The sequence below is a fragment of the Ruegeria sp. SATB045 genome, from assembly GCF_059613525.1.
Map to the genome: position 1 here is coordinate 1 of NZ_JBXWSR010000031.1, position 56,885 is coordinate 56,885.

At 51.9% G+C, this 56,885-nt stretch carries 54 protein-coding genes and 1 tRNA gene (1 of these 55 running past the window's edge); 29 read left to right on the forward strand and 26 right to left on the reverse strand.

Annotation, left to right across the window (positions count from 1 at the left end; all coding sequences use genetic code 11):
• The 3 genes from AC2FNR_RS17420 to AC2FNR_RS17430 form a co-directional block, all read left to right on the forward strand.
• Nucleotides 1–984: metal-dependent hydrolase family protein (locus AC2FNR_RS17420; RefSeq protein WP_496850378.1), on the forward strand; the 984-nt coding region annotated here is incomplete at its 5' end.
• Nucleotides 985–1,053: 69 nt separating this feature from the next.
• On the forward strand, nt 1,054–1,818 hold the full coding sequence (locus tag AC2FNR_RS17425; RefSeq protein WP_496850380.1) for a DUF3299 domain-containing protein: 765 nt from the start codon (nt 1,054–1,056) through the stop codon (nt 1,816–1,818).
• A gap of 108 nt (nt 1,819–1,926) precedes the next feature.
• Nucleotides 1,927–4,671 carry an AsmA family protein gene (locus AC2FNR_RS17430; protein WP_496850382.1) on the forward strand — a complete coding sequence of 915 codons (2,745 nt, stop codon included), beginning with the start codon at nt 1,927–1,929 and terminating at the stop codon, nt 4,669–4,671.
• Nucleotides 4,672–4,682: 11 nt separating this feature from the next.
• Here AC2FNR_RS17430 and AC2FNR_RS17435 read toward each other — a convergent pair whose 3' ends face one another.
• Both AC2FNR_RS17435 and otnC read right to left on the reverse strand, forming a co-directional pair.
• Nucleotides 4,683–5,183: a hypothetical protein gene (locus AC2FNR_RS17435; protein ID WP_170755966.1), complete on the reverse strand. Its 501-nt coding sequence runs from the start codon at nt 5,181–5,183 to the stop codon at nt 4,683–4,685.
• Between the two features lie 627 nt (nt 5,184–5,810).
• Nucleotides 5,811–6,413, reverse strand: a complete 603-nt coding sequence (gene otnC, locus AC2FNR_RS17440; RefSeq protein ID WP_496850384.1) for a 3-oxo-tetronate 4-phosphate decarboxylase — start codon at nt 6,411–6,413, stop codon at nt 5,811–5,813.
• Between otnC and AC2FNR_RS17445 the strand changes: the two genes are divergently transcribed.
• The 4 genes from AC2FNR_RS17445 to AC2FNR_RS17460 all read left to right on the forward strand — a co-directional run bounded on the left by AC2FNR_RS17445 (nt 6,412) and on the right by AC2FNR_RS17460 (nt 9,576).
• On the forward strand, nt 6,412–7,149 hold the full coding sequence (locus AC2FNR_RS17445; RefSeq protein WP_496850386.1) for a Gfo/Idh/MocA family protein: 738 nt from the start codon (nt 6,412–6,414) through the stop codon (nt 7,147–7,149). The genes otnC and AC2FNR_RS17445 overlap by 2 nt on opposite strands.
• The gene (locus tag AC2FNR_RS17450) at nt 7,146–7,823 is read left to right on the forward strand and encodes a GntR family transcriptional regulator (RefSeq protein ID WP_170756439.1); all 678 of its coding nucleotides are present in this window, start codon (nt 7,146–7,148) and stop codon (nt 7,821–7,823) included. Before AC2FNR_RS17445 ends, AC2FNR_RS17450 begins: the two co-directional genes overlap by 4 nt.
• 213 nt (nt 7,824–8,036) lie before the next feature.
• Complete coding sequence (locus AC2FNR_RS17455) at nt 8,037–9,137, forward strand: Acg family FMN-binding oxidoreductase (protein ID WP_480868632.1); 1,101 nt, start codon at nt 8,037–8,039, stop codon at nt 9,135–9,137.
• Nucleotides 9,127–9,576, forward strand: a complete 450-nt coding sequence (locus AC2FNR_RS17460) for a MarR family winged helix-turn-helix transcriptional regulator (RefSeq protein ID WP_480900275.1) — start codon at nt 9,127–9,129, stop codon at nt 9,574–9,576. The genes AC2FNR_RS17455 and AC2FNR_RS17460 overlap by 11 nt, the downstream gene beginning before the upstream one ends.
• Before the next feature lie 37 nt (nt 9,577–9,613).
• On the opposite strand, the gene AC2FNR_RS17465 is transcribed toward AC2FNR_RS17460, so the two are convergent.
• From AC2FNR_RS17465 to AC2FNR_RS17505, 9 genes are all read right to left on the reverse strand, one after another.
• Nucleotides 9,614–10,324, reverse strand: a complete 711-nt coding sequence (locus AC2FNR_RS17465) for a hypothetical protein (protein WP_480868635.1) — start codon at nt 10,322–10,324, stop codon at nt 9,614–9,616.
• A 103-nt stretch (nt 10,325–10,427) separates the two neighbouring features.
• Nucleotides 10,428–11,600, reverse strand: a complete 1,173-nt coding sequence (locus AC2FNR_RS17470) for an adenylate/guanylate cyclase domain-containing protein (protein WP_480868637.1) — start codon at nt 11,598–11,600, stop codon at nt 10,428–10,430.
• 127 nt (nt 11,601–11,727) lie between these two features.
• Complete coding sequence (locus AC2FNR_RS17475; protein WP_496850390.1) at nt 11,728–12,228, reverse strand: CIA30 family protein; 501 nt, start codon at nt 12,226–12,228, stop codon at nt 11,728–11,730.
• 65 nt (nt 12,229–12,293) lie between these two features.
• On the reverse strand, nt 12,294–12,734 hold the full coding sequence (locus AC2FNR_RS17480; RefSeq protein WP_496850391.1) for a TspO/MBR family protein: 441 nt from the start codon (nt 12,732–12,734) through the stop codon (nt 12,294–12,296).
• 25 nt (nt 12,735–12,759) lie between these two features.
• Nucleotides 12,760–13,263: an aggregation factor core gene (locus AC2FNR_RS17485; RefSeq protein WP_496850393.1), complete on the reverse strand. Its 504-nt coding sequence runs from the start codon at nt 13,261–13,263 to the stop codon at nt 12,760–12,762.
• Nucleotides 13,264–13,399: 136 nt separating this feature from the next.
• The gene (locus AC2FNR_RS17490; protein ID WP_496850395.1) at nt 13,400–13,783 is read right to left on the reverse strand and encodes a nuclear transport factor 2 family protein; all 384 of its coding nucleotides are present in this window, start codon (nt 13,781–13,783) and stop codon (nt 13,400–13,402) included.
• A gap of 144 nt (nt 13,784–13,927) precedes the next feature.
• Entirely contained in the window at nt 13,928–14,308 is a 381-nt protein-coding gene (locus tag AC2FNR_RS17495) for a VOC family protein (protein ID WP_496850396.1), read from the reverse strand.
• Nucleotides 14,309–15,322 (reverse strand): zinc-binding alcohol dehydrogenase family protein, encoded by a 1,014-nt coding sequence (locus AC2FNR_RS17500; RefSeq protein ID WP_496850397.1) that lies wholly within the window; start codon nt 15,320–15,322, stop codon nt 14,309–14,311.
• 26 nt (nt 15,323–15,348) lie between these two features.
• The gene (locus tag AC2FNR_RS17505) at nt 15,349–15,639 is read right to left on the reverse strand and encodes a putative quinol monooxygenase (protein WP_170756444.1); all 291 of its coding nucleotides are present in this window, start codon (nt 15,637–15,639) and stop codon (nt 15,349–15,351) included.
• Between the two features lie 158 nt (nt 15,640–15,797).
• Here AC2FNR_RS17505 and AC2FNR_RS17510 point away from each other — a divergent pair, with 158 nt between their 5' ends.
• Nucleotides 15,798–16,631, forward strand: a complete 834-nt coding sequence (locus AC2FNR_RS17510; RefSeq protein WP_496850398.1) for a LysR family transcriptional regulator — start codon at nt 15,798–15,800, stop codon at nt 16,629–16,631.
• 32 nt (nt 16,632–16,663) lie between these two features.
• Here AC2FNR_RS17510 and AC2FNR_RS17515 read toward each other — a convergent pair whose 3' ends face one another.
• From AC2FNR_RS17515 to AC2FNR_RS17535, 5 genes are all read right to left on the reverse strand, one after another.
• Nucleotides 16,664–17,569 (reverse strand): haloalkane dehalogenase, encoded by a 906-nt coding sequence (locus AC2FNR_RS17515; RefSeq protein WP_496850399.1) that lies wholly within the window; start codon nt 17,567–17,569, stop codon nt 16,664–16,666.
• Between the two features lie 229 nt (nt 17,570–17,798).
• Nucleotides 17,799–19,688 carry an SLC13 family permease gene (locus AC2FNR_RS17520; RefSeq protein ID WP_496850400.1) on the reverse strand — a complete coding sequence of 630 codons (1,890 nt, stop codon included), beginning with the start codon at nt 19,686–19,688 and terminating at the stop codon, nt 17,799–17,801.
• A gap of 376 nt (nt 19,689–20,064) precedes the next feature.
• Nucleotides 20,065–21,189: an ABC transporter permease gene (locus AC2FNR_RS17525; protein ID WP_496850402.1), complete on the reverse strand. Its 1,125-nt coding sequence runs from the start codon at nt 21,187–21,189 to the stop codon at nt 20,065–20,067.
• Complete coding sequence (rbbA, locus tag AC2FNR_RS17530; protein WP_496850404.1) at nt 21,190–23,889, reverse strand: ribosome-associated ATPase/putative transporter RbbA; 2,700 nt, start codon at nt 23,887–23,889, stop codon at nt 21,190–21,192.
• Nucleotides 23,886–24,881, reverse strand: coding sequence for an HlyD family secretion protein (locus AC2FNR_RS17535; RefSeq protein WP_496850406.1), 996 nt, complete (start codon nt 24,879–24,881; stop codon nt 23,886–23,888). Before AC2FNR_RS17535 ends, rbbA begins: the two co-directional genes overlap by 4 nt.
• A 365-nt stretch (nt 24,882–25,246) precedes the next feature.
• Here AC2FNR_RS17535 and AC2FNR_RS17540 point away from each other — a divergent pair, with 365 nt between their 5' ends.
• The 3 genes from AC2FNR_RS17540 to AC2FNR_RS17550 all read left to right on the forward strand — a co-directional run bounded on the left by AC2FNR_RS17540 (nt 25,247) and on the right by AC2FNR_RS17550 (nt 28,546).
• On the forward strand, nt 25,247–26,227 hold the full coding sequence (locus AC2FNR_RS17540) for a nuclear transport factor 2 family protein (protein WP_496850407.1): 981 nt from the start codon (nt 25,247–25,249) through the stop codon (nt 26,225–26,227).
• Between the two features lie 133 nt (nt 26,228–26,360).
• A complete protein-coding gene (locus tag AC2FNR_RS17545; protein WP_496850409.1) occupies nt 26,361–27,314 on the forward strand; it encodes an ornithine cyclodeaminase family protein in 954 nt (317 codons plus the stop codon).
• A 182-nt stretch (nt 27,315–27,496) separates the two neighbouring features.
• The gene (locus AC2FNR_RS17550) at nt 27,497–28,546 is read left to right on the forward strand and encodes a GFA family protein (protein WP_170458412.1); all 1,050 of its coding nucleotides are present in this window, start codon (nt 27,497–27,499) and stop codon (nt 28,544–28,546) included.
• A 172-nt stretch (nt 28,547–28,718) separates the two neighbouring features.
• Here the strand turns inward: AC2FNR_RS17550 and AC2FNR_RS17555 are convergent, their stop codons facing one another.
• Nucleotides 28,719–29,582 (reverse strand): alpha/beta hydrolase, encoded by an 864-nt coding sequence (locus AC2FNR_RS17555; protein WP_170603555.1) that lies wholly within the window; start codon nt 29,580–29,582, stop codon nt 28,719–28,721.
• A gap of 208 nt (nt 29,583–29,790) precedes the next feature.
• On the opposite strand from AC2FNR_RS17555, the gene AC2FNR_RS17560 reads away from it, so the two are divergent.
• Complete coding sequence (locus AC2FNR_RS17560) at nt 29,791–30,750, forward strand: alpha/beta fold hydrolase (RefSeq protein ID WP_496850410.1); 960 nt, start codon at nt 29,791–29,793, stop codon at nt 30,748–30,750.
• Nucleotides 30,751–30,978: 228 nt separating this feature from the next.
• On the opposite strand, the gene AC2FNR_RS17565 is transcribed toward AC2FNR_RS17560, so the two are convergent.
• Nucleotides 30,979–32,778: an adenylate/guanylate cyclase domain-containing protein gene (locus AC2FNR_RS17565; RefSeq protein WP_496850412.1), complete on the reverse strand. Its 1,800-nt coding sequence runs from the start codon at nt 32,776–32,778 to the stop codon at nt 30,979–30,981.
• A gap of 383 nt (nt 32,779–33,161) precedes the next feature.
• On the opposite strand from AC2FNR_RS17565, the gene AC2FNR_RS17570 reads away from it, so the two are divergent.
• The 3 genes from AC2FNR_RS17570 to AC2FNR_RS17580 all read left to right on the forward strand — a co-directional run bounded on the left by AC2FNR_RS17570 (nt 33,162) and on the right by AC2FNR_RS17580 (nt 35,470).
• Nucleotides 33,162–33,989 carry a sulfotransferase domain-containing protein gene (locus tag AC2FNR_RS17570; protein ID WP_170603568.1) on the forward strand — a complete coding sequence of 276 codons (828 nt, stop codon included), beginning with the start codon at nt 33,162–33,164 and terminating at the stop codon, nt 33,987–33,989.
• 270 nt (nt 33,990–34,259) lie between these two features.
• Nucleotides 34,260–34,748 (forward strand): RidA family protein, encoded by a 489-nt coding sequence (locus AC2FNR_RS17575; protein ID WP_496850414.1) that lies wholly within the window; start codon nt 34,260–34,262, stop codon nt 34,746–34,748.
• Between the two features lie 74 nt (nt 34,749–34,822).
• Nucleotides 34,823–35,470, forward strand: coding sequence for a Spy/CpxP family protein refolding chaperone (locus AC2FNR_RS17580; RefSeq protein WP_496850416.1), 648 nt, complete (start codon nt 34,823–34,825; stop codon nt 35,468–35,470).
• 72 nt (nt 35,471–35,542) lie between these two features.
• Here the strand turns inward: AC2FNR_RS17580 and AC2FNR_RS17585 are convergent, their stop codons facing one another.
• The 3 genes from AC2FNR_RS17585 to AC2FNR_RS17595 all read right to left on the reverse strand — a co-directional run bounded on the left by AC2FNR_RS17585 (nt 35,543) and on the right by AC2FNR_RS17595 (nt 38,904).
• Nucleotides 35,543–35,992 (reverse strand): DUF411 domain-containing protein, encoded by a 450-nt coding sequence (locus AC2FNR_RS17585; protein ID WP_171239031.1) that lies wholly within the window; start codon nt 35,990–35,992, stop codon nt 35,543–35,545.
• A gap of 437 nt (nt 35,993–36,429) precedes the next feature.
• On the reverse strand, nt 36,430–37,665 hold the full coding sequence (locus AC2FNR_RS17590; protein ID WP_496850418.1) for an adenylate/guanylate cyclase domain-containing protein: 1,236 nt from the start codon (nt 37,663–37,665) through the stop codon (nt 36,430–36,432).
• Nucleotides 37,666–37,929: 264 nt separating this feature from the next.
• On the reverse strand, nt 37,930–38,904 hold the full coding sequence (locus AC2FNR_RS17595; RefSeq protein ID WP_496850420.1) for an adenylate/guanylate cyclase domain-containing protein: 975 nt from the start codon (nt 38,902–38,904) through the stop codon (nt 37,930–37,932).
• Between the two features lie 465 nt (nt 38,905–39,369).
• Here AC2FNR_RS17595 and AC2FNR_RS17600 point away from each other — a divergent pair.
• A tRNA-OTHER gene (locus tag AC2FNR_RS17600) sits at nt 39,370–39,463 on the forward strand.
• A 338-nt stretch (nt 39,464–39,801) separates the two neighbouring features.
• Here AC2FNR_RS17600 and AC2FNR_RS17605 read toward each other — a convergent pair.
• The 3 genes from AC2FNR_RS17605 to AC2FNR_RS17615 form a co-directional block, all read right to left on the reverse strand.
• On the reverse strand, nt 39,802–40,338 hold the full coding sequence (locus AC2FNR_RS17605; RefSeq protein WP_496850421.1) for a hypothetical protein: 537 nt from the start codon (nt 40,336–40,338) through the stop codon (nt 39,802–39,804).
• Complete coding sequence (locus tag AC2FNR_RS17610; protein WP_496850422.1) at nt 40,322–41,092, reverse strand: hypothetical protein; 771 nt, start codon at nt 41,090–41,092, stop codon at nt 40,322–40,324. Before AC2FNR_RS17610 ends, AC2FNR_RS17605 begins: the two co-directional genes overlap by 17 nt.
• A gap of 73 nt (nt 41,093–41,165) precedes the next feature.
• Nucleotides 41,166–41,681, reverse strand: a complete 516-nt coding sequence (locus AC2FNR_RS17615; RefSeq protein WP_496850424.1) for a DUF805 domain-containing protein — start codon at nt 41,679–41,681, stop codon at nt 41,166–41,168.
• 569 nt (nt 41,682–42,250) lie between these two features.
• Here AC2FNR_RS17615 and AC2FNR_RS17620 point away from each other — a divergent pair.
• From AC2FNR_RS17620 to AC2FNR_RS17655, 8 genes are all read left to right on the forward strand, one after another.
• Entirely contained in the window at nt 42,251–42,550 is a 300-nt protein-coding gene (locus tag AC2FNR_RS17620; RefSeq protein ID WP_282153901.1) for a hypothetical protein, read from the forward strand.
• 202 nt (nt 42,551–42,752) lie between these two features.
• On the forward strand, nt 42,753–43,214 hold the full coding sequence (locus AC2FNR_RS17625; protein ID WP_496850426.1) for a hypothetical protein: 462 nt from the start codon (nt 42,753–42,755) through the stop codon (nt 43,212–43,214).
• 55 nt (nt 43,215–43,269) lie between these two features.
• Complete coding sequence (locus AC2FNR_RS17630; RefSeq protein WP_170804855.1) at nt 43,270–43,884, forward strand: hypothetical protein; 615 nt, start codon at nt 43,270–43,272, stop codon at nt 43,882–43,884.
• Between the two features lie 53 nt (nt 43,885–43,937).
• Nucleotides 43,938–44,243, forward strand: a complete 306-nt coding sequence (locus tag AC2FNR_RS17635) for a hypothetical protein (RefSeq protein ID WP_170804856.1) — start codon at nt 43,938–43,940, stop codon at nt 44,241–44,243.
• Between the two features lie 42 nt (nt 44,244–44,285).
• Complete coding sequence (locus AC2FNR_RS17640; RefSeq protein ID WP_170493938.1) at nt 44,286–44,459, forward strand: hypothetical protein; 174 nt, start codon at nt 44,286–44,288, stop codon at nt 44,457–44,459.
• 120 nt (nt 44,460–44,579) lie between these two features.
• The gene (locus AC2FNR_RS17645) at nt 44,580–45,224 is read left to right on the forward strand and encodes a protein-tyrosine phosphatase family protein (protein WP_170710078.1); all 645 of its coding nucleotides are present in this window, start codon (nt 44,580–44,582) and stop codon (nt 45,222–45,224) included.
• A gap of 19 nt (nt 45,225–45,243) precedes the next feature.
• The gene (locus tag AC2FNR_RS17650) at nt 45,244–46,677 is read left to right on the forward strand and encodes a hypothetical protein (RefSeq protein WP_170710077.1); all 1,434 of its coding nucleotides are present in this window, start codon (nt 45,244–45,246) and stop codon (nt 46,675–46,677) included.
• Entirely contained in the window at nt 46,667–47,608 is a 942-nt protein-coding gene (locus AC2FNR_RS17655; protein ID WP_480870695.1) for a metallophosphoesterase family protein, read from the forward strand. Before AC2FNR_RS17650 ends, AC2FNR_RS17655 begins: the two co-directional genes overlap by 11 nt.
• Here AC2FNR_RS17655 and AC2FNR_RS17660 read toward each other — a convergent pair whose 3' ends face one another.
• Nucleotides 47,609–48,367 (reverse strand): DUF4956 domain-containing protein, encoded by a 759-nt coding sequence (locus tag AC2FNR_RS17660; RefSeq protein WP_480746756.1) that lies wholly within the window; start codon nt 48,365–48,367, stop codon nt 47,609–47,611.
• A 182-nt stretch (nt 48,368–48,549) separates the two neighbouring features.
• Here AC2FNR_RS17660 and AC2FNR_RS17665 point away from each other — a divergent pair, with 182 nt between their 5' ends.
• Nucleotides 48,550–49,479 (forward strand): SdiA-regulated domain-containing protein, encoded by a 930-nt coding sequence (locus AC2FNR_RS17665; RefSeq protein ID WP_496850429.1) that lies wholly within the window; start codon nt 48,550–48,552, stop codon nt 49,477–49,479.
• Nucleotides 49,480–49,567: 88 nt separating this feature from the next.
• Here AC2FNR_RS17665 and AC2FNR_RS17670 read toward each other — a convergent pair whose 3' ends face one another.
• On the reverse strand, nt 49,568–51,646 hold the full coding sequence (locus tag AC2FNR_RS17670; protein WP_496850431.1) for an autotransporter family protein: 2,079 nt from the start codon (nt 51,644–51,646) through the stop codon (nt 49,568–49,570).
• 534 nt (nt 51,647–52,180) lie between these two features.
• On the opposite strand from AC2FNR_RS17670, the gene AC2FNR_RS17675 reads away from it, so the two are divergent.
• From AC2FNR_RS17675 to AC2FNR_RS17690, 4 genes are all read left to right on the forward strand, one after another.
• Entirely contained in the window at nt 52,181–53,116 is a 936-nt protein-coding gene (locus AC2FNR_RS17675; RefSeq protein ID WP_170804861.1) for a hypothetical protein, read from the forward strand.
• A 522-nt stretch (nt 53,117–53,638) separates the two neighbouring features.
• Nucleotides 53,639–55,345 carry an alkaline phosphatase family protein gene (locus AC2FNR_RS17680; RefSeq protein WP_496850433.1) on the forward strand — a complete coding sequence of 569 codons (1,707 nt, stop codon included), beginning with the start codon at nt 53,639–53,641 and terminating at the stop codon, nt 55,343–55,345.
• 80 nt (nt 55,346–55,425) lie between these two features.
• A complete protein-coding gene (locus AC2FNR_RS17685) occupies nt 55,426–56,466 on the forward strand; it encodes a PLP-dependent cysteine synthase family protein (protein WP_496850435.1) in 1,041 nt (346 codons plus the stop codon).
• 20 nt (nt 56,467–56,486) lie between these two features.
• Nucleotides 56,487–56,885, forward strand: partial view of a hypothetical protein gene (locus AC2FNR_RS17690; RefSeq protein ID WP_170797233.1) — the 5' portion only. Its footprint extends 81 nt past the window's final position; only the first 399 of its 480 coding nucleotides appear in the window; the start codon lies at nt 56,487–56,489; its stop codon lies off the right edge, out of view.

Below are 56,885 nucleotides of genomic sequence, written 5' to 3' on the forward strand. Positions count from 1 at the left end.
CGTGGTTTCACAACCGTTCGGGACGCGGGCGGCCCGGCAATTGGTCTGCAAAAAGCTATAGACCGCGGTAAGGCCGTGGGGCCAAGGATTTATGCATCAGGGCCAGTCATTTCGCAGACTTCCGGACATGGCGAGCATCGGGTCTACACCGAACCCCACCCGAACTTCATGGGGGCGCAGCCGTCTTTCTTTAACCAGCACGTCGAGTTCCTGGCCGATGGCGTGCCCGAAGTACTGCGGGCAACGCGAGAAGCACTGCGCATGGGCGCGGTGCAGATCAAGGTAATGGCAGGCGGTGGTGTGTCATCTTCGGTTGATCCGTTGCACACCGTTCAAGGATTGCCAGAAGAGTTGGAGGCATCGGTTCGCGCGGCGGCTGATTGGGGGACCTATGTCATGGTCCACGCCTATAACGACGACTCGATCCTGCGGTCACTGGAAGCGGGCGTCATCAGCATAGAACATGGGCAACTGATGACTGAAGTATCGGCGCAAGCCATCAAGGAGTCTGGCGCCTGGATTGTCCCGTTCTATTCTCTGCTTGGGCTTGACGAGGAAGTTGTCAAAAAGGCGCTTGGCCCCGCTGCAGCGCCCAAGTTTCTTGATGTTCAGGCCGGTGCGCGCAATCAGATGAAATTGTTGAAAGAATACGAGATCGAAAACGTCGCATTCTCGACCGATATCATCGGCGACCCGGTGGCTCTGACCAAGCAGAATGATGAGTTCAAATACCGGCTGGAGGCGTGGACTTCGTACGAAATCCTGCAACAGGCGACGTCAAAGTCGGCCGCACTTCTGGCACTGTCAGGAAAACTCAATCCCTACACAGCAGGCCCGCTGGGCGTGATCGAACAAGGCGCATATGCCGATCTGCTGCTTGTTGAAGGAAACCCGGTCGAGGATGCCGAGATCCTGGTCGACTACACCAACAACATCGACCTGATCATGAAAGATGGTGTGATCTACAAGAATACACTCGATTGAGTGTCGCGCGGGGTAAATTTACCTCGGCACCCCGCGCATCCCTAGCTCTACAAATGGGAACTTCTCAAAATGAGAATTCGAGCCAAACTGACACTTGTTCCAACAGTTCTCGCATTTTTCTTGGCTTTGCCGGTTCACTCAGAAGTTACACTTATCGAATGGGCTGACTTGATCGATGAAACTGCTCAGAACTACGAAGATCCATTCGTCGAATTGACGGGCAAACAGCTTAACACGCTTCGAAAATTGGTCCGGTTGCGCGCGCAGCAAGAAAAAGGCGGGTCGTCGCCAGAGCTGTTGGACCAGCTTCAAGTGGATATCGAGGCGACCGAAGCAACTCTTGCTGAGGAACGCGTTGATGCGAACTGGCTGATTTCCCAACGCTGGATTGTGATGGAAAGACGTGAGAAGGCGGGCACGGCCGCTAACATCGACATCGACGGCATGATCGTTTCATTGGGCGGGTTTGTGATCCCGGCACCCCGCGACGAAGATGGTTCCCAAATGGCATATATCGTGCCGGAACGTGGAATGTGCAGCCACGTACCACCTCCACCTCCGAACCAGATGGTGCGTTTGCACCTAAGCGATTCATGGACGCCATCGACAGTCTACGAACCCATCGTTGTAACTGGTCAAATCAGGATCGAGCCGACGCAGAAGGAAATGCTGGTTGTTGATGGTACTGTCCTCATGAAGGCTGCGTTCACTATGAAGGTCGATGACGTTCAGACTTTTGGACCAATCCAGACTTCCGAAGAGGCTTCAACCAATAGGGAAAGTGTATTGATGGGAAGGATCAAGGCGACTGGCGGGGCTACCAGAGACGATTAGTGACACGAGCCAATTGATCAGAATATGGTTCAGAACGAGCGTTCAAGCTGGTGGGCTAAATTGCTGCTCGTGAAAGACTGAACGGCGAAAGCGGCGATAGGGGAGCGCATGAAGGTTTGGCTTATTAGAATAATTGGGCTTGTCGCAATTCTCGCTTTCACAACGGTCGCATTTGTTTGGTTGTTGCTTGCCGCTCCGATGTTCTCGGACATGCGGCGCGACCTTGTAGAAAAAGTTCTTTCAGAACAAATTGGTCGGCCCCTTCTAGTGAACGATGATGTAAGCGTCGCGCTTGGGCGCGTTAGTCACATCTACGTCGGCGGGGTGGTTATCCCGAGCCTGACAATGCCGGAGTCACCTCTTGTAGAATTGAACCTGTTAGAACTGGAGTTGGATATTATCGCCTTGACCAACGGGCGTCTGCATTTTGACAATCTCGTCGTGGAAGGCCTCCAAGCAAATATTCTTACAGCCGAAAACGGCACCACAAGCTGGCGAAAAGACAGGCCAACACCCAAACCAGTGTCCAAGGAAACTGTATCAGCGGATGGTCCAAAAGACGTTGCTAGCGCTGATAGTACCAATGAGAACGACACAGAAGGCAGCGGAATCCTGAACTTCCTGAGCGACAAGAACGTCAGCTTCACATCAATCGGGTTAAACATCGACGACAAGGTCTCGGGCTTCTCATTTGTGTTTGACCTTCAGTCACTCGCGCTCGAACAAGTAGATAATGGACAAAGAACAAAGGTCTCTGGTTCCGGCTCCGTCAACGGTCAAGGCTTCGAAATCGAAGGCGACTACCCCCATGACGCACCGTTTACAACACGGGCCAATTTCGGAGAAATAACCGTCAGCTACGATGGCGAGCCCTTATCGGCAGACGAAGGGGGCGGCTATCGGGCTGTATTGGAGATGGACACCGGAGAATTCGGTGACTTTCTAGATGTCATAGGATTGGAACGCGTTCTGGAAGGCAATGGTCAGCTGCAAGCAGAGCTTGTCTCTCAGGACGCTCTGAAGATCGAGGCGTTTAAAACCACCGTCAGCCTGGAAGATGGGCAGAAGCTCGAAGCTGAGGGCGCAATAGATGACCTCTACACCGCTCAGGGCGTTGATCTGCTTTTCAATGCGCGGCTTCATCCCGAAGGGCAGCCTCCGCCAGCAGCAAAAAGTATCCAGGAACTCAAATTCACTGGCTTTGCAATGCATATGGTCGGATCCCTGGCTTCCTTCGAATTCGAGAAGTTGCTGTTCCAAACCAATGCATTTGACCAAGGGCTGGACGTAATCGGCCCAGCCTCAATCGAAAGTATTCGCCGCATGCCAGACGGACGGCTCGCCATGCTGGGCATTGCGCTACAAGCCGGTCCAATTGAAGAGCCTGTCCTGAAAGCCGAAGGTGAAATCCTCGATCTGCTTCAGCTTCAGGACGTGACTTTCGATGGGGAGCTAAACGGGCCCGCCAAGTTGATTTTGCCCAACCTCGATAAAGACTACGTTGACCAATTCGGCGGCATCAAAGCCGACTTCAACGTATCCAATGCGGGCGGGTCGGTTTCTCTCAACAGGTTTAACGCGACCACTTACGACACCGATCTATGGGCGCTTGATCTTGCACTATCCGTCAACGAGCTAAAAGGGCTGGCCGGTCTCAATTTTGATGTAGAATTGGATGTCGACGACAGCGTCGAGTTTCTGACAGCAGTTAATCTACAACCTGTCGAGCTCGGGGCACTAGCTATCGATGCTGAAACCTCCAAACAGGGCGAGGACTTTGATGCCGCAATCCAGTTCGAAGCCGGGTCTTCGCATCTCCTTGCGACTTTGAACGCAAATTTCCCCGAGGGCACTTCTGTTGTTCGGGGCAACATCACGAGCGAAAAGCTCGATCTCAACGACCTGAAGAACCTGACTGCCGTGCTGAACCAACTGAAAAGTCTGGTAGGGGAGACGTCAAAAGAACCTGAAGCCGAAGTGCAACCTTTAGTTTTACCGAAGGAGACAGACGTGCAGCCCTTGGTATTGCCAAAGGAAAAAGGGAAACCTGCCGATCTTCTGGATGTGCAGCGCGTGCTACGCGAAGCTGACGTCGAGGTACAGATCGAATTCAAAGAGATTGTAGGCCAGCAAGGTGTAACGTCTGTTTCAAGCCAATTGTCAGCAAAAGAAGGAACTGTGGATTTCGGCCCCCTTCAGATGGCTTACGGTGGCGGAAACTTCAGCCTTCGGGCGGTCATGGATCTGATTGATTCACCCGATTGGCTTTCATTGTCGGGATCAACCTCGGGATGGGAATTCGGGGAGATCCTTGATGAATTGGGAATCGGTATTGATGCCTATGGCCGTTTGAGCGGAGAGTTCAACGTTTCTGGCAGCACCAGCTCTAGCAAAGCCTTCATCAACTCGATGCGCGGCAACGCGTCTTTTTCGATGTCGCAGGGCTATATCAGCACCAGCCTATTGGAGCTGGCGGGGCTGGGTATTTTCCCCTGGCTGTTTTCAGAGGAGTTCAGACAAGGCTACACCGACATCACTTGCGTGGTTGCCCCGGTTAATATCCAAGCCGGGCGAGTCAGTTCAAACTCTATCGTCATTGAAACGGGATCGGTTCAATTGGTGGCCAGAGGACAAGTGGACTGGCTGAACGACAGCATTGCGATCAGAGCTGAGCCGCGGCGCGTTGGCAAACCCTTATCCAGAAGCGCTTGGCCCTTTGATGTGACTGGCCAACTTTCGTCGCCAAAGTTCAAGCTGGATGTAGGCGGGTCCAGAAACAAGGCTCCAGACGGCGCAGATGCTATGACTGTCGACAGGCAACCCTGCGTGCCTGATATCAACCAATTGCAGTGATCTGACGCGACCTAGTTCTTTAGTGGTTCCGGCTGTTCGGCCTGACACGTCAGAACGGCCTCAATGGCTTTGGCAGACCCGCTGAGATCGAGTTCAACCTCGGCCCCGCTTTCGCCAATAATCGTGACGCTTTGGCGTTTTCCAAACTCGGTTACAAATGCCGGGTTGTCGAAAAAGGCGTAACCACCGGGCACGCCATTCTTGTAGACACCCACCGCTTCGCCTTCGAATCTCGCATCACCAAAATCGAACTGTACGATCCCGGTCGCACCTTCTTCGATTTGCACCCAGGCTGGATTAAAAGCGGCAAAAAAGCCGCCGTCCTGATTAGGTGCTGCGCCGATTTCAACGGTCATGTCATTTTCAAAGGGCTTCCACGCAAGACAGCCATTGCCCTTTTCGGCATCAATCAGAATTGTCCAGTCGCCGGATTCACCCCACCGTTCCATACCGGCGGCCCACACCGCGCCAGTGGAGATCAATGCCATTGCTGATAACACCAACCTGTTCATTCAAAGCTCCACACATGTTCCGCCAATCCTTAGATGCAATCAGACTATCGCGCTGGTTCAGTCAAAGACAACCATTCGATTTCTGGAATGTTGACCCGGCATCAACGCGCGTTTGCCTGAGAAAGAAATCATCATCGGCCTCCGCCAGATAGGCTGTTACACTCTACTCCCCTAGAATTTGCCAGAGTTGTTCCAGGTCTCTTTCGGGCCGATCTGGTCCTGAACATCAAATGTTCGACGATCTTTCCACCCTCCAGCCGGAACAAGTCAAAGACGGCCCAATCGTCCTCGTCTTGTTTTACATGGCTAAAAGCAACCACGAAATTTCCCTGGCCGAGTAGTCGGTGAACTTTGACGTATTGCGCAGTTTACCCAATCAAAAGCTTTGTCGCGAGGGCGATGTCAGACATGAAGATGATAAACTATTGGCAAAATACGCAAACTTATGAGGTGCGCGAAATACTATGCGCACGCCTATACTGCTGGTAGGCGCGCTCATAACGCTGCGCTCCTGCTGTTGATTTCGTTCATCAAATTCAAGTGTGCTTGCCCATAACTTTGCGCCGTATTTGCGCATAATTTTGCACGATTTGCCCAAAAGTTTGCCGCCCCCATTTCGGTGTCGAATTAAATCCTTCCGAAAGTCTCTTTGAGTTCTGCGACTTGTGCTGCATCCAACATTCGGGTTGGCATGTCCCGCAATGCCACGAGCAGCTTGGCTGTTTCTTCTAACTCTTCTGCTGCACAGACCGCCGAGAAGAGGTCCTTCCCCGATACGACTGGTCCGTGATTGGCCAACAGAACAGCACTAAATTTGCCGCCCAGTTTACGGATCAGATCACCTGATTTCGGATCACCCGGCTTGACGTATGGAACCAGTTTGACCGTGCCGACGCGCATGACCACGTATGGTGTAAGCGGTGGAATACAGTCGTCTGGATCGGTGTCTTCCAGACACGACAATGCGGTGGCCCAGGTCGAATGCAGATGAACCACGGCGCCCGCTTCTGGTCTTGTCTCATAGAAGGCTTGATGCAGAAAGACTTCCTTGGTCGGCTTGTCCCCGGAGACGTGGTTGCCATCCAAGTCAATCTTGGCGATGCGCTCGGGATCGATATTCCCCAAAGTCGAGTTGGTAGGTGTCATAAGGATTCCGTTATGCAGCCGGGCAGAGACATTGCCCGCAGTGCCGGGCATAAAATGGCTGATCTGCCAAAAACCTTTCTGCATGTCTCTGGATGAAGCGGAGAAGATCGTTTCAGAGGCTGAAGCGGCAGGTGCAACTATTGTCGTGCATGAGAATTTTCGTTTTCAGCCTTGGTATCGTGCAATCAAGGTGGCGATGACCGAGGGTCGAATTGGAACACCTCTACAAGCGACTTTCCGGCTTCGGCCCGGCGACGGACAGGGACCGCGAGCCTACCTTGACCGGCAGCCGTACTTTCAGGAAATGCCACGTTTCCTAGTTCATGAGACAGCGGTTCACTGGGTAGACACATTCCGATTTTTGTTCGATGCGCCCAGCGCAGTTTATGCGGACTTGCGCCAAGTTAACCCCGTTATCGCGGGCGAGGACGCAGGTTACATCCTGTTTGACCACCCCAACGGATTGAAAACTCTGTTCGATGGCAACAGATGCCTTGACCACAGCGCCAAAAACCCGCGTCAGACCATGGGCGAAGCTCTTATCGAAGGAACGGAAGGATCACTAGTTCTTTACGGCGACGGTTCCGTTGACCTCCGCGCGTTTGGAAAACAGGAGAGACAGCAGATACTATCTCCAAGCGATCATGATGGATTTGGAGGAGACAGCGTTCACGCCTTGCAAAGTCACGTTATTTCGGGCCTTCTACTGGGCACGCCTTTGGAAAACACGGCCCGAGACTATTTGGATGTGATCCGCATTGAAGAGAATATCTATCTCTCAGCTGCGGAAGGACGAAAAATCAACCTGGAGACACCGTGAAGGATCAGGACGCAAAAACTCTTTCCAATACACAACGCGCTGTTAGGGATTTGCGGCGGATGATCCTGTCTGGCGAACTTGCGGCCGGAACTGACCATCTGGAGTCGGAACTCGCCGAGACCCTTGGCATGTCCCGCACCCCGATACGGGAAGCTGCGCTGATGTTGGAAAGTAAGGGGTTGCTGGAAATGCGACCCCGAAAGGGCGTTCGGATACTACCTGTTTCATCAGATGATATGCGTGAGATTTACGACATACTGACGGAACTTGAGAGTCTCGCGGCACAGCGCGCTGCCGAAGCGGGTTATTCAGAAGATGAACTGGCGGTACTCGCTGGATCAATTGCGAAGATGGACCAAGCCATCGAAGCCGAAGACCTTGAAGCGTGGGCAGAGGCAGACGAGTTGTTTCATCAAGAGCTCGTTCGGTTGGGCGGCAACAAACGAGTCGAAGCGATTGTTGCCATGATGAGCGACCAAGTCCGCCGCGCGCGTGCAACGACGTTGTTCATCAGGCCCCTGCCCGTTAAATCCAACGAAGATCACCGGGTTGTTTTTCAAGCGATTAGTGAAGGTCGTCCAGATGCCGCCCGTGAACGTCATCGAGAACACAGGCTGCAAGCACAGGCTATGCTTTGCGGGATACTCGAAAAGCATCGGCTTAACAGCCTCTGATCTTCTCGCATCCGGTCGTTAATCAACTAAAATAGCTGCTTTTTTAGGCACAAAAAGCTCTCCGAACACCTGTCTAACACGGCAGTCTATCGTTGAGGCCGGCTGTTCTGATTTACTTTTTTCAGGTCACTCAACCAACCACTGCATCAATGGAGTTGAAATAGTACGATTTCGGATTATATTAGTTCGATATCGTACTACTGGAGACTCAAGATGCCAAATCGAAGACGTTTTCTCAAGATTCTAGGCGGAGGCACAATACTGGCGGCAACGGGCGCGGTTGCGTTTCTCGCTACACGCACGCCGCATGACGCGCTGGCTCCGTGGACGCCACAACCATATGACGACCCCCGCAAAGCCGCTTTGTCCTACGCGATTCTCGCCCCTAACCCGCACAACTTGCAACCTTGGCTCGTCGAGTTAGTTGGGCAAAACAAGGTTCGCATCCACCGCGATACAGATCGCGAGCTTCCGGAAACCGATCCTTACCACCGCCAGCTCTATATTGGCCTCGGCGCATTTGTTGAGACGATGGTCCTGGCGGCAGGTGCTCTCGGGTTTGATACCGAGGTCAAGTTGCTGCCAGATGGGGATGACGGGCCTATTGCAGAAGCAGTGTTTGTACCTGGAGGGGCACCCGATCCACTTTCAAATCAAATCCTCAACCGACATTCAAACAAAGAACCGTATACTGAACAGCGGCTGTCCGAGACGGAAGTGTCGGTCCTTGAAAACTACGCCACCCTGATTACCGATGAAGATTTGGTGACCCGTATTCGAGACCTTACGAAACGCGCTTTCGAAATCGAAATGCGAACACCGCAGACCTTGAAAGAATCCGTCGACCTCATGCGGATCGGGAAAGCAGAAATCAACGCCAACCCGGACGGGATTGAGTTACGCGATCCCATGCTGGAAACGCTGCGACTTACTGGCCTATTGGACAATGAGACCCTTATGAATGTTGACCACCCAGGCACTCAGTCTCACATGCGAGGCTACTTCGCTATGCTAGACGCGACGCCGCAATACGCAGTCCTCACGACAACTACAAACACGCGAAGCGATCAACTCGAAGCCGGACGTCAATTGATGCGTTTCTACCTGAAGACAACCGAAATGGGTCTGGGCGTGCATCCGGTCAGTCAGGCCCTTCAGGAATATCCCGAGATGGCCGATGAATACGATCTTGCGCATGAGCTTCTTGCGTCACCGGGCCACACGGTGCAAATGTTGCTGCGTTTGGGGTATGGACCCGAGCCAATTGCCACACCCCGCTGGCCTCTGGAGACACGAATTCTGAATGAAGCCTGAAGATGAGACCAACGAAGTCTACCGGTTCTTCACCGAGGTCGGGATCATCAACCAGCTGATCTCGACCAAGCTTGAAGCGTTCTTACCTGGCAGAATGACCGCTACCCAATTTGGCATATTGGGCCACCTGGTCCGGCGCCCCGAGGGGGAAACGCCACTACAGCTGTCGAACGCTTTTCAAGTGCCCAAGACGTCGATGACGCACATGCTCGCGAGCCTCGAAAACCATGCCCTGATTACCCTTGAAACCAACCCCAATGACAAGCGTTCGAAAATAGCCCGGTCCACGCCGCAAGGTGCGGAGTTTTTGAAAGCTTCTATGGAACGGATGTCTGAAGCCCTGGCTCCAGTTTTGTCCGAACTCGGGCCCGAACCGTTCCATAGGTCTTTGCCCAATTTGACGCTCATACGTGAAACGCTAGACAACGAGCGCGACTAGCCGTAACCTGCATCGCCCCAAGCAAGCAGCCAAATTCTCAAAAGATCATACAATCCGCGCCCGGAGGCAGAGGCGGCGATCCTTCAGGTAAGGTGGGTGTGTAGTCAAATGTCACAATCTTCGCGCCACCGTCGAACGCCACGAACAGTTGGTTAGATCCCGGCCTAATGGCGATGCCTTCCGGGTCAGTTCCGAATTCCAACAGGCTTTGCTGGGCGAGCAGTTGGCCATCTGCCGTGAACTCATACAGGCTGTTTGACCCTTCCCAGTCATCAACGATCAACATGTGACCGGTTCGTGGGTCAATTGCGATGCCCTGTGCCTCGCTTAAGGGGGGAGAGAGCTTCATGGTATCCAACCTTGCCGTAAGGACGCCTTCTGAAGTGAACCAAGACAATCGTTCCGGATCATCTTCTACGGTCACGATCTGCCCCTTTGCATTGATCGCGATCCCTTCGGTATCCGCAAATCCACCTTCAAGTTCAAAGGGTGCTCCTAAAGTGACTCCTTCCTTCGTGAGACGTTGGAGGCTGCCAAGACCGTCGCCTACCAACAAGTGATCTCCTTCGATAGCAATTGCCTTGATACGGAAGAGATCGCTGGATATGCGGCGCAACTCATCACCTTGCAACGTAACGAGAATGGCCTCGGGCCCCTCGTTGGCAATCCACAAGCCACAAAACGTTGGATCGTAGTCAAGGCTTGCGGGTTGGTTGAGCTCATAGCGCCCAGTTTCGCGAAGCTCCAATGCCGTGGCCGGAGAAGCCCCAGCGCAGATCAGTAAGGCTATGGTTCTTGCAAACACTCAGAATGCTCCCGGAAAGGTATGTTGTTTAAAAAAATATACCTGATTATTGCGCCCCTTCAGTGAGAAAGAACAGCTCAATGGGCTGAGCAAGGCCACGTATTTCGTGATCCCCACAGCTAACGAACATGTTCGGTGCAGCACTTGCAACGGCTAACGTCGCCAACACTCTCTGACCAATTGATTTTGTTAAGTTTTCAATTCGGCTTGCGACGTTCACCGCACCGCCCAAAACCGTAAAATCAAGCCTGCCGGGGCTACCGATGTTACCGTAGCTGACCTGCCCAACGTTGATCCCAATTCCAATGTCCAAGGGCGGTTTTTGGAACTCGTCTCGTCTAGTGTTGAGAGCGTTCAAACCACTCAGCACACTCTGCGCTGCAAGAGCCGCCATTCTGCAACGGTCGGCATGGTTTTTTTGAGCTTCAATAGTGAAGATCGACAGGATGCCATCACCCATGAACTTGAGGACGTCTCCACCGTTGTCTTCTACGGCTTTGACCACCAGATCAAAATAGTCGCTGAGCGTGTCGAAGACTTCTTCTTCCGTTGAGGTTTCGGAAAGTGCCGTAAAGCCTCGCAGATCAGAGAACATAACCACGGCATCCAGAGTTGTTCGCTCACCCCGCTTGATGTTGCCGCTCCAGACTGCCTCAGAAGGTCCATCTCCTAAATAAGTTCGAAGTAGACCTTTAGACGATTTTCGCATCGTCACAGGTTCCAAGGCGCAAGAAAGGGCCGGTAAGACCGCTTCAATCAGCCTTAGATGTTCCGTCGAGAATCCATCCGGCGCCTGTGTAATGAACGTGCAACCATGCAGCGATCCATCACCATAATAAAGCAAAGTAGCGTAGTAGTCGGTGCCGCCTTGCTCTGCAAACTCCAAATAGGATGAATGCTCTGTTTCTGAGTCCAGTTGCTGAAGACTTTTGTGAAGCGGCTTTCTATTCGCCAGAATATACTCAAATGAGCTCCCAACATAACCATCCGTCAACGTCGTCTCATGGGTGACATCGTAGCTGTCGGTGCCGTTGGGCGTCCAAACCACGCCCCAAGCAATAAGCAATGGATTGGCAAAGCGTTGGCCAATGTTTACTCGCCACAGCGGAACTCCGGCTTCGACCAAGGAGGAACAAAAGTGTGACACCACTTTTACAGGATCGCCGGAGCGACGACCTTCTGTAATCATCCATTCGGTTAGTCGGGTGACTTCTTCCATGTACCCAAGTTAGTCGCTTGCATAAGATGAGCAAAGACTATTGGAATTGCATTGTCGCTTACACTTATTGAGCCGCCTGATCTGAATTGGTTCAACAGAAGATTACAGCCCCTCGCTTGGGCGAACTTCAATAGAAACCAATCTCGCTGACGTCTACGCGGGCCTCGTGATCGCGCCCGTAGGCTACAACCCCAACTGAGGTGATTGCGTCTGCAACAGGAGTAGCGCGCAACATGGCACCTGAAGCCTTGAAGCCTGGCAGAGGCAAGTAAACTTCTCTCCATTCTTCAGAAGTTGAGAACTCGGCCTGATAGTATTGCCACGGAAGCACCGTGCCACGTGTTCTGAGGTGAACGAAGTATTGCTCGCCGTTCCCCCGTACCAATAACCTGACGCCTGATACAGCCTCATCCAGTCGCTCAGACAACTTGCGTCGGAACTGGATGAAGCCCCCATTGTTTTCTGTACTCACGGTTCCGGTCAGCCGCGCGAATTCAACACCACCTTCCGAACGAAACTGCACCTGTCCTGAGGAAACTCCTCCCATGACGGTGTCGGCAACGTAGTCCCAACGCGTCTCCGGAGACTTAGAAAAGTCTTCAGTCAGTTTTTCATCAGCATGAGCCATTGTGCATCCGATGATAACAAGACCTGAAACAAGCCCGATGAAGTTTGCACGCATATTGTTCCTTGTCAGTTCAGTATCGCAATGGAGAGGTTCAGCGCCGCGGCAAATGCGACCCATGCAAAGTACGGCAGGAAAGACAGTGCGGAGACCCGATCTGAATTCCTAACCTGAGTGATGAACATGACGATGGCAGCCAACAACGCGACAATGACCAAAAGGGCAAACCACGGCAGTTGCAGTACGAAAAAGGTTGGGGACCATAAAAAGTTCAGACCCATCTGCGCCCACCACAGCTTCATGGCGGTCGAGCTTCGGTCCGCTTCGAACTGACGCCAACCTACCATGGCGATTAAGACATATAGCACCGTCCAAACCGGCCCGAAAATCCAATTAGGTGGATTGAAAGCCGGTTTAGAAAGCTGCGCATACCATTCGCCAGGTGCGGTCAGTGTTCCGATCAGGATGCCGCCTCCCATCACGAGCGTAAGGAATGCTATGCGGATCAACCAATTCCACATTTTGCGATAGCTTTCAGCAGTCCCTGGTCGTCACGTTGACGAGTGCTTCGGAAGAGAAGGTCGCCGTACTGGTCTCATCCGCATCGGTATATGACACCGTGGCGCCTTCGATCTCCGACCCCGTTACGGTGATTTCGCGTTGCCCGATAGTATCATCGAGATCGATGGTAAAAGCGAGTGTGTCCCCGGCTGCGAGGGAGGCGATTTCAAGTTCTATTGTATCTTGCCCGTCCACGACCGCTGGAATTTGCCGCAGAGCATCCGCACCCTCAACGAATTCGAGAGGTTGAAAGACCTCGACGCCAGCACCCTTTTCAGTAACGTCGAAAATCAGACGTCCCGCAGATTTCGACAAGTCAATTTTGAGGGTCGAGGCTTCTACTTTGCAAGCTCCGACATTTGTCAGAACAAAGCGGTCCTTGGGTGCGCCTTCAATAAAGTGAATTTGTACACCAGCTTGAAGCGAATTAGCTGCAAATAATCCAAGGGTCGCCGCGAGAATACTCTTCGGGAGCATATTTATCTCCTTTCTAAACGGTTCTTGATAGATACGCTTCGGCGGGTTTCTTGGATCAGACTTGTGCCCTTTGACTATCGTGGTTTAGCCGACAGGAGCTTTCAAAGCTCCATGCACCGCTGTCAGAATGGTTAAGTCAAAACATGCCATTGTCATTCTCGCTGTTTGCCGGAACCTCCTGAAGAACGTCCCAGTGTTCGACAACCTTACCTTCAGCATCCAGGCGAAAAATATCGATACCTGCGTACTCGAGACCATCGGGCCAGATTTGGTGGCAATGCAGAATAACGTGATCGTCTTCAGCAAACGCTCGTTTGATGTCCACTCGCTTTCGCGGATATTCGGCAGCCATGCGCTCGAAATATTCGATAAACGCTTGCTTGCCGTCGCCAACATGCGGGTTGTGCTGCGTATAGGTTTCCCCAACAAAGATATCTATGGCTTCCGCAGGCCGACACTCATTGAACATCATTTCGTAGAAAGCAATGACATTCTTCTTGTTGGTTTCGAGGTCCAGCATGCTGATCTCCAATTCGACGCTTGTACCGCCCAAAAATGTTGGTCCGAGTAATTCTTAGAAGCAACCCGGTAATGATCTCGATCACTAATCGGCAAGAATTTACGAGCTTAGTTTTGCGTTCCGACTATTTCGAGTGTTTGTCCCTTACTCGATTTCTTCAAAGTCTATGTGAATGTGATTTCCATCAGGATCGGCCACATGGATTTGCACCATTCCAGCCCCCGGGACATCAGTTTTGCGATACTGGATTTGATACGAGATCAGTTTTTCTTCGAAAGCTCTTAACCCTGTGGCTGAGAGCGCAAAATGCTCGAGCTTGAGCTTTACTTCGGAGCCGACATTAGGCGTTCCTTCGTGACCCACAAGATGAACCACTGCGTGATCACCCGCATACAACCAAGCTCCGGGAAACTGAAACTCAGGGCGGGCCCCGAGTTTCAAACCCAAGACGTCTTCATACCAAGCAACCATGTCAGGCAACCTAGTCGTCACGATGTTCACATGATCCAGCCGTTCAATTCTCATCTAAAAACCCTCAAGCACGAGCTTTCCTTTGGCCTTTCCGCTTTCAAGGATAGCATGCGCTTTCATTAAGTTTGCAGCATTGATTGTACCAAGTGTATCGGTCGCTGTGGATATGATCTTTCCATCATCTATCAACCCGGCGACCTGCTTCAGGATTTCGCTTTGACGATTCATATCTCTAGTCCCGAAAAGCGACCGAGTGTACATGAACTCCCAATGCAATGAGATCGATTTGTGTTTGAACGGCGCGATGTCGAAGGTCTCAGGATCATCGATCAACCCAAAGCGACCTTGGGGTGTCATCACCTGTCCAACTTGGGGCGCATAAAGCTGAGAATGGTTTGTCGAATAGATGAAATCCACGCTGTCGATACCAAGAGCCTCGAGTTGTGAGCCAAAAGGTTCTGAGTGGTTGATGACATGGTGTGCGCCAAGCTCTCGAACCCAGTCTTGTGTCTCGGGTCGAGACGCAGTGGCAATCACCGTCAAGTCAGTGAGAGCCCGCGCCAATTGAATGGTGATTGATCCGACACCACCTGCGCCACCAATAACCAGCAATGTATTGGTCCCGCCGGAAACGGCATCCCGGACTCGCAAGCGGTCGAACAGCATCTCAAAAGCAGTGAGTGTCGTAAGCGGCATCGCCGCAGCCGCTTTCGCCGGTATGGATTTTGGCGCGGCTCCGACAATACGTTCATCCACCAGATGAAACTCGGCATTGGTTCCCGGTCGGTTGATCGCCCCGGCATACCAAACCGTATCGCCCGGACTGAAAGTCTCCACCGCTTCTCCAACGGCTTCGACGACGCCTACTGCGTCCCACCCCAGAATATCAGGCGCTGGACCCGCAGGAGCACGTTTTTGCCGAATTTTCGTATCAACCGGGTTCACTGACACGGCCTGCACCTTCACCAACAAGTCGTGCCCCTTTGGCGTCGGTTTGTCGGCCTCGAAATCGATTAAGGCGTCCGCCCGATCAATCGACCCCGTCTCACGGTATCCCACGGCTTTCATAACGTGCTCCTTTGTTCGGTTCTGTATCAACCGATGATTGTCATCTCATTCAACGTGAATTCTGCCACGGCGCCCTCTGTTGCTTCCAGGTAAGCCGCAAGGTGCTGAGCACCCATGTGGGTTTGCCAAAGTTCTCGGCTTTCCCAATTTTCGTAGAACACGAAATGAGCCGGGTTGTCGTTGTCCTGGTGCAGGTCGTAGTTAATACAACCCTCTTCGGCACGGGTTGTGTCGATGAGCTTGATCAGCTCACCCTTTACGAGGTCGATCTTGTCGGGGTTGGCTTTGATGTTGGCGAGGATTGTCAGCTTGGCCATTGGAATAGGTCCCTTGTGTTCTTGAGCGATGCGCAAGATTTACGCCGCAGTACTTTCGGGATAAACAGGGCATAATCGAACATATAATACGGAAATTCCGTTTAATGCTTTTAGACAATCTTCGCTTGTTTCTGACCATAGCCGAGTAAGGCAGTCTTGTGGCCGCGGCGCGCGAAACAGGGATGTCGAGCACAACAGTGTCCGAGCGGCTCGCGGCTCTGGAGGCACATTACGGTGTGGTTTTGTTCAACCGTACCACCCGTTCCATTAGCCTGACCGAAGAAGGCCGGACACTCGCTGACGGAGCAAGAAGCGTACTTAGTGAGGTTGCGGACCTGGATACGCTTGTTCGGCACGGCGCCGAAACTCTGTCTGGTCCAATTCGCATAAGCGCGCCGATTGACTTGGGACGGAGCATTGTTTCCGAGGTTGTCGCCAAATTCACCGAAGAGAACCCTGCCGTCTCAATCGAACTATCCCTCTCGGACGGCTATGTTGACCTTGTCGGCCAGGGTTTCGACCTTGCCGTTCGCTTCGGCAACATAACAGACAGCTCGCTCAGGTTGCGAAATCTAGGAAGCTACCAACGTTTCGTATGTGCATCCCCAAGTTACCTGGCCTTATTCGGAACGCCTGAAAAACCAGAAGATCTATTAGGCCACAACTGCTTGGCTATGAGGTTTGGCGACATGATCGACAACGTTTGGGAGTTTGGATCAGGACCAAATGCCCAGCGCGTATCGGTAAAAGGAAATCGAATAGTCAATGATGGTTCCCTCATCCGCGATTGGGCGATTGCAGGCCATGGGGTCGTCTTGAAGTCGGAGTTGGATGTAGGCGACGATGTTCGATCTGGCAGACTTGTTTCTCTCTTGCGCGACTTCCTCCCACCGCCGAAACCTTTGCAAATGATGTTTCCGCCGAGCCGAGCCCAACCACGTCGAATAACGGCCTTGACCGAGCATTTGCGTCGCAAATTTGGTGTGAGTTGAGGCCACAGGGTAAGACACTGAATTGATAGCCGCTATGTTTGCTCAATGAATTTCAAAGTCGCCTGTGCCAGCGTTCTGCCAGCATCTTCTTGAATGAAATGCCCCGCTTTAGGCACAACGGCATGATTTTGGCCAGCTGCCCCAGGGATCGACTTTTGGAACAGTTTGTCTACCCCCGCCATGACTCTATCGTCTTCTCCAAAAACATTCAGAAACGGAGTGTTCAAGGTCTTGAGGGTTTCCAATGCGGCTCGGTTGGCATCGGAAGCTGGATTTTCGGGTTTGTCGGGCACCAACATTGGAAACTCTCGAGCGCCTGCCAGATAGCGCGCATCCGGGAATGGTGCGTTATAGGCTGCAACCTCTTCATCTGAAATCTTCGATGTTGTGCCGCCGAATACGATACGGCCCGAATTGAGTTCAGACACAGATTGTGAGTATTCCCGCCATGAAAGAAATGCATCCCCCAAGGGGACGTCACCGGTGGGCAGAGCCGTGTTCGCCACTACCACACGAGCAAAACGCTTGGGCATACTCGCAACCAGCCGCAAGCCAATGAGTCCGCCCCAATCCTGGCAAACCAATGTGATGCCCGTCAGGTCAACTTTCCGCAACCATTCGGACATCCAGTCTACATGGCGTTGGTAAGTGTAATCGGATCGCTCAATGGGCTTGTCCGACCGTCCAAACCCAATCAAATCAGGAGCCAGAACTCGATGACCCGCCTCTTTGAATAACGGAATAATGTGCCGATACACGAAGCACCAGGTTGGCTCTCCATGCATCAATAATACTGGCGGTGCCTGCGCCGGTCCCTCGTCCAAATAGTGCAGTCGGAGAAGACCGCCCTCGGTATCATCCACATCAAGATAGTTCGGTCCAAAGTCGAAATCTGGCAATCCGTCAAACCGATGCTCCGGTGTGCGAAGGAATCTCATCGTGAACTCTCCACAAATGCCGACGGTCTTGGTCCAACAACAGTGATCGATAAAATTAAAACGGTCCAGTTCCAGCGTATACCGACTTCAGGTTTGGTTGAGTTGGACGCGTTACTTCGGTCCCTCGCGGAGGAGGCCATTTTCGCAGACGTCTTGAACCTGCCCCAAAAAAATTGGTCTCAAAAACCTTATATTGCGAGTTGGTCTGAACGGATCGCCGAGAGGCGGCTCAGAAGAAAATCGCAAGCCCGGTCATTGAGACAACCAAGAAAAGGAGAGTCATAATTCCGCCCGAGCGAACAAAATCGACCACCCGATAGCCTGCTGGACCCATGATCAACGCGTTCACCTGGTGGGTTGGGATCAAAAATGAGTTGGACGTTGAAATTGCCACTGTGAGAGCAAATACAGCCGGGTTACCACCCGCCGATATGGCGATAGAAACCGCCAGCGGCACCAGCAGAACAGTTGCACCCACGTTCGACATGACCAGCGTGAACGCCGTTGCCAAAACGGCGATCCCTGCTTGCAAAGACCAGATCGGCCACCCCTTCAGGAGGGCCAACACATGCGCGGCAATCCAATCCGCAGTGCCGGTGTTTTGAACTGCTTGGCCCAACGGGATCAGCGAAGCCAGTAGAAAGACTGTGCTCCAACTTATCGACTCGTAGGCTTCGTCAATCGAGAGCACCCGGCTCAACACCATCCCAATAGCGCCGATCAACAGGCATAATGACAAGCGCAGATCGGAAAACAGAATTAAGCTCAACGCTATTAGGAAGAAAGCAAGCGCCCAGCCGACCTTGTGTGGCCGTAACTCTTCTTGGGGAAAGTCTGAAGTTACGACAACAAAATCCCTGTCCGACTTCAGTCGTGTCAGACGGTCCCACTGCACGTGAACCACACACGTATCACCGGCCTGCAAAGCGACTTGCCCGATATGCGTGGCTGAATGATCCTCGGTTTCAACGTGGCTCAGTGTTTCTTCTCCGCGCTGAATGGCCAAAAGAGACAAACCATGTGTCTGACGGAGGCGCAAATCAATCGGAGTCTGGCCGATCACTGAAGAACCGGGCGGAACAACAACCTCGGCCACCCCGGATTGGGTCGCGGCGAAATCATCCGCAAAGACATCTAGTTGGGGTAGGATCTCTAATCCGTAAGGCTCAGCAAACTGATGCTCAACCACCCGACGCAGGCCAAGCACTGCGAGCCGCGCAGGGGCTTCGATCTTGGTATCCGCCATTGGCGCGATGACCTTGTGGCCGCGATAGGATGTGCCAAGAATGTACATGTTATGGGCGACCATTAGATCCGCGAGCGTTTGCCCGATGATTATTGAGCCTTCAGGAACACGTATCTCGAACATATCGGCCCTAAGCCCATAGGTATTTTCGACGTATGTTTGCATGGACCGAGCTGAGCTTGCGTCTTCTCCGCGCTCTCGCTGCGCTGGGAGGACCCAACGACCAAAGAGCACAAAGTAAAGCACCCCTGTCAGCACCAGCATCACACCGATAGGCGTGACTGAAAACAACCTAAATGTCTTCATTTGTTGGTCAGCCGGAAGGGATGAGTTTGCTGAAACAATCAGGTCATTCAACAGGATGAGGGGCGACGACCCGACCAATGTAATCGTACCACCCAGAATCGCGCAAAACCCCATGGGCATTAGCAACCTACTCATAGGGATTTCCGTACGTGCTGAGATACGGCTAACAACGGGTAGAAAGAGCGCAGCAGCTCCAACGTTCTGCATGAAAGAGCTGATGACACCAACAGTTGTTGATATGATTGGGATGATCCGGGCCTCTGTCGTGCCACCATTCTTGAGGATCAAGGCCGCAACCTTTGACATAAGTCCGGTCTTATCAAGTCCAGCCCCAATTACCATAACTGCGATGATTGACATCACAGCGTTCGAGGAAAAACCTTCAAAGAGCCTGGAGACATCGGCAAGATTACCTAGCCCCGGTAGATAGCTCAGTGCGCCAAGCAACACCATTACAAGAATTGCTGCGACATCAATCCGTATAATCTCGGTAACAAAAAGCAAGACGGTAAAAGACAATAGACTCAGTACGGCTATCATTTCGTACGTCAGTGTTGGTAATTCCATATCGTACTCCCAACCTAACGTTACCTAACCAGCAGCAAATACGAAGGACCAACTCTGCGCCGCAGATAAGGCCAAAATCCATCAGGCCGTCTCATGCGGCTTGTTTTCTCGGATGACGGCCTTGGACTTGCCCATTTGATGAAGAAGGTATCCACACTTTCATTACAAACCTTTGAGTTTGCGACTATAGCCCTTGAAAACCTCGATTGCATCGCAATCCAGCCGTCGGCGCGTATAGTACGAACATGACTTGAGGTATTTTGGCTAACGCTCATACAGTCGCTAATGCCCTGACCTCTGCCGAGCAGATTTCCAAACTTTCTTCTGAGGCAGATCAGCTAGCGCTCCAATCTGTCACAGCCAACAGATTAGAGCGCTAGCTGATCTGAGCAAGAGAACGCCGAAAAAGCCGTAGGCTCATTAGTAACAAAGCAATTCCTAAAAACGTCATCCAAACGAATTCCGGCCAGACAGTCTCAATACCAGCGCCTTTGAAAACAATAGCCTGACTTGCTGACATGTAATGGCGTGACGGCAGAACCAAAGTACCCGCCTGCAACCACGCCGGCTGCCCTTCAATTGGGGTCTCTCCACCTGAAAGCATTAGCATTGGCAGCACAATCAACATGACCAGAAGCGCGAACTGCGCCATTGAGCGTGCAATGGTTGCCAGAAACACCCCAAGCGCCGTCGCAGTAAAAAGAAACAACGCCGTGCCAACCAAAAACAACATCTTAGATCCAGCGATACTAATACCCAGAGAACCCTGCATCACAAAGGTTAGTGAAAGACCAGCCGCGACCAAAACCACTGCTGCATTCGCCCAAATTTTGGCAATGGCAATGTCAAATGGAGCAAGAGGCATGGCAAGGAGATGTTCAATAGTCCCGTGCTCTCGTTCTCTAATCATTGCCGCTCCGGTCAAAATAGTTGTGAGCCACATGATCTGGCCAATCAGAGCAACGATACCAGCAAAACGTACAGTATCTCTATTTGGGTTGAAGGCGCTTCTTAGAATGACACTGATTGAGGGAGCATCTACTAGATCGATACCAATTGCATAGCGATGTATTTCAGCGCTCAAGATACTGGTGATGTAGTTTGCACCAATACCGGCCTGTTCCATAGCGGTTGCGTCAATAAGAACTTGAATCTCCGGACTGCGCCCTGCGCGCAGGTCCTTCTCGAATCCGGGGGGCACAGCCACAACGAAAATAAAGCGCCCAGCGTCCATGTAGGCAGGTCCTTTTCCGGGTTCGATTTGGACGACCGGTTGGAACTCTGGTGGGAAAAACGCTGTGGCAAGTGCTCGAGAAAGTGGCGAGTCGTCTTCATCCGCAAACGCTATCGAGGCATTGTTTACAGAACTTGCCACTCCGGTTGCTTCCATGATCGGGGCCAGCGTGAAAGACCAAACCAACAATGCCATCATCACCCAATCACGGCGCAGGCTCATCACTTCCTTCAAGCCTAGCCAGAATATGCAGTACAAGCGCTGCATTCACTTCTCCTGCGCTCGAAGACATAGGGCTGCGATCAGCGTCAGAACTGGTCCGAAGCAGGCGAGGGCCAGAATGTCCGGCGCAAGGGCCTCCCAACCCAAACCTTTAGTGAAGGCACCAACGTTTAGGTGTAGGAAATATGAGGAAGGCCAAAGTGAGCCCACCACTTGTGCGCCTCCTTCAAGCGTTGAAACAGGTTGCAACAGGCCTGAGAACTGGATTGTTGGGACAACTGAGGCGATGGCAGTTGCAAATGTGGCGGCCACCTGACTGGATGTCATTGTAGCGATCAATAACCCGTAGGATGTTGTTGCCCAAACGTAAAGAAGGGCACCAACAGCCAAAGGGAAAGGATTTCCTTTTAACGGCACCCCAAAAAGAAAAACGGTCATTCCGGCCAAAAGCAGAAAATTTGCGTAGGCGATCAATATGTACGGAATTTGTTTTCCGACTAGAAATTCAAGCCGCGTGGTTGGTGTCACGTAGAAATTGACAACTGACCCCAGCTCTCGTTCCCTTGCTACGCTTACGGCAGTCAAAACAGCTGGCAGCATAATCAGTAAGATAGCAGGCATTGCCGGAGCCATCGCGGCGATGCTTTCAAAGCTCTGATTGTAGCGAAACCGGGGTTCGATCCTGGCGATATCTATCTGGCTTTTGCCGTTGTTAAGGGCATATTCCTCTAGAAATGATTGGTGCAATCCGGAAACATAGCCTTCAACCGTCTCACCCTTAAATGGGATAGCGCCGTCTACAGTTGCAAGTATCTGGGTCGGTTCACCCGTACTCATCTTTCGGTCAAAGTCAGGTGGCAACTCAACAACCAGAGAGACCTCACCTGCCACCAGACGGTCGCGCCCTTCGCTGGCGCTTTGCAGCGGCGATGTGGCTTTAAAGTAGGACGATCCAGCGAATTCAGCCGAATAAGCACGACTCTCCGGCCCCTGAGAAAGGTCAAGTACCGCGAATTCAAGCTCATCGATATCCAGCGTAATTCCAAAGCAAAAAACCAACATTAGAATAGCAGAACCCAGAAACGCGAAAGCCAGACGCACCGGGTCACGAGCTACTTCAACGGTTTCGCGCCGCGCATATGCCAATACACGCGAAAACGCTCCTCCCCCGGCGTGGGATTTGGTTCTAAAACCCACCTTTGGCGCGACAACAGAGACTGGCTTTTCTGCTGCTTCCAATATCGAAATGAAAGCGTCTTCAAGGTTATCCGCCCCTTCAACAACGATCAGTTCAGCCGGAGTACCTTCTGCTAGAACTCTACCAGCATGCATAAAAGAAACGCGATCACAGCGTTCCGCCTCACCCATGAAATGAGTGGAAACAAAGATCGTAACCGACTCATTTCGAGAGAGCTCAATCAGCAAGTCCCAGAAGGAATCGCGCGCCTCTGGATCCACACCGGATGTCGGTTCGTCGAGTATTAGCACCCGCGGACGGTGGATCACCGCTACGGCTAGCGACAGTCGCTGTTTGATCCCCAGGGGCAGTGCCGTCGCCAACGTATTCCGGTGCTCCTCGAGCCCAAAGCGCTCAGTGAGTTCCGAAACGCGTTGTTCACGGTCGGCAATTGCAAATATCCGCGCATGCAATTGTAAGTTCTGATGTACCGACAACTCGCCATATAAGGAAAAGGCCTGGCTCATGTAGCCTATTTCACGCCTCATTTTTCGGTCATATGCATCGACAGGGTTGCCAAACAGCAGTGCTTCGCCTGAGCTGGAAGGTAACAAGCCAGTCAACATCTTCATTGTCGTGGACTTGCCGCATCCGTTTGATCCTAGAAACCCGAATATCTCTCCGCGATTGATTGTGAAGTCGACGTTGTCTACGGCCGTGAAATCACCAAAGCGTCGTGTCAGTCCACGCGCAACTATCACTGGGCTTGCTTCGATCTTCCCATTCGTTTTGTTTTTCCCCGCCGGTTCGACAGGCAACTCCCGTGCTCTCAGACGCCGATATGCAATTTCGAGGTCGACATCACTCCCTTTCAATTCGGTGGGCTTCCCATGAAAGATGACTTGACCCGCGTCCATCGCGACAATCCGGTCAAAACCGTCGGCTTCTTCCATGTAGGCCGTTGAAACCAATACCGACAGTTCAGGGCTTTTTGCTCGGATTGCATCAATCAAAGCCCAGAACTGCCGACGCGACAACGGGTCGACCCCGGTCGTTGGCTCATCCAAAACTAAAAGTTTGGGGTCATGGATTAACGCACAGCAAAGACCTAGTTTTTGCTTCATCCCACCCGAGAGCTTGCCCATCAGACGGTCTTCAAACTGCGCAAGCCCTGTCGCAGCCAATAGCGCTGCGATACGTTCGTCCCGCTCTGAATGCCCTTGAGCAAAGAGACCTGAGAAGAACTCGAGGTTCTCGCGCACAGAAAGCTCCGGATACAGGTTTCGACCCAGCCCTTGCGGCATGAAAGCAATGGCTGGGCAAATGCTGTGTCGATGGCCAGAATTGCCAATCGGGCCGCCTAAAACGTCGATATTGCCGGATTGCAGTTTCTTTGCGCCGGTGATCAAACCAAGCAGTGTAGACTTTCCCACCCCATCCGGCCCGATAAAGCCAACAAGCTGGCCGCCTGGCAGTTCTAACGAAACAGAATCCAATGCGACATGCTTGCGATAACGGTGCGTAACACCTGAAATGTGAATATCGCAGGCGTCATCCTCTACTCTCATTCGAACAGCTCTTCCGGGATGCGTTGTTCAAGCGCCTCAGGCCAAGCAGCGGCTGGGTTCAGCCGGATCACCGCGACACCACGCAGACCGGTTTTGACGTGCTCAATCCGACTTTCAACCAAGTCTATTGGGATACGGACGCGAACGCGAAAAACCAGTTGCTCTCGCTCATCCAGGGTCTCGACCTGTTTGGGGGTGAATTGGGCCTCGGGAGAAACAAAGCTCACGTATGCAGGTATCGCATATTCCGGCAAAGCGTCGAGCACGATGCGAGCCTCAGCTCCAATGGGCAAAAGTCCGGCTTCACGCGCCGGAAGAAAAACTTCCATGTAAACATTCTCAAGGCCAAGAATAGTCAGGATTGGTTCGCCTGCGCCAACGACCTCTCCGGGTTCTGCAAGCCGGTAAAGCACGCGGCCGGGCAAAGGTGCCACTAAAGCGCTGTCTTCAATCTGTGCTTCGATCCTGCGTACTTCCGCCTCAGCGGCAGCAATACGGCTTTCTGCGGTTGCGACTCGGGCTTTGGCGGCGCCCAATACTGCTGTAGCAACCTTATGAGTGGTATCGCGATCTTCAAAAATAGTTTTGGAGATATTTTGACCTGCCAGCAACGCCGTGGCACGATCAAGCTCTTGCTCGGCCCTGCGCTGTTCGCTTTCGCGTTGCACAACGAGCGCTTCTGCTTCAGCCTTTGACTGATTTGCCAAGGCTACTTCGGCTCTAGCCCGATCCAGGTCCGCAGATAGCTCGTCTATGTCCATTTCGGCCAGGATTTGACCGGCTGCAACCATACTGCCCTCTGTTGCCGTTACCTTCGCAACCCGACCTGCATTAGTTGGTGCTATTTCGACTTGTTCCGCTTCAACCCGCCCGTTTCCTTTCACAAATCCGACCGGTAATTCATTGCCATCCTCGGCAACAACGACATACAGCAACGCACCAGCAATTACTAAACCAGCCAAAATAAGAAAAACCGATAGGTTTTTGGTCATAGCGTTTCACCTGAAACAGGGTTTCTGGCGCAGAGTTTAGTGTCTCAAAAGACTCAAAGCCTTGTTTTGGATCAAAACCGATCCGTGCACCTCAGTTCCAAGCAGTTGTTTGTATGAACACTGGTTTGGGTGTTGCAGGTTCTTTCGCGGTGGGTTCGAAGAAGTAGACGTGAAGCGCTTTTGTTATCAGTTTGGTATTGAAACGGGTTGTCTTTATGGCCGCCCCGGCTTGGCCTACACTGACAGGACCTCAGAAATCGAGATTTCGAGAAAGGTTCTGCCATGATACGCTTCTATAGAAACTGGACGTGCGAAGGTCATGTTTTTCGAGGTAGTTTTCTGGCTATCGACGCGACGGTTTTGGCATGAGAGATACGATCAGCCCCTCTTCGGAACTCGCCGCTATAGTGGCACGATGGATCAACGCCTACGGTCGGGGCGATGGAGAGACGGTGGCACATCTATTTTCTGACGACGCCGCCCTGTCATACTTTGGCTCAGCACACGGCGAGGCTTGGAAAGGCGATGCGCTGCGTCGCGGTATGGAGCAATACATCGGTGAGGTTCCACGGTTCAAGTGGCACCCAAAAGACCTGAGAGGATTTGAATGCGGATCACTCGGTTGGGTCGAATGGGAAGCAAGCATTGAGGGTATTGAAACAGGACAGATCGCGCACCTACGTTCTACGGTCATTCTGAAACTCGACAAAGGATCCTGGAAGATTGTGCACGTTCACAATTCCCTACCGGTCAACAACGTAGAGGGATTTGGGTATGAGGCCAGAGGCTTTGAGGAACTGCTTGATGCCGCCCTCTCCACACCCCACGAACTCGGCCAAAGTGGTATAGCGACCATCATGTTCACCGATATCGCGGACAGCACAAAAATCGCTGAGGCTATAGGCGATACGCTTTGGAGCGACGCCCTCGGAAGACATCTGCGACTTGTCGAAACGCAGATCGTCGGGAGTGGTGGACGTACGGTGAAATCACTGGGAGACGGGGTGATGTCGTCTTTTGCTTCCGCAAGGGCAGCATTGCTGGCAGCTCAAAATATTCAACAGGCGAACGCGGCGGAAACAAAGGAGCCAAAGTTGCGGGTTCGCATCGGCTTGCATACCGGCGAAGTGATAACTTCTGATGCTGATCACTTCGGGACTGTTGTCAACAAAGCAGCACGTATAGCCGCCCTGGCAGCACCAAGTGACATCCGCGTCTCGGATGCCACACGGATCATGGTGGGCGGATCACAGGAGTTTCAGTTTGCCGAGCAAATGACTGTTCCGCTTAAAGGTCTCGAAGGAGAGCATACAATTTTCAAACTCAACTGGCTTGAGACAACTTGAGACCGTAAGCATGAAAACAGAAATCGAATAATGTACTCGAGTGAAGTCCCAATCTAGACACCCAAAGCTTACGTTAACATGCAATTTGATAGCTTAATCGGGAAGCCGAGTTGCAAAGCGGAGCGGCGCCAACATGACTTCTGAAAGCAAAATAACTTATCTTTCTGACGAAGACTTGGAAGGTTTAGGGATCCAACCTTCGGAAGTTGCCGACGCAATTGAATCTGCGCTGATAGCCAAGGCAAGTAAGCAGCTTCATACGTCCCCTAAGACAGCCATTTTGCCCGGGGATGGACGGTACGCAATGTCGACCTTGGCAGTAGGAAATGATGGGTTCATCGTGACCAAACAGGTAACGGTGTGTCCGAACAATCCGGCAAAAGGGCTCCCTGCGATTAACGGCGCTATCATGGTAATGGACGGGCAAACCGGGGTTCTCCGGGCAGTCTTAGGGGCAAATTGGGTAACGGCTGTTAGAACAGCGGCGCTGTCAGTCGTCGCCGCGCGTCGACTTGCTGATCCCAATGCTGAGACAGTGGCTTTTGTTGGGGCCGGCGTGCAAGCTCACTCCCATTTGCTTGCGTTCTCCGAAGTTTTCCCTTTGAAAAGCATTCGTGTGTTCGGACGTGGCAAAGCGAATGTCGACAAGCTTTGTCGCCGGGCTCGCGACATGGGCCTCGAGGCCCAAACAGCCGCCAATGCCAAGGACGCCTTGCGTGATGCCGATCTGGTAGTGACATCAATAACTTTGGACTATTCCATCGAACCTTTTCTGGATGCCCGATGGCTAAAGCCGACTGCCTTCGCCGCCATTACAGATGCCTGCATTCCGTGGCTTCCAGAGGGTATGACCGCTTTCAAAACTGTTATTGTTGACGACCGAAAACAGGAATCTGAAAGCGACAAACCAATGCTGCCCTATCAGAAAGTAACAGGGGACTTGACGGAAATTGTCTCGGGAGCAGTCGATACCACTTTAAGCGAGAAACCGGCTGCATTCGCTTTCAGAGGGATTTCTTTGGGAGACTACGCCACAGCGGTACTCGCAGTTCGTCGGGCGGCCGAGGTACGAGCTCGTCAAGAGTAGGATTCTTTCGGCTGTGGGCTCAATGCTGCCATTTTCTGCGATGAGCATGATTGACCGCTCGCAGCCCCGAACGGTCTTTCAAAGCTGGAAATTAAAACCTCAGCTACCGTGGCTCGCTCCGACCGATTTTATGCTAAAGTAAGCAGGCACCAATTGGAGATTATTAGCTCGGAGCAACGGAGATGGAACGCAAATTAGCGGCCATTCTGGCCACCGATATAGTCGGTTTCGCAGGATTGGTATCACGCGATGAAAGCGGAACATTAGCTAAGTTGGTTCGACTAGAACGTGAAATCATCGGCATGCAGGTGGAAGCAAACCGGGGTCGTGTTTTTAAGTCTACTGGCGATGGGTTTTTGGCTGAGTTCTCGAGTGTCTTTGAAGCGGTCAATTGTGCAATCAATATTCAAAGAGCGTGTGCGCGCGAAGCACGCCAATCTAACAGTGACGACCCACTCATTTTACGCGTCGGAGTTTCGCTCGGTGATGTCGTTGTACACGGCGACGATATTCTCGGAGACGGCGTAAATACTGCCGCACGGCTTGAGGCAATAGCGGAACCAGGTGGAATCGCGGTTTCAGGAGAAGTAATGGCGCAAATAGCGGGCAAGATAGATCTTCCGCTGGCGGATTGCGGTCACAAAAGACTCAAGAGCACTGATACTCCAATACATGTCTACATGACCGTTTCAGAACCCGGAGAGGAAGGGGGTTTTCTGGATTTTGATGAAGATGAATTGGCCAAAACCTTAGTGACAGGTGGCTGCATCTGTGGGTTGGTCCGGTATGAAATAAACGCACCCGCCATAAGCACAGGGTATTGCCATTGTAGTTGTTGCAGAAAATTTTCTGGTTCAGCAGTTAATGCATGGGCGGCCTTTCCCGCTTCTGCTGTTCGATTTCTCACCGAGGAACCTCGATACTTCGCAACTACGCCGATAGCAAATCGTGGCTTTTGTGCCAGATGCGGGGCAAGTCTAACTTATAAGCTCGTGAAGCCACGAGAAACGGCCTATCTGGTCCTGCATACTTCGAGCCTCGACCAACCAGAAAACTTTGCTCCTTCGGTCCACTCTGGAATAGAAAGCAAAATGCCATGGTTTGATATTTTGGATGACTTACCTCGCACAAGGTCTTCGGACTCTAGAGTTTTGCAAGAAGCATGGTCAAGTGTCGGTCTACCAGACCCTGAAACTTGGGGACCTTTGGCTAAGCCGCCTGTAGTGTTTTAGTGATCGAGCGATTTCTGCTTTATCCGCAAAGAGAACATTCCTAGCGTTTGAGAAAATGACAACATCGAGCCCAATGCGGGCGCCCATAAGACGTTAGCGAGGCTGCACAGCGACCGACCGCTCGGAGTCCAGATCGGTCGGTCGCCTTTTCTAGATTTCCAGTGTCCCCGGCTCATGATCTACTGATCGGCTTGATGTCCATTGAAGCCATGTCGCGGCGGTCAACAGTTCTAATATGCGACAGCACCTCCATCTCGAAACTTTCCTTGAAGGTAAAGGGCCCCAAATGGCCGGCACCTTTCAGAACCTTTAGCTCAGCAAGCTTACCTTGGGTTGCCAGAATTTCTGCGATGCGCTTCGTGTGCGCATGAGTCTCCGATCCGAGCATGATCGTAGAGGGAATTCCTTCATGAAAAATATTTTCTGGATCAGGTTCATTCAGAAGCGCATCGAAATCGCTTGGGGCTTTGTGAACCCAATTAATCATAGCGCACCTGCGTTCACGGCTCAGGGCTTGCCAAGAGCCAAGTCCTCCCCAAAAATCAGTAAAAACCTGTGCGCTAAACTCTTCGCATCCCTCTTCTATGCCAGCTCGTATTGCGTTTGTGAGGCTTACAATCTCGGAATACAATGAACCGTCAGCCGCGTTTCCGGCTTTCAGTAGGCTGAACAAAGTTGGTTCATAGAGACAAAGTGATCGAACAAGGTCGGGTCGAGCTCTGGCGATATGCAACGCCAGCGCTCCTCCATACGAGTGTCCAATCAAGTGAGCGGGTCTGCCAAGCTTCTCAATCTCAGTGATGATCGAAGCAGCTTCGTGTTCCAATGTGAACGGCCCGTCGGGGATTTTATGACCCCGAGACAGGGTTCCAATTAGGTCGGGCGCTATTGTTTTGGTTTCATCGCTCATCCGGGCAAACAGAGTGCGCCACTGGCTTCCGTCAGCACCGGAACAATGTAGCCCCACGCAGGGAGCGGGCGAAATTTGGGACCGGGACGGCGAAGCGTGTAGTGATGCGTCAAATTGTTTATTCATGTGATGACCTCCAATCTGAATTTCACAATGGTGTCACTCATCTGTCCTTCAACCTATCGGACACATGTCCCGGCTAGACTCAAAACGACGGGAAATTGTTGGGACATTTGCCCCAAATTGACTAAAAAAGGACATGCGAACCGTTAGATACACTTCCTCAAGCGATGGTACGTCGCTGGCGTGGAGCAAATCCGGAAACGGCCTGCCCATGGTAAAGGCTGCTAATTGGCTTACGCATCTCAGTTATGATCTCGACAGTCCAATTTGGTCTCACTGGATCGAAATGTTAGAAAGTCAATTCACCCTTGTTCGATATGATGAGCGAGGCTGCGGATTATCTGACAAGCGAGTTGAGAATCTGAGTATTGATTACTGGGTTGATGATCTCGAAGCTGTGATCGACGCCGCTGAAATAAATGAACCATTCTATCTTCTGGGTGTTTCTCAGGGTGCGGCGACTTCTATCGCGTATTCGCTCATGTATCCCGACAGGGTCGCTGGGATGATACTTGTTGGCGGCTATGCAAGGGGCAGTAACCACCGTGGACCGGTTGCCGCCAAGAACTACAAGACTGTAATCGATATATTTCGCTTGGGTTGGGAGAATGACAACCCAGCATTCCAAGATGTATTCACATCAAGATTTCTTCCTGGCGCGGCAGTCGAACAGCGCTCATGGTTCACAGATCTTTGCCAAAAGACCGTTTTGCCTGAGACAGGGGCCGACCTGCTTATGGCGCGCGCTGACGTAAATGTTGAGAGCCTTCTGCCAAAGGTTTCGGTTCCAACACTGGTGATCCATTCAAGGAACGATCAGGTTATTCCGTTTGAAGAAGGACAACATCTCGCTCAGAAAATTCCCGGAGCGACAATGTCCGCTTTAGAGGGAAAAAATCACATTATCCAACGCGATGAACCTGCCTGGCGCGCTTTTTCCAAGAGCTTGCTTGAATTTACATTTTCCGGTCAAACGACGGACTTTAACGAATTGACAAAGCGCGAGCAGGACGTGCTGAGACTCATCTGCCAAGCAATGAGTGGTAAAGAAATTGCTAGAAGTCTTCAAATGAGTGAAAAAACCGTTCGAAACCACACAAGTAAAATCTACGCCAAACTTGAACTGCAAAACAGACAGCATGCAATTCGCACGTATGGGCATCTGTTCTGATTAGAGCATGAAACTGCAAACCTATTAATCTGATCTAACGTGGCAATGGTAGCTTTGTCCGCAGAGCAATCGTTCACGCCGAGCGCCGCGAAGGTTCGATTGCCGTTCGCCGCTATTCACTTCTACGACTGTTCGCAGACAACATTGTGCATTCTTCCAGCGGCAAAAAAAACGTTTCCACATGCTGCATGCTTGCTATGACTGGCCGCTGGTCTACAGCTGGTGTCGTCAATCAGGAATGCCTGCGACTGCTAGCATTTTATAGTAGGCGTCATAGATTTCTGGTTTTGCGATAGAGATACGAGCGCGCATATGCCGGAACATTGAAACGCTAAAATCGGGTTCCCGCGACATGTGAATACCTGCGAGCTCTCTAGCTCGGCTCCCATTGCCGAGAGCCATTTCCGCCACAAGTTCGTTCAGGCGAAAGACAGTCACAGTATTATGAAATGCACGCATTTTTTGGGCGGTTTCTCTTAGATCGCGCCAGTTCCCTTCCGCGATTTGCGACAGGCTGATACCCATGTGGACACGGTAGTTTAGTGGGTCATTCGGGTTAAGTCGGAGCGCCTCCCTGGCGTGTGCCTGTGCCGTTTGTGCTTGGCCCATCAGGCCATGCAGTACGCAACTGGATCCCCAGGCTGAAACGCAATTTGGGCTTTTCTCGACGACTTGATCCACAAGTGACAAACCGTACTCTGTATCCTCCGACAGAAACGCGAGTACGTAACCGGCATATGCTTGCGCCTCTAGGTCAAGATGTGATGCCGCCAGAGCCTCGTGTGCCAGCCGAATTGCGCAATCAAATCGGGCCTCGTTTGGACGGGTATCCGGGTTCCATAGCAAAGTGCGGATCCAGCCTCGAAGAGCGCTTGCCAATGGGTACTCACTTGAGAGTGAAAGAGCTTTTGACAAATGGTCGTCTGCTTCAGTGAAATTGAACCTGTAGATCAAGGACTGCGCACGTAGGAAGTGATCATAGGCTCCAAGGGTGTCAGGGCGCTTGTGAGCAGCACGGTCTATTTCAGCTTGTCGGATACCTGGCGCAATCGAAGCAACGACAGCCTCGGTAATCTGGTCCTGAAGCTCAAAAACATCATCGAGCTTGCCATCGTATCGATCCGCCCAAACATGAGACCCGGTTTCCGCATCAATCAGCTGACCCGTGACACGCAACCGGTCACCAGCGCCGCGAACGGACCCTTCTAATATATAGCGGACACCAAGCTCTCGGCCGATACGACGCACATCAACCGAAAGCCCTTTGTAAGAAAAAGAGGAATTTCGGGCGACCACGAATATCCAGGGCACTCTGGATAAGCTGGTTATTATATCTTCGGCTATACCTTCTGCAATGTAATCCTGTTCAGCATCAGGCGAAAGATTGTCAAACGCCAAAACGGCCACCGATGGCTTGTCTGGGCGAGATTGAATTATCGGGGATTCAGTAGCAAATGCTGTTTGTACCGAGTAAGCAGTTACAGGGCGTGTGATATTCTTCAGATATTGCGGCCCCAATTCGGTGAATGATACATCCACCTTACCCACAAGGTCTTCGTAAACCCGACCTGAAACGATGATCCCTCCGGGAGGAGCAAGACCTTCCAGCCGGGCCGCGATGTTGACGCCGTCACCAAGAACATCACCGTCGTCATCAAAAACATCGCCCGCGTGAATTCCCATACGGAATTGCATTTCCGGACTTTGCCCGCGCGCCCCGTTCCGCTCAGCCATCTGACGTTGCATCGTTTCCGCACATGCTAGCGCATCTACAACCGAGGAAAACTCTGCAAGAAAACCGTCACCGGTTCTTTTGAATAGGCGTCCGCCATTCAGGCCGACATGCGGCTCCAGCGCCCTAAAGTGGCCCCTATATGTGTGCAATGCGGCTTCCTCGTTAGCACTGACAAGCGCGCTATAGCCAACAACATCAGCCACGAGTATGGCAGCCAAGTACCGCTCCAAACAAAATCCTCCCGCGTATCCATTGTGAAGGAGTGTCAAAGGGATATTAGGGGTTTCGCGCATAAATCGCGATCAATATTCAATGAACATCAGTGACCGAATAACGACACGCAAGCTTTTTGCTTTTGGGTAAACTAGGCAGAAGCGGACCTCGAAAAACCGAACTTTGTAATTTCGACTTTACACCGCAGCACAGGCACTGGAGCAAGGTGCCGCGTATGACTGCCTTGAGGGCAAAACGAGCTTCTAGCCGCGAATGCAAGGTTTTGGCTTGGCACATTGAAAGGCCTTCCTACTCGGGTGCCATCAAAATTCTAGGTTCAGCGCCGCATGCTTGCTATCGTTTCATTAAGGGTCCATTAGCGGAAATCAGAATGACAATACGAGCGTCTTCAAGAAAGGCATTCGAGTACAGAACACGTCTCACCGACAATCGGATTTGGGACATGTTCGCGCTGCGCCAAGGAGATGTGATTGTAGCAACACCGCCTAAGTGCGGAACAACATGGACACAGGCCCTTGTGCTGTCGCTCTTGTTTGAAAAGCCTGGTATGGACAAGGTCATGGATGACCTGTCGGTTTGGCTCGACCCTGCGTTTCGAGATCAACTCCCCATAGCTCGAATGTTCGAAGCTCAAAACCACAGAAGATGCATCAAGACCCATACGCCTTTTGACGGCATTCCTTTCGATCCAGATTGCACCTACATCGCGGTGTACAGACACCCAATCGACGCACATTTTTCGATGCGCCAACATGTGGCAAACCTGAAGGAAGACCTGATCCAAGACAGGTTCCCGGATGAGCCGACAGCTTCATTCGCCCTTTTTCTTGGTGAGACCGTTCGAGAGGCGATGGCCGATGGGATCACCCTTGAGGCCATCGTTCATCACTTCAAGTCCTTCAAGTCAAACATCCAATATCCCAGCATACACATTTTCCACTACGCCGATATGCGGCGCGATTTACTCTCTCATACCAGAAAGCTAGCTTCCGTACTCGGCCTCAAAATTGACGATAAAATGTTGGCCGCGATTGCGGAAAGTATGCAGTTCGAGAACATGCAAGCTAATGCGCGCGCGAGTGCCAAAGAAAAAACACGACGGTCCACAACCTTCAAAGACCCGTCAGCCTTCTTTGATAGCGCAAGCAGTCGCAAGTGGGAGGGCAAGCTTTCAGACGAAGACCTTCGTGCCTTTCACAAACGTCTTGCAGAGTTGCTCCCGGAAGACGACGCGCGATGGCTTCAGTCTGGCGGAGAGCTTACTGCTTAGGACGTTGCTCGCTGAATAAATTAAGATAGCCGCTCTGGGGTCGTCTCGGCCATCTGGGATTTTTTCCGGATGACCCGTAACCTCGATGAGCGGTCATTCATGGCCAGCGACCGCGGCCAGGCTTTGCCGTTACCAACCACGGCCGTTCGCCGCGGTTTCGTCCTATGTCTCAGATGCGGACAAAGCGGAACTTGCAAAGTTTGGTGGTCGAGGCCAGCTTTGGGCATGGTTTATGGTAAGATCCATGCAAGTGCTGCGAGGGAGAGTACCATGATCGACGCTGAACAGCGATTGGTAGACCGCAACATCATTTTACCTGCGCCGCTAAAATTGCCTGTTGGTATGGTGTTGCCATTTCCGTGGATTAACGTTCGGGGCGACCGGGCGTTCGTATCTGGTCATGGACCACAAGAAATAGACGGTACTCCGGCCGGGCCATTTGGAGCAGTCGGAGAAAATGTGTCTGTGGAAGAGGGCTACGCCTCAGCACGCAAAGTCGGGCTTTCTATTCTCGGCAGTCTAAAGCGCGAACTTGGCAGTCTAAACCGAATAACGGGGTGGTGCCGAGTTCATGGGATGATAAATTGCAAATCTGGCTTCAGCGATACGCCTGCGGTTCTCAACGGTTTCACGGATTTGATCATTGACGTCTTTGGAGAAGAGATTGGCCGCCATTTACGTACGGCGGTCGGGGTGGCAGGCCTACCAATCAACTTCCCAATTGAAATCGAAGCTGAGGTTATTGTCTCAACGGCCTAGAATACACGTGAATCCGGAACGACGTACCGGTCAAAGAGGAGCAGGAATGTCGCTGCGCCGGGCAGAAGTACTGTATGGAAGAAGGCATTTGGGTGAGCCAGAAAGGAGACTTCATGATTAAGATTATGCCTAAGTTTCTGATTGTAACGGCGCTCTGTACGATCCAATACTCTCAAGTAGCACTCGCGCAAAGTCACACTCACGACGCTGAAGTCACGCCATACGCCGGACTGCAATCCAGGACCATCAAAAGCTTATCTGACACCGATTTAGAAGAGCTGCGGCGCGGCGGAGGTTGGGGTTTTGCTTTACCAGCGGAGCTGAATGGCAAACCAGGCCCAGCACACTTGCGCGAATTGAAAGATGAACTTGGACTCTCGAAGGATCAGCTGAGAAAAATTGAGGCGATCCATTCTGAAATGCGCGTACAGGCAGTCGTCGCAGGCGAGCGGTTTATTGAGGCCGAGGCGGCGTTGAGTGAAGCGTTTGCCGGTGACCAGCTTGAATTGGCCGAGCTAAACAAACTTGTTGAAGCGGCCGAAACTGCCAGGGCCGAGTTGCGACTGGTTCATCTGTCCCGGCACCTGCAAACAACACCACTGTTGAGCGCAGATCAAATCCAACAGTACAGCATTCTAAAAGGGTATGCGAACGACCCGTGCTCCAATGTGCCCGAAGGCCACGACCCAGCCATGTGGAAAAAACACAACGATTGCAGCTGAATCCTTTTGAAATCAGCGCAAACTAATGTTGGACATGGAGCTGAGAAATCTGATTGCCCTTCATCCAATCTCTCAGCTGTGTCGAGCAAACACACTCGTCGTCCCATCCAGACCAACGAGCAAGGTTTCATAAGGTTCTCGTTCGTCTGAAAAATCCATGCCGGGTGAACCCATCGGCATGCCTGGAACTGTTAGGCCGAGGCCTTCAGGATGTTCGGACAAAAGTCGATTTATGTCTTCTGCCGGGACATGACCTTCGACAAAATAGCCCCCAACAAATGCAGTGTGGCAACTGGAAAGCTCATCTGAGATTTTCATTTGTTCTTTAAGCGACCACAGCTGCTCCTGCCCTACGTCTAGCGTATCGGTACGAAATCCTGCGGAAATCAGGTGATCTACCCACGCGGCACAACAGCCGCAGGTTGGAGTCTTGTAGACTTTTATGAGCGGGGCTTCTTGTCCGACGGAAGGAGTAGCCAACACTGCTGCTGTACCCGCTAATAGAAATTCGCGTCGTTTCATTGGTCTCTTCTCCGCTTCCTCATGGGACTACAAAGATATTGTGCCAAGGCCAAACTTTTCAATGTTACCGGACTGAGCATCAAACGGGCAGTTTCGATACAAGATCTGAATCTCAATCCAAATAACACTGGTCGCCAAACGTTTTGTGAGTTGCATCGCGTATGGCTCAAGTTCACTCGAGCGTTCGGCAATGGACCTCGCGATCAACGTCGTGGTGAGGTCCATAGCAACCTTCTAAGCCGTGGCCATGCCAGTTGCCTTGGTGGTGCCTGCCCGTGCACCCTGACAATGCAATCACTATGACCAAGAATGCCGCTCTTCGCGGGTGCTTGATCCAACAGTTCTGTTCCATGTGCAAACCAACCTAGTAGCAATCCGGCTACCTTTGCTTTGACGCAGGTCAACACCCCATTGCGGCAGCTTCCAAATAGCGGCAGTTAGTCTATCGTGAACAGCTCCTGTCTTTCAGCAACACCGCGCAATCTGTATTGCCCCAGGGAAACAAGACTTGGAATGGAGCCCACTAAGTCACCCGCCACCTTATCGGAAACCACAATGTTCTGATCAAGCGCGCTGCACATGCCTAAAATGCGCGAAGTTGTATTTACCGCTGGGCCGACCACTGTGAAATCCAAGCGAGACCTACCGCCAATATTGCCGTAAAGAACATCGCCTGCGTGCAACGAGAGAGTGAAGCCGGTCGTTGGCAAACCATCAGCTTGCCGTCGTTGGTTGAATTCCTCAAAGGTATTTCGCAACTCCACGGCCGCGTGAATTGCGACGCGGCGAGCGTCCGGAACTTGATTGATATCGAAGATGGCAAGCATTCCATCTCCCATGAATTTCAAAACGTTACCGCCATTGCGTTCGACTACGTCAACAGCTTCCGCGAAGTAGTCGTTTAGCAATTCTATGATTGAGTCCCCCGGAAGCGCTTCTGACAATTTGGTAAATCCTTGCAGGTCAAAATACCAAATCACCGCTGAAATAGTTTCCGATGAACCTCGGGTGATGTCCCCGGAAAGAACGCGCCTACTGGCGTCTTTGCCCAGATACGCGGCGGTTATGTCTTCAGCCATCAGCCGGTTTGCCCCACATTTCAGCGTCAGGCAAAGTGGAGATATCAGTTGACGCAAACCATCAAGTTGCTCGCTTGTGAAGCCCCCGCTCGCGTCGGTTGTCAATGAGATTATGGCACCTTCCTCGGCCTGCATTGGATCGACTGGCGTAGTATTGTCCTGAATAAGGAAAAACCGTTTCACAGCGAAGTAGTCAGTTGCACCGCGCTCGCGAAGTTCGTCGAAGATCGGAAAGTTGAGCGCGGGTTCTTCGACTGTCAGATCTTGTCTGATCTCTTCAACGTTGTTTGCCAAAAGATGGTAAATCGGGCTTAGAACGTATTGCTCAGGCGCATCCGTTCTTCGGACAAAGTTCTCTCGCTCATTACCGCCTTCCCTGTGCCAGCGAAAAGCGACAGTCCCAATCTCGGGATGATGAGCGCGAACAGTGATGTTTGCTCTTTGAAGTGGAATTCCTGCCGAAACAAGACGTTGGCAGAATGCCTCAAGCCAGAGCTCCACAGGCGCATTCTCCAAGCCCTGTTGAACCAGCCAATCGGCTATGTCCTTAACGGCGGCAGTCAGTTCCCAGTTTTGGACTAAAGGAGCTGCCATGATGTCCTCTTAGTGAGCTATCTGAACAGTTGGCTCGTAGTCTAATTCACTTCAAGGGCACATCAAATTCAATTCTCCCACTGCGCTTGCAGCCCTAAGGTATATGCTGATCTTGTGGCGTATTGCACGCGCGACACCGGGGCAATGGCCGCAATTCATCAGGAATTGCTGGCGATGTGAGCTGTGGCGCGTACCGCAAGACTTTTGCGACTGAGCTTTGCGGGGTATCTGTGTGATCTGTCGGTATTGAGGCAACCGATATACTCAATCTTGCCACTCCAACCGATACAAGACGTGGTGACCGCGTAGACCTTTCAGGAGTCTGGGTTCTATTTCAGAAAATGAGAAATCGGTTCGTCCTCCGACCATGGCGCGAGTCGCATCTGAAACGAGTATCTCGCCTGCCGCACCAACCGTGGTTATGCGTGAAGCTTTGTTGACCACAGTGCCAAAAAAATCTCCACGAGATTGCACGACATCGCCAGTGTGAATTCCAATCCGGACACCGAAAGACGGCTCCTCGGCAGCCGATGCAATGGCCTTCTGAATCTTGACAGCGGCCGTTAGCGCTTCTTTCGCGGACGGAAAGACGGACAACGTTCCGTCTCCAAGGGATTTCACGAACTGGCCATGATACTTCTCAATGATCGCCGCCAAGACTTGGAAGTGGTTTTCAATCAGCACCGACCAACGCTGATCGCCCAACGCCTCCGCTAACGTTGTGCTGCCCTCCACATCAGTGAAAAGTACTGAAGCCAAACCTTCGGTTTGGATCAGCTCGGGTCCATCTTGGCGCGCAGCATCAACCAGTTTTTGGATGGCCAGCTGCTCTTTACCCACGAGTTCAATATTTGGAGTTGGCACTGAAGCGTGGCGATTGATGATCTTCCAGGCTGCTCCCTCCAGGACAAAAATCAGAACGGTGCGGTAAAAGACGGCTTCATCAAAGCCGACAAACTGAATCTTGTGGGCGAAGGATGACCATCCCGTCTCTCCGTTTTCGAAGGCCTCAGCTTCAACTTCTTCGAAAACGACTGGTGCCGGGATCTCCGCGAAAAAGCCGCTAACCCCATCGCGAACTGCTTGCCCGCTCCAAAACTCACCTTCTCCTGTCCCAACGAACCGTAGTTCATCTGCTTTCGACAGAAAATCCTGCAACTCGTCAGTATTCTTCTTGGTTCTGAGTATTTCATACCAACGCCTCGAAACCGCCAGCAGCTCAGGTGAGGAACGTATCATCACAAATGACTCGAGACGCTAAATGGAATGAGGCTTACAAGGTCTTGCAACCGGGATCTCCATTTTTCGAAAGATGCAGGTCAATGCTGCCGCTGAGGTTTGGTCAGATCAAGACTTTTGTATTTCTCCAGAACGGAGCGCATAAGACGCAGATCAAAAGACGCACGTCGGTTCAGAGCGAACTATCGACGGAGTTTCTGAGTTCGAGTCCGGATCACAGGGTATCGAATCGTTTCGCTGTCGGAGAGCTACTCGACGCTGTACTGACCCGCAAAATAAGATGCATGAGTGTATCGGGCACACGCTAAGCTAGAAGGTTCCCAGAACTACGCGGTGAATTTCGAAGTGCAGCAAGCGCCGTCTTGACATGGCTATGCGAACTGGTTCAGCTTGCGGTCATGACGTACACACGCATCCACTGCCATCGAATATCGGCCTGAGGTCGATAACCCACGCGAAATCCGTGGGAGGCAGCATTGGTATGCGGGCGAGGCTTATATCCTTGTAATTGCTCCAGATTAGAGTGCGCGAGTCGGTTCGATTCCGACGCCTCCTACCATCCTCAGGAGGTGTCCGACATGGCGGACGACGTCACGAACGCAATTGATTTCAAAGACATCAAACAATCGGTCGAGGAGAGCCTCGGACGCACACCCGAAGGCTGGTCCGGCTTGCCAGATCTCGAGAGGGGTCTTCCATCTCAACACTGCTTGTAGGGACGCTCATAACGATGCATTCCCAACATTGATTTCATTGAAGAAAATCTTGGAAGCTTGCCCATAACTCTGCGCGGTATTTGCGCATAACTTTGCACGATTTGCCCATAAGTTTGCGTGCTAAAGAAAGCCCATCGAACAAAACAGCTCCTATGGCTTATCTGCAATGCTCAAATGCAGCTTACTCCCAATCGCCAGCAGACGAGCGCCACGTTTTAGCATCCGCATCCCAAACACTGGCGGTGACGCAAGGCGTTGGGTTTATTCCGTCGCAATTGGATCCATGAATATCCGCAACAACAACGCGTTGACGCCCAAAATCAGTGACCGTCCAGCCTTGGTTGAGCAACGAGTGTACCTCCTCTTCAACCAAGAAGTGCGAGACGCATCCGCCAGTTCCGCAATATAGAGATGCGGCGCTTGAACACGCGAAACCAGACTCATTCAGAACCCAGTCGCGTCGTAGATCTCCGTCGAGATCGACCCTCTCAACCGCACCCCAGTCTAAGTCAAACTGACCGTTGTTGAACTCCGCGCAGGCCTGTGCCGCCAGATCAACCTTCGCCTGCAAACCGGGCGGAAGTTGCGATACATCAGCCGCGAAAGTTGGTGAGTTCCATACTAGACCAGAGACCAGCACAAACCTGGAAACTAGACCTTTCAATTGACGCACTACTTGGGAAGGTGTTTGGAAGGCAGCATCAATTGCACTGATCATATCTGTAGTCCCCGTATTCCAGCCAGTTTACCGAGCCTTCGCTAAAAATCAGAAACTCGGACCTGTCTTCCCCAAGTAGGGCTACGACAAATCCGGCCGGCGGCTCAGAATTCCCGAAGTAACTGTAGGCCGTCATGGCTCTGATTGAATCACCGTTGACTGTTACTCGCGCGTCCCACTCTCCCTCAGGGTTGTCCAAAATCACGGGTTCGATCACGCGTTTTATCGCCCCGCCACCACAATATACGATGCCTTCGGGTACTTCGTATGAGGCCTCTTGGCTAACATCCGAGTTGCACGCGGAACGAAGGGACCGAATTGCCGCGCCGGAACCTTGTAAGTCAAAGATTCCGTAGCTGATATCTTGATCAATCATGGACAGATTAACCGATGCATTTGCTGCAAGCTGGTCCAGCACAAAATCATAATCCTGCTGATTATTGAAACTGATCTCGACTGGATAGTTGTCCACGATCTGTAAGGCAGCGTTTTCTGCGCCAACCTGAAATGCCCCAACTTCGGTAGTGCCGTTCTTCAAAAAACGAATGGAAAGCCCTTGCTTCTGCACAATGTCTTGGCTGTCCTCGTATCCAGCCGGAGCAAAGCGGATACGGTTACACTGAAGTTCCAGCGTCATGTTTCCGGTTTGAATAAATGCATTGGGATTAGGCCCAGTGTTGAACGACCACTCCGCCGATGCTGAGGTCGCCATTGCCATCATCAACGCTCCAATGGAGATCGTTTTGAACCTCATTTTTTCTCTCCATGGTGTTACGTTTCGTGCAGTCATTCAGCAAAGATTCCAGTCAATTGCCCCGGCAACCAGATCAGGACACAGGTTCGCCGTATTCGTTTGCGCCTTCTTGGGAAGGTCGCGTAAGCCACCAGATCATCAGGATGGACAGAACCAATTGAAGAATTGAGACAACAACAATGCCGGTCACGCCCAGGACGGCCGCAGGTCCTCGCAATGCATCGGGGTTTGCGGTCCCTTGCTCCAATACCGAGAAGAACGCCACCCCACCCAGCATAACAAAAAGAGTTACAATGCTGAGCGCCATCGGCAGTAGCAAGTACCAGCCAGGTCGTCCTGTATCGTGCAGCCTCCGCCAACCGGCGGCCAGCATAGGTATGAGAACGGCCAGTTGGAAAACAGAGGACAGAACCCGTGATCCCTGCCCCGTTTCAGGGTTGGTCCCGAATAGGATCGTATCCAGCACAGCTAAAGCCGCACTCACGAGAACCACAAACAAGAAGAACCACCAGTATTCTGAGCGTATAGCCCGACCGGAGAACTGGAAGTATTTCGAGAAACACGTTTTAACGGCTTCACCAAATCCCATTTTTCACTCCATTCTTACTTTCTTTGCGGCCTCAAACGCTTCGCCGCTCAGAAGAATTCACGCGCCCTTAATCATGCGCCCACTAACCTTTTTTGTTTGAGGGCAGACGCCTATCGTACGAGAGCGTAAAGAAGTTTGCGCGCGGAAAAAATGTTGATTTATTAAAAATTAGATTCAAACATGTGAATTTGACACAACTTTCATTTTACCTCCGTTGTTGTCGTTGTTGCCCGATGTCTCGGGCCCTTCCGACTGCTAGAGTGAGTGCTGGCGGTCGGAAGGCACTTTACAATGATTGAGCCTTGGGAGGACGCGATGCCCAGACTTAACGAACTCGCCCTCTCTCCGAAGCTCGCTCTAGCTCTTGCCAGCGACGTCATTCGGCCATCACGCGTTATTGGCGACCCAGATAGTCAACGAAATATCGTTCCACCGACCAAGCCCCCGCGGCAAGTTTTAGGAAAGGCAGTCACAGGATCGAGGTATGTTCTATTGGCTGCCCAGACGCGAGAGCTTCAAACTAGTGCATCCAATTTCACAAATTTTAAGGGAACCAGAGGGAGAAGAAAATGACCAACAAGATGGTGATGATTGCGGGCGCAACTTGTTTCGCACTGCTTGCGGCCTGCGACGATACGAGTACATCAAGCGCGTCCGCCGAACTCACGCCGGCTCAGCAAGCGTGTTTGCGAGATGTAGCCAGCACAACGAACAATTCACAAGTCGTGGTGCTCTCATCCGCGTTTAGCGAGGCGGGAACACAGGTCACAGTCGGCGTTGGCGAGGATCGCGCTCCTTGGAACTGCATTGCTTACAGTGATGGCACGACAGCTGGTATCGAGTTCCTGGGTGACGAAGGCGCATTGTGAGCAGTCTGTTGCGTAACCGAAAACGGCTGCGCAGCACTGTCTCGGTCTTAGGATAGTTCGACTTGGTTTGTAGAATAACCACCATCGTATTTGCGATCCTTTACCTGTTGGCGTTGATTGCATTCTTGACAGGCACATTTGGCTGGCTGGGACAGGAACAAGACCCTTTGTCCGGGGTGTTCCTTTTGCCGTTGGGACTGCCTTGGATATTTCTAGCGGACTTGGTCTCGGAGTCAGCCAAGCCTTGGTTTGCGGCGATTGCACCGATGCTCAACCTGTTGGCGCTGATTTTCATTTGCAGATGGGCACGCAGATTGCGCCAGTAGTGGTGGCTGAACTCTTTCTCACCAAAAGGGAGGAAAACATGGGAAAAGTAATCTTGGGAATTCTGATCGGGCTCGTCCTCGGCGTGGTTGGGGCGATGACCTTGGGTGGCGGGGCCGCGGTGGGTGTCGGCGTTGCGACAGGCTTGTCCGCCGGTGTCTGCACCACATTGAAAGGAGCACAAGCCGAGAACCTGATCACCGCCGAGCAAGCGGATCAGATCCTCAACCGCGTAAATTCTGAAATGGCGTCACTGCAAGGAATTGAAACGACGGACGAGATCGTCGGCAGCGCGCAGGCATGCGATGAATTTCTGTCAAGTTTACGAGAAGCCAAGTGAGGTTCCGATTTGCACGGAACAAAACTCCAAGGATTAGCCAGCAAGGGACCATCTGATGAAACTCGATTTACTCAAACTCCTCACACCCATGTTCGCAATCGCAGGCACGGCTTCGTTTGCAATGTCTGAAGCAGACGATGCGTGTATCGATCATTTGCGACAGGTTGGAGGACCAGACGGTCAATCAGGTACGATTGAAAGCTCAGAGTTCTCAGAAGCGGGCACGCTCGTCATGTTACGTGACGCAGGCGGAACACTTTGGCGTTGCATCGCGTACAAGGATGGAAGCATCGGCGAGATGTCGGTTGTCGAGGCGATGGATGATGGCGGTGGAGCCATGGCAGGTGCCGCCGGTTCTACTGGTAGCCAGCGTGTCAAATTTGATGCCGGCTCCACTGGCGCCGAACTTGTCGGCCAACTCGCGCCCGGAGCGTCGCAGCAATACCTTCTCGGTGCAAAGAACGAACAGTTTCTTTACGTCCGCGTTGCTCCGCAAAATGGCTCCTTGGACTACGTCATTCGTAACCCCGATGGTTCTGAACTGCTGGGATTGATGTCGGCGGACAATGAGTATCGAGGGCAGCTTTGGCAATCTGGTGATCATGTTGTGGAGGTTATCAATCGCAGCAACTCTTCCGTCGACTACAACGTAATTTTCGGAATTGAATAGGTTATCGACCAGAAATCCTGGATCTCAAGTCCAATACTGCAAGGAGCGAAAAGATGAAATCCAAGGTCCTATTGGTGATCGGCGCGACGTGCATTTCTGCGCTCGCAGCATGCGACGAGAGTGACGGATCGGTGGATGCAAGTGCACCAACTGTGGGCAGCTCTAGCGATCTTTCGTCATTTGAAGGGGCAAGAGCGGGACAGGCTGAAATGGGCATCCAGAGTCTCGGATTTGAACTCATCCGCAGCGAAGGGCTGACCTCGTACTGGTTTAACAAAGATACTGGTGCATGTGCTCGGATCACGACGTCTGAGGGAAGGTACTCAGATGTAACTATGCTGCCATCAGGTGACTGCTGACACATTTTCATCGATCTAACATCCGCAATAGGGAGCACTAGTATGCATTTTGATCTGGCACATGCGGCGGTCATCGTTGTCGCTCTGATTGTCACAAACCTGGCATTGAAGTCGTCCGGCGTGATCAACGAAGAAAGCAAACACCAATGGAACTGGAAAGTTTTTCTGGCCTACTTCGTGGTCGTCTTTATCATCAACCTGGTGTGGCCGATCTAAAGCTTCACGGCAGAAAGATTATCGTCCACTCGATATAGCTGCCGAGAATGAGCCTCTCCAACAGACCACCAAGTGTGAAGCGTGTGAGAATATGGCGCGTGAGAAAAGAAAGGAACTGACATGCGGTTTTTGACGTCCCTCATATTCATTGGTGTTCTCGCAACCGCTGCGAATTCCGACGTAACAAGCCGAAACGGCGGTCCAAGCAACAGCCAAATGCTATCAAAGGGCGGCGATGGAGGTGTTGATGGCGTCGCTTTCTTTCGACCCGTATTGAGCGGAGTGTTGTATCGCTCCGGTTTCAAAGGCGGCGACAAGGGGCGAACGGGCCTGAGTGAAGGACAACGCGAAGCTTTGTGTGATGAGGGGTTTTCAACCGGGTTTTATGCGGACTTCGGCAAAAACACTGAATACGGTCGCACCAGTTGCGGAAACGGATCCTTTGACTATCAAGGCGCCAGATCCTCCCGACCCGATGCTGTCATGGCGTCCATACACGAGGTGATTAAAAACCCTGGAAAGGGTCCTGTCCTGGTGCACTGCATGTGGGGCGTTCATTCCTCGGGTGCATTGTCGGCAATGGCGCTCGTTCAGTTTTGCGGTTGGACGGAGAAAAGGGCCAAGGAATATTGGAATGATGCCCGAAACGGGGCCCCATGTTCAGGCGGATGCGACCAGTGGATTGATTCAAAGTTCTCCAACTTCAGCGTCGACCCCAAATTGAAGATCTCCACCGAACAACAGGCAGCGATTTGCCCTAAATGATTTTGGGAGGACTATCCAAATGAAGTTCAATCTTCTGTGGTCACTTGCTCTCATTGCGCCCACCGTCTTATGGGCGAACGACGATGTTCTAGGTGAAGCCACCACATTTGATAGTCCTAACGGCATTACTGAACTCTGTATTCGGATCGAAAAAATTCCAACGGGCGAGTATAAGAAAAGCGATCTTGAGGAAGAAACGGCCTATTGCGAGATCGATTTCTATGCCACCGAAATTGCTATTTGCCCGAAAACCTGGAGCACCAGCCCAGGAATGGCCGTCTACGATATTTCGGAAGGGCCCTACAAGAAGAACCGTTCTGAATTCGAGAGAAACGCTTGCAAAGAGGGGAAGGCAGCAAAAGATCTGGCCAAGGACAGGGTGGCCAAATTCAAATCCACCATGAACCAAAAGGGCACCAGTGGAACCTTTTCCACCTCGTCGCTGCTTTACTATCATTTCTCCCGATATTTCGACACGACTGTCAAAGTTCCTGTCGCCGTTTGGCGCAGCATGGACGCCCAGGCGCATTTTTCAGAGGTCGCAGAGCCTGGCCTTGCGATTTCTGGTGGCTCTCGCGGCGGGCGCATGAACCATGAAGGCTGGCGGGTCTTTGCAGCTGCGGACGCTGACCCGAACTCATACCAACCGACCGATGATCTATTCACCGCAGATCGAATGCAAATATACGGTGTACTGCTTGATAGTCCTGGGCATCGATACGGTTCGGAAATCAACGGCACACGCAAATCTGGGTGGGGAAAAGGTCAAAACCGCGATTTTCAGGAAACTCCTGCTTTCTTGGCCTTGCGGTCTTCGAAACCCTTGTCAGAAGCCATTGCAGAGGGCGTTAAAGAAGGCCGAAAAGACCGAATGATCAACAAGGATCTCGGCCCCGATGTCAGCGACCAACAGATGGCACTTTGGATGCAAGAACTTACAGAGATCGTGCTCCTCGATTTCATCTTTAGCCAGCAGGACCGTGTGGGAAACATAGACTTCACACCCTATTGGTATTGGGTCGAAGACGGAGAACTGAAGCATAAGAAAGCCAAGCACCATGAGCCAAACGATGGAGACGTTCCCGCCGACGCGTTATTGATCCGTCGCAGCAATCTAAACGACAACGATGCTGGCGGGCGTGTCGAGTATGCCAACTTCGCGAAATCTACTCAAATGCTGGAGAAAATTCGCCACTTCTCTCCAAGCACATATCGGCGCTTGGTTTCTTTGAATAATGATCTTAAATCTCAAGGTCCCGTCTACGGCTGGCTGTCGCAGAGCCTTGGGTTGTCAGATAGGCAGATTGCACAAGTTGTAAAAAACACCCAGCTGGCAACGTCCATCCTCCAGGACAATTGTTCAAATGGCGATTTGATGTTCGACTTGGATCCTGTCGCATTCTTTTTGAGAAACGACACCGAGGTAGAGGCTGTGGACTGTAATGCCCCGTAAGCTTTCCACCCTTTTTGCGGCGTTCATTTGGACCGCTCTGATCGCCTGCAAAGCGGTGGCATTGGATGTTATCGTCATATCGGATCTGAACGGAAGCTATGGTTCGGTAAGATACGATGCCCGCGTCGACAAAGCGATTGAGCGGATAGTCGAGATTGATCCAGATCTGGTTATTTCGACCGGAGATATGGTTGCGGGACAGCGCATCCCCAACTTATCCGACAAACAGGTCAGGGAGATGTGGAAGGCGTTTCACGAGGCCGTATCAGATCCTTTAGAGGCTGCCGGCATTCCATTTGCGGTCACGCCAGGAAACCATGATGCCTCCGCCTACCGTGGGTTCGAGCGTGAAAGAAAAATATACGCAGAGGAATGGACACCGAGAAAACCAGACGTCGATTTTCTGGTTTCGGATGACTACCCGTTCTTCTACGCTTTTGAGATGCAGGGCGTAACGTTTGCGTCTTTGGACGCTACGACCTTGGGACCTCTATCCGGCGACCAGCAGGACAGGCTTGAGGAACTGGGCGCAAATGGAGACCCGATTGTCACTTTCAGTCACCTCCCACTCTGGCCCTTCGCGATTCAGCGCGAACGCGAAATCATCGGTGACCCAACACTTGAAAAGATCTACCTGGAAAGCGGTGTCGTTCTGCACCTTTCAGGCCACCATCATGCCTTCTATCCAGGTTGGAAAGACGGCGTGGCTTATGTCTCCCAGGCTTGCTTGGGCGGTGGCCCGCGGCGGCTTATTGGCGATAACGCCAGATCACCTCATAGCTTCACTCATGTTACATTCCAGCCAAACGGAGAATTTGGGATAGCAGTATATCGAGGACCTGATTTCGAAAGGTCGGTAAACTTCAAGTCGCTTCCGAAAGAGATCAGATCCCCGAACGCGGTGTTGAAACGTTTGGACCTTGTCAAATGACTAGAGGTTGAGCTTCAGTTCAACTTTTTCAGGAACCATGTCGTTTATCATCTCTTCTATCCGGGCTTCCGAAAGTCCACCCGAGGTGATGAAAAGCAATGAAACGCGAGATTTGCCGGGAACGTGGTGTTTTCTGACAAGCTTCCAGCCAGCGTCTGCGGCCATGGCTTCAATGTCTCCGCTGACTTTCAACGAGTGCTCTTCGTCTGTGGCCTTGAGCGAAATTTCCACGCCCTTGTTTCGCCCTCCGAGCCAAATAAAACACCAACACACAATCGCCACCAGTGTGGCCATCAGCGGCAAGCCCAAACCAACCGCAAGACCAAGAACCGTTACGATTATCATTTCGACTGTATCGACCGGATCATCCAGATTGGAGCGAAACCTGAGCAACGCGCCAATGCCAAAGATAACGAAACCAATCATTGACCCATGCTGAACTACCAGAAAGCCAACCGCCATGCCGATAAGCGCATAGAGAAAGAAAAGCCTTGGCATGACGATATCGCTGACACTTCTACGGGCTTTGCGTCTCACCGGATGATAGACGATCAAGCCAGCCAGAATGATTGTGACGATCACATCGAGAGTGAAAAAATACAGTTCCTGTTTGCCCCGAAACTGTATCCAACGTCGTTCGATAAGTATTTCCGACTCTGAAGTACCGGCCAGCATCGTCGCGGGGTCGACTTGTGCTACCGCAGCACCTGGCAACAGCACCATCAATAGCACGGCCATGAGTGGGAAAGCCTTGTTCAACTTGTCTTCCTTCCTGCTCACGCCAAAGGCTTACGCTTCACCAAAGGCACTTCGTGCCCCATTCAATTCAATCGCAACAGGCGGGATCAGGTAAAGAGATTTCCGTGCATTCTTCGGACATCGCATCCGGACTGTGATACGAACGCTGATACAGGGATATGGTCCAAGCGCGAGAAAATCCAATGTCAGAACACAAGCTGCTTCGGTCGAAACTTGGGTTTTCACGGTGCTTCCCCAAGCTTGGGACACTGGCTTCTTTTACAAGCACTGCTTTTGCATTGCTGGCTTGGATTGAGCGCGCCCATGCCGAGAGTCCTGGCTTGACACTCGTCGACTCCTTCAAGGTGGCGGGTAAATCGGAAGGCTTCTCGGAACCTTCCGGATTGTCTCTGTCCAACGCTGAAGGCTTCTTGTGGTCAGTAAGCGACGCTGAACCTAAACTGCACCTCCTTGGAATCGACGGGACATTGGGAAACTCCTTTAAGTTGCCATCATTGGAGGGATCAGATCTGGAGGGCGTTGCATCAAGAAAAGATGGATCTGTTTTGGTGGTTCAGGAAACTGACCGATCAATTCTAGTTGTTCACCCAACCAACCCCGTTCGACTGACCACAATCCCTCTCACATCTCTCAAAGGTTACTCGGCCGCCGCTGAAATGCTCCTCGGCAATCCTTTGAACAAGGGACCTGAGGGCATCACCGTCGATCCGGACACCGGGCGAGTATTCGTGGTTATCGAAGGGCAGCCGCGGCTGTTGTTAGTATTGTCACCAGAGCTAACTGAGATTGATGAAATCATCCCTTTGTATCGCGAATCTGGTTTTGTGTCTGATCGCGTGAATGACGATGAACTGGATTTGAGCGGCTTAGCCTGGTCCCCGTCCTCACGTTCTCTTTGGATTTTGAGCGACAAAGGACGTCAAATCTTCATCTACAATCCAGAGTTCAAGTCCGTAAAGACTATCAGTTTGACGTTCACAGAAGATGGCAAACAAAAGGAAGTTAAACATCCCGAAGGAATCGCTCTCGATGAGACCAAAGGGCTTCTCTATATCCTGACAGACGATGCCAAGAAATCGCGGCTTTATGTTTTTAATATCCCCAAATTTTGATCGCTAGAGAATGAAGTTCACACCGCCACGATAGCTTCCGCAAGTTGTTGCAGCTAGCTTACCACTCCTCTTCGTTGGCCCGCCCTAATCAGAACCGAACGCTTAAGTTTGCACCGAGGCCATGTTCTTGGCCGTTGGAGCGAACTGAATAGCCATATCCTGCCGTTAGTCTGGCCAGATCAGAGATCTGATACCCTAGCCCCAGACCAAGAACGAAGCCGTTTGCTCCTCGGTTTTGACCGACTTGCGTGAACGTGCCAAATATCGGGCTTGTTACAGTGATTTCGTGCTCATTGTCCTTGTTGGCAAAGAAGTCATATTCATACCGGGCAAAGGCGATTGGGGTTAGCAAACCATTCTCTGTCAAGAAGTCCTGTTGATAGTCAACTCCAATGGAAGCGACCAGAGACTCTGCGTTCGCTTTTTCAATGGAATAGTTGAAATCGCCACCGCCGGTTTCTGTGCCTGAGCCTTGTCTGATGCGTCCGTAGTTCAATCCAAAAACCGTAGAAACCCTAGCACCGTTGTCCAGGCTAAACAGCTTCCGTGCCTGGATACCGGCGTGGATTCCCTCTTGGTCCAAATCTGACTTTGCTTCGCCGCCCGTAAAGCCATCAACAGAAGGGTTTCGCCGCTTGGCGTCGGTTTCACCGAACATGTAACCGATCAGCCCAGAGAACTCCCATGTTCCGGTTGTCGTACGCCCATAGACGCCCACGTGATAGCTGTCGGTCGAAAAGTCCTGATCGACTTGATCGTGCTCATCCATGGAGGATGTCCCGAAGCCTGCGTAAACGCCGACCACACCTCGATCCGTACTTGCGACGTCCGCTCCAACCAAAATGGTGCCCAGCGAATAGTCGAATGTCCCAAGGCCGTTACTTCCATCAACGTCCCCGCTCACATAGGCTGTGTCGATCCACCAGCGCCGGTCAGAGCAGTCGATTGCGCCGCTCGGTCTCTGGGCCGAGTCGATGTCGCCAGATGCAACGGGTTGATCGTCATTGCTGAAGCCGACCGCTTGATACTTGCGGCAGTCAGCGTGGCTTAGCACGGTGTTGGTTATCAGGTCTAATTGCTCAAGCCCAACGGTCAGGTTCGAGGAATAGGGTTCGGCGTGCACACGGTTAAACCCAGCCAGGCCTGAATTGGTAAGCGTGTTTACGGCATTGCCCAAGGTTGAGCCATTGGTCAGATTGGTTCCAGGTGACATGTTTGTGGTGTTGGCCACCGCGCCAGCGAGATTGCTGGCATTTGGCGAATTGGTAACTGCTGGGTTCTGGGGTAAGCTTGTGACCGGTTGAGCGGTGAATGCGATATCAATCTGACCATCAGTGGTCGGCGTGTTGGCTATCGTCAGATTGGACAACGCTGGAAGGGATCCTCCTGCAACGAGCGTCGGTGAGTCTCCATCAAATCTTGAGGCTTGAAATACCGTGTAGTTGTTGCCGGCAGCATAGTCCTGCGCTGTCAGACCGGGTCGAGCAGCTTCGACTTGTACAGTCGCGCGGTCAATTCCCGTCACCGGCCCGCTGGATGACACCAAGTCAGCTTTTTGCCCGGCCGTCGGATCGACTTCAGTCAAGAGCCTTGACCCAGTTTCAAAGGCAATGCCGCCGCTATTGTTGAGTGTACCAATTGAAAAGCCCGGCGAAAGCACCCCTCCGTTCTTAACTGTGAAGTTGAATGCGTTCACAGTACCCGTTCCGGCCAGCGTGCCAAAATTCTCAAAGTTTACGGTGTTCAAACTGCTTGCCGCATCAAGCCGAACGGTTGTTCCGGCGGCTATCGCCATATCGCTGGTCGAAGAAATCGAACTATTCGTCAGCGTGAAATCAGAAGCCTCAGCAACTCGGGTCTGAATATTATATGCCCCGAAGACTACTTCGGTGGCTCCCATAACGGTCAGGTTGTCGTAGGTTAGCGGGCGGTCGGACTGGAAGTAAACTTCAGTGGGGTCGATATTCGCGCCGTTGAATGGCGCAAACGTCATGGATCGGCCGGAACCAATAGAAGTTCCGATGAGGTTCACTCGAAGCTTCCCGTTGATGTTTTTTGCCAAGGCTTCTCGCGAAACAAAGTCTCCGCTACCTGCGGCGACATCAACATTCAGAAGCGTCAAAACTGAAGCATTACTTGGAACAGTGTTTTGGCCGGGAACATACAACTCAATTTCACCTGAGGACGTGATTGAGGAGTTTCCAATTGTAAGCCCTGTAATGGGCCCGTTTGGGATCGGGAGACACGTGCGTTCGGTCGTTGAGATTGTTTGATTGACACGAGTGCTTTCAGATCCAGATGAATACTCTATCCGGGGAGAACCTAATTCTACGCAGGCTTGTGAGCTTTGAGCCGCGGCGCTGGCTGATAGTATCACATAAGTTGAGATCGCTGAGCTGAAGCCCACCAAAGTCTTGCGTCGTGCAACTCGACTTAGATTTATAGCGCTATAGTTTGACACCTGCCTTGCCCTCGATCTAAGCGAATAAGTCAAACCCACCTTAAAGCTTGTTTCCTCTTATGGAAATTTTTCTGAAGCAACTAAGCAATCCTATCAAACAGCAGATAGAGGCGCTGCCATTCTTCGCATTGACCTGTCAAAAACTTGGGCCGGTGAAGAGTCTCAGAAAATTCGAAAGAGTCTGCTTCCTAAGGGCTAAAGTGCACTCACGACGAAAAGCCGCTTAGTGGAGGAACAAGGGTGCCAACCAAGTTCGATGGAAGATTGCTCTCTTGGAGTACGGCGTCAATAATATGTGCAACAGCTGTACTCGTCGTACTGCTTGGCGATCAGGTCGTTGCGTTTGGTGGTATTGCGGCAGTCGCGGGTTTTTCAGCTGGTTTTTTAGGGTCTGTCTTTTCTAGTCTTGTTGCTAACGCCAGAACGTTTGTGATGGTGCTGGTGAGCATACTGGTATGCACACTCTTCCCGCTTCAGTGGATCGCCTTTCTGTGTGGTTTTGTCTTGATCAGTTGGGCTGCTTTTGAAGGGTACAAGAACGGTGGATTTGCAACAGTTCCTGCATTGAACGGATTGCTCTTGTACTTACTGATCCCCCCCGACGAGCGTACTGTTGTTCATGTTGTGGTTTTTCTGGCCGCGGCAACAGTCGGTAGTTTGCTCAGCGTTCGGCTTAACTTGGCGGGATCAGCAATACGACCTCCCATGTCTTCCAAAGAAGCAATTTCTGTTTGGCTATTCTTAATTGTCGGCATGAGTTTGACGTCATTTCTCGCTCACGTAATCGGAAATCAAAAATCCTATTGGCTTTCGTTGTTGTTCGTATTCCGCGTCTTGGCTCCAATTCAAAAAGTGCCTGATGCTGCATTGCGGTTTGGGGTTGGCGTGGCGCTTGGGTCTTCGGCAGCTTTATGTTTCGAGTTCAGCGGCTTGTCTCATCAAGTCTTATTGATCCTCGGGTTTGCTTCCGCTGTCATAGGCGTGCACAGGGTAGGTGGTAACACGCTATGGACCGCGATGTTCTTTACTGTTGCCACTCTGTTGGTGACGGCCCCAACGATTGAGTTTGCGGTCTTTCGAATAGAAGCGGCTGCGATGATAGTCTTTTTAGTCGGAGGGCTATCTTTCCTGATCAGTTGGTGTTGGGAACAGATAGAAAGCCGTTCCGAAAACTAAAACCGCAAAGCAGCTGACAGTAAAACCTCGGTCGCAAGTCTTCCTGTTCACCGCGCTCGGCAGCAATGGTGTCGCACTTCTGAAATTGCAAATTTGTACCCGACTAAATGAGCACTTCTCGACAAGTTGGGAGAGGAACGCCTTAGATGCGTATATTTGTTGCAAAGGGCATCGAATTTTTCAATGTAAGGCTTTGAGTTTATGACTGTGGCCCTTCAAGACCTCGATTGCATCGCAATCCAGCCGTCGGCCCGTACAATGCGAATATGACAAAAGATATTGAATCTAACGCTCAGACAGTCGCTGATACCCTAACCTCTGCCCCGCAGATATCCAAATTGTCTTCAGAGGTAGAACAGCTAGCGCTCCAATCTGTTTGGGTGTTGCAGGCTCTTTCGCGGTAGGTCGGAAGAAGTAGACGTGAAGCGTTTTTTGTTATCAGTTTGGTATTGAAGAGGGTTGTTCTAGCACGCAATTGCAGTCGCGACTAATTTGCTGCGCAAAACAGCGAAAGGAAACATTATGACCAAAACACTGAGCGCTTATTTGTCTTTGTGGTTGGTTGCAGTCGCTCCTGCGTATTCGCAAGAACCTCCTCGTCTTGTGTTGCAGCTGACCGTTGACGCGCTTCGTGGCGATCTTCCGACACGTTACTTTGAAAATCTTGGGGAGGGTGGCCTAAAGAATTTACTTGAAAACGGTGTACACTATGTGGACGCGCATCACTGCCATGCCAATACAGAGACTGTTGTCGGGCACGCCACATTGGCGACCGGGGCAACACCGGCAGTGCATGGGATGATCGGAAACATCTGGTTCGACAGAACCTTGAACCGCGTTGTTTACAACGTTGAAGACAGCACCGCTCCGCTTCTTGGAGATGGCGCTGGCGTCAATGACGATATTGAAATTGATCCAACACAGGCGGCAGCTGGCACAGATGGGCGGTCACCACGCGCTATGCTTGTTACGACGCTTTCGGACGAGTTAAGCGCCTCAACTGCTGGTGCGGCCAAGGTCTTTGGAGTTTCAATTAAAGACCGTGGGGCTATTACAATGGCGGGGCAAAGCGGCAAAGCCTTCTGGTTCTCAAAAGCCGCAAATCGTTTTGTCACAAGCTCGTATTATTACGACAAATACCCGGATTGGGTTTCCGCCTGGAATGACGCATCGCCGAGCGCCTCCTTTGAAGGAACCTCTTGGGAATTGATGCACCCAAAGGCAGCCTATCTCTTTGGCGACCGCGACAACCAACCATGGGAGACGGATGTCGCCGGGTTCGGCATAACCTTTCCTCATCGCTATTCTTCGACGCAAAATGGTATTGACCCGCTAGAAAATCCCTACTTTACGACCCTTTTAACGCTTAGTCCCGCGGGCGACGATCTGACGGCGCAATTTGCCAAACGATTGATTGATGCCGAGGACATCGGGCAAGACGCAGTAACGGATTATCTGGCGATTAGCTTCTCGTCCGTGGATTACGTCAACCATGTGTTTGGCCCCTCCAGTCTTGAAGCCGAGGACACGATATACCGCCTCGATCAGACTCTCATGAATCTCTTCGCGTTTATCGACGAACGGATTGGGCTGGAAAACGTTTTGATCGTTCTATCGGCGGACCACGGCACCACCGATGCGCCGGGCTATTTGGAGAGTGTTGGCATCCGAACTGGCCTTGTTGCTCCGGACACATGGGACCCGACGGAACAGATAGCCAAGCTTAAGGAGCGGTTGGGGATCACCGGGAAATTGTTTGAAGGTTATAATCACCCCTATCTCAATATCGCCCCCGAAGTATTGGCTCGCAGTGATATTGATTTGCCCGCGTTGGAGTCAGCTATTGCAGAAGAGCTTCTATCCTTTCCCGATGTGGCATTCGCCGTCGCCAGTACGGCTATCGAAGCAAACCTCCTACCCGATACCGACATCATGCGCCTGATCCGCAACAACTATCATCCGACCCGATCCGGGAACATATACGTAGTCTTCAAACCCGGCTGGTTCATCGCAGACTTCGATGGCCTGTCCGTCACATCCACCCACGGGTCGCCGTGGCGCGGTGACACACATGTGCCGATAATCTTTGCTGGCTCGAACTTAAAACCGCAACGGGTCGCACGCCGGGTTTGCACGACTGCTCTCGCATCCACACTGTCTGCCTTATTGAGCACGGCACGTCCTAATGGTGCGAGCGGCGAAGTGTTACAAGAAGTCATGGATTGGTGACGCATGCCTGCATCCCCATGAATTTCAAAGACGATTTTCCCAAGCTTGACGGACCTTAAACAGGGCGTTTGAGTATAGGTATGGACCGTTGGATTTCGGATTCGATTGCCAAGATCAATGCAGATGCTCACCGCTCTGCCGATACGCACCTTTTCAAGCTTCCCGTCCGGGGGCTGAAGGGCGTAGACGTCTATCTCAAGGATGAAAGTACACATCCCACTGGCAGCCTCAAGCACAGGCTGGCACGCTCGCTTTTCCTTTATGCGCTTGTAAACGGGAAAATAAGGGAAGGGACACGTGTAATCGAAACCTCGTCTGGCAGCACTGCCGTTTCAGAAGCTTACTTCGCCCGTATGATCGGAGTGCCTTTTACCGCGGTTCTCCCAAAATCTACCGCCAAGAGCAAAATCGACCTAATCCGGTTCCAAGGTGGGGAAATCCACTTCGTCGATGCGGCGCCGGACATGCACCAGGCCTCGGTTGAACTGGCAGCTGAAGTCGGTGGCTACTTCATGGATCAATTTACGTACGCCGAGCGGGCGACGGATTGGAGAGGAAACAACAACATTGCAGAAAGCCTTTTTCGCCAGATGGAACGAGAGCCACATCCAATTCCATCGGTAATTGTGATGAGCGCGGGAACTGGCGGAACTTCAGCAACGCTGGGGCGGTACATTCGTTACAAAGGCTTTAATAGTGAATTGGTTGTTGTGGACCCCGAAAACTCAGTGTTTTTTGATAGCTTTCGAACTGGAGACAGGACCCTGACCCGCCCCTGTTCAAGTCGTATTGAAGGTATCGGACGTCCCAGAGTGGAGAAGTCATTTTTGGCAGATGTAATCGACCGGATGATCCAAGTGCCCGATGCGGCAAGCATTGCGACTATGCTCTGGCTTGAAGATCGGATCAGGCGGCGAGCGGGCCCATCAACAGGCACAAACCTTTGGGGGGCTTTGCAAATTGCGCAAGAGATGGAGGCTGCCGGACGATCTGGCTCCATTGTCACTATTCTGTGTGACGACGGAAACCGTTATCTCGACACCTACTACGATCCAGAATGGGTGATGGAAAACTTCGGCGAAACCGCCTCTTACGAAGTTATTTTGGCGGGATGTCACTGAATTCAAACAAAGAGGACAAAATGAAAAGGGCGAAATTTGTGTTTGCAACGCTTCTGGCATCAATGGTCGCCGTGATGTTTTGCGCCACAACAGTTTTGGCCTCCTCTCAGGAAGCACAACGGATCATCGAAAGCGCGGCTGCTGATTGCAAAGACTTCGAGAATGGAGAGTTTGATCAGGGCGACGCTGTGACCGAGATCGAGCTGCGCTCCCAGTTTGGCACGGTTAAGGCTGAACTCGTAGATGAAAGCCAGTATTCCTGTTCTTCTGCTGTCTCTATGTACTGCGGAACAGGGGGTTGCATGCTCTATCTTATCGTCGACGGTGAGATCATGTCGTGGCAGGCAACGGGTTGGCGTCTTATTGACTGGGGGCCTGACCGTATACTGCTTATTGGACGAGACGGTGGTTGGTGCGGA

What these genes read in the sequence shown, in the direction of transcription:
- AC2FNR_RS17425 (WP_496850380.1), top strand. Translation starts at nt 1,054, where the DNA reads ATGAGAATTCGAGCCAAACTGACACTTGTTCCAACAGTTCTCGCATTT.
- AC2FNR_RS17430 (WP_496850382.1), top strand. Translation starts at nt 1,927, where the DNA reads ATGAAGGTTTGGCTTATTAGAATAATTGGGCTTGTCGCAATTCTCGCT.
- AC2FNR_RS17435 (WP_170755966.1), bottom strand. Translation starts at nt 5,183, where the DNA reads ATGAACAGGTTGGTGTTATCAGCAATGGCATTGATCTCCACTGGCGCG.
- AC2FNR_RS17445 (WP_496850386.1), top strand. Translation starts at nt 6,412, where the DNA reads ATGTCTCTGGATGAAGCGGAGAAGATCGTTTCAGAGGCTGAAGCGGCA.
- otnC (WP_496850384.1), bottom strand. Translation starts at nt 6,413, where the DNA reads ATGCAGAAAGGTTTTTGGCAGATCAGCCATTTTATGCCCGGCACTGCG.
- AC2FNR_RS17455 (WP_480868632.1), top strand. Translation starts at nt 8,037, where the DNA reads ATGCCAAATCGAAGACGTTTTCTCAAGATTCTAGGCGGAGGCACAATA.
- AC2FNR_RS17460 (WP_480900275.1), top strand. Translation starts at nt 9,127, where the DNA reads ATGAAGCCTGAAGATGAGACCAACGAAGTCTACCGGTTCTTCACCGAG.
- AC2FNR_RS17470 (WP_480868637.1), bottom strand. Translation starts at nt 11,600, where the DNA reads ATGGAAGAAGTCACCCGACTAACCGAATGGATGATTACAGAAGGTCGT.
- AC2FNR_RS17475 (WP_496850390.1), bottom strand. Translation starts at nt 12,228, where the DNA reads ATGGCTCATGCTGATGAAAAACTGACTGAAGACTTTTCTAAGTCTCCG.
- AC2FNR_RS17485 (WP_496850393.1), bottom strand. Translation starts at nt 13,263, where the DNA reads ATGCTCCCGAAGAGTATTCTCGCGGCGACCCTTGGATTATTTGCAGCT.
- AC2FNR_RS17490 (WP_496850395.1), bottom strand. Translation starts at nt 13,783, where the DNA reads ATGCTGGACCTCGAAACCAACAAGAAGAATGTCATTGCTTTCTACGAA.
- AC2FNR_RS17495 (WP_496850396.1), bottom strand. Translation starts at nt 14,308, where the DNA reads ATGAGAATTGAACGGCTGGATCATGTGAACATCGTGACGACTAGGTTG.
- AC2FNR_RS17500 (WP_496850397.1), bottom strand. Translation starts at nt 15,322, where the DNA reads ATGAAAGCCGTGGGATACCGTGAGACGGGGTCGATTGATCGGGCGGAC.
- AC2FNR_RS17505 (WP_170756444.1), bottom strand. Translation starts at nt 15,639, where the DNA reads ATGGCCAAGCTGACAATCCTCGCCAACATCAAAGCCAACCCCGACAAG.
- AC2FNR_RS17515 (WP_496850399.1), bottom strand. Translation starts at nt 17,569, where the DNA reads ATGAGATTCCTTCGCACACCGGAGCATCGGTTTGACGGATTGCCAGAT.
- AC2FNR_RS17520 (WP_496850400.1), bottom strand. Translation starts at nt 19,688, where the DNA reads ATGGAATTACCAACACTGACGTACGAAATGATAGCCGTACTGAGTCTA.
- AC2FNR_RS17525 (WP_496850402.1), bottom strand. Translation starts at nt 21,189, where the DNA reads ATGCAGCGCTTGTACTGCATATTCTGGCTAGGCTTGAAGGAAGTGATG.
- rbbA (WP_496850404.1), bottom strand. Translation starts at nt 23,889, where the DNA reads ATGAGAGTAGAGGATGACGCCTGCGATATTCACATTTCAGGTGTTACG.
- AC2FNR_RS17535 (WP_496850406.1), bottom strand. Translation starts at nt 24,881, where the DNA reads ATGACCAAAAACCTATCGGTTTTTCTTATTTTGGCTGGTTTAGTAATT.
- AC2FNR_RS17540 (WP_496850407.1), top strand. Translation starts at nt 25,247, where the DNA reads ATGAGAGATACGATCAGCCCCTCTTCGGAACTCGCCGCTATAGTGGCA.
- AC2FNR_RS17545 (WP_496850409.1), top strand. Translation starts at nt 26,361, where the DNA reads ATGACTTCTGAAAGCAAAATAACTTATCTTTCTGACGAAGACTTGGAA.
- AC2FNR_RS17550 (WP_170458412.1), top strand. Translation starts at nt 27,497, where the DNA reads ATGGAACGCAAATTAGCGGCCATTCTGGCCACCGATATAGTCGGTTTC.
- AC2FNR_RS17555 (WP_170603555.1), bottom strand. Translation starts at nt 29,582, where the DNA reads ATGAATAAACAATTTGACGCATCACTACACGCTTCGCCGTCCCGGTCC.
- AC2FNR_RS17560 (WP_496850410.1), top strand. Translation starts at nt 29,791, where the DNA reads ATGGTAAAGGCTGCTAATTGGCTTACGCATCTCAGTTATGATCTCGAC.
- AC2FNR_RS17565 (WP_496850412.1), bottom strand. Translation starts at nt 32,778, where the DNA reads ATGCGCGAAACCCCTAATATCCCTTTGACACTCCTTCACAATGGATAC.
- AC2FNR_RS17570 (WP_170603568.1), top strand. Translation starts at nt 33,162, where the DNA reads ATGTTCGCGCTGCGCCAAGGAGATGTGATTGTAGCAACACCGCCTAAG.
- AC2FNR_RS17575 (WP_496850414.1), top strand. Translation starts at nt 34,260, where the DNA reads ATGATCGACGCTGAACAGCGATTGGTAGACCGCAACATCATTTTACCT.
- AC2FNR_RS17580 (WP_496850416.1), top strand. Translation starts at nt 34,823, where the DNA reads ATGGAAGAAGGCATTTGGGTGAGCCAGAAAGGAGACTTCATGATTAAG.
- AC2FNR_RS17585 (WP_171239031.1), bottom strand. Translation starts at nt 35,992, where the DNA reads ATGAAACGACGCGAATTTCTATTAGCGGGTACAGCAGCAGTGTTGGCT.
- AC2FNR_RS17590 (WP_496850418.1), bottom strand. Translation starts at nt 37,665, where the DNA reads ATGGCAGCTCCTTTAGTCCAAAACTGGGAACTGACTGCCGCCGTTAAG.
- AC2FNR_RS17595 (WP_496850420.1), bottom strand. Translation starts at nt 38,904, where the DNA reads ATGATACGTTCCTCACCTGAGCTGCTGGCGGTTTCGAGGCGTTGGTAT.
- AC2FNR_RS17605 (WP_496850421.1), bottom strand. Translation starts at nt 40,338, where the DNA reads ATGATCAGTGCAATTGATGCTGCCTTCCAAACACCTTCCCAAGTAGTG.
- AC2FNR_RS17610 (WP_496850422.1), bottom strand. Translation starts at nt 41,092, where the DNA reads ATGAGGTTCAAAACGATCTCCATTGGAGCGTTGATGATGGCAATGGCG.
- AC2FNR_RS17615 (WP_496850424.1), bottom strand. Translation starts at nt 41,681, where the DNA reads ATGGGATTTGGTGAAGCCGTTAAAACGTGTTTCTCGAAATACTTCCAG.
- AC2FNR_RS17620 (WP_282153901.1), top strand. Translation starts at nt 42,251, where the DNA reads ATGACCAACAAGATGGTGATGATTGCGGGCGCAACTTGTTTCGCACTG.
- AC2FNR_RS17630 (WP_170804855.1), top strand. Translation starts at nt 43,270, where the DNA reads ATGAAACTCGATTTACTCAAACTCCTCACACCCATGTTCGCAATCGCA.
- AC2FNR_RS17635 (WP_170804856.1), top strand. Translation starts at nt 43,938, where the DNA reads ATGAAATCCAAGGTCCTATTGGTGATCGGCGCGACGTGCATTTCTGCG.
- AC2FNR_RS17640 (WP_170493938.1), top strand. Translation starts at nt 44,286, where the DNA reads ATGCATTTTGATCTGGCACATGCGGCGGTCATCGTTGTCGCTCTGATT.
- AC2FNR_RS17645 (WP_170710078.1), top strand. Translation starts at nt 44,580, where the DNA reads ATGCGGTTTTTGACGTCCCTCATATTCATTGGTGTTCTCGCAACCGCT.
- AC2FNR_RS17650 (WP_170710077.1), top strand. Translation starts at nt 45,244, where the DNA reads ATGAAGTTCAATCTTCTGTGGTCACTTGCTCTCATTGCGCCCACCGTC.
- AC2FNR_RS17655 (WP_480870695.1), top strand. Translation starts at nt 46,667, where the DNA reads ATGCCCCGTAAGCTTTCCACCCTTTTTGCGGCGTTCATTTGGACCGCT.
- AC2FNR_RS17665 (WP_496850429.1), top strand. Translation starts at nt 48,550, where the DNA reads ATGTCAGAACACAAGCTGCTTCGGTCGAAACTTGGGTTTTCACGGTGC.
- AC2FNR_RS17680 (WP_496850433.1), top strand. Translation starts at nt 53,639, where the DNA reads ATGACCAAAACACTGAGCGCTTATTTGTCTTTGTGGTTGGTTGCAGTC.
- AC2FNR_RS17685 (WP_496850435.1), top strand. Translation starts at nt 55,426, where the DNA reads ATGGACCGTTGGATTTCGGATTCGATTGCCAAGATCAATGCAGATGCT.